We start from the raw sequence: 50,095 nt of genomic DNA on the forward strand, positions 1-50,095 counted from the left end.
ACCGCCGGACAACACCACCCGAGGGCCCCACGACGACGTGGGGCCCTCGAACACTTAACACGACAACTGGCCGAGCCCACAGGCCAGGCCCACCCGGGACAGCACAACCCGGCCCACACACGGCCCAGCCGACATGGTGAGTTCCCCATTAGACTGGATTGTCAGCTTTTGCCCGCAGCCGGGCAGGACACCAGAGGATTTGTTGATCGCGGCCAATCGCCGCGCTGTATGCAGCCGCCACCTTGCGCCTGCACGAGGAAAGGAACCACATGGCAGAGGACTTCGGACGCGGTCAGGGCGGACGGGGGTTCGGTGGCCCACGTCGCGGGACCGGTTCGGGACGTGGCTCTGACCGTTCGGGTGGCGCCTTCCGCAGGACGAACAACTCCGGTGGTGAGCCTCGCGGGTTCCGCGACCGCCGTCGCGAAGGTGACGAAGGCCGTTCCTCGGGTGGCGAGGGCCGTTCGTTCGGCGACCGCGACCAGCGGGGCGAGGGCCGTTCGTTCGGCGACCGTGAGCGCCGTCCGTATGGCGACCGCGACCAGCGGGGCGAAGGCCGTCCGTACGGTGACCGCGAGCAGCGACCGGCTGGCGACCGCGAACGTCGTCCATTCGGCGACCGCGATCAGCGCGGCGAGCGCCGCCCTTATGGGGACCGTGGGGATCGTCCGCGGTTCGACCGGGGCGAGCGCGGCGAGGGTCGTTCCTTTGGAGACCGTGAGCAGCGCGGCGAGCGTCGACCGTTTGGTGATCGGGAGCGTCGTCCGTTTGGAGACCGTGAGCAGCGCGGTGAGCGTCGACCGTTTGGTGATCGGGAGCGTCGTCCGTTTGGAGACCGTGAGCAGCGCGGCGGGGGCCGTTCCTTCGGCGACCGCGACCAGCGCGGCGAGCGTCGACCTTACGGCGACCGCGACCAGCGCGGCGGGGGCCGTCCGTTCGGGGACCGTGGCCAGGGTGGCGAGCGTCGTCCGTTCGGGGACCGCGAGCGTCGCGAGGGCCGTCCGTTTGGTGACCGCGAGCGTCGCCCTTACGGCGACCGCGACCAGCGCGGCGGGGGCCGTTCCTTCGGCGACCGCGAGCAGCATGGCGAGCGCCGGCCGTACGGGGACCGTGGGGATCGTCCGCGGTTCGACCGGGGCGAGCGCGGCGAGGGCCGCCCGTTCGGCGACCGCGAGCAGCGCGGGGAGCGCCGCCCGTACGGCGACCGTGACCGCGGTGACCGCGGCAATCGCCGCCCCTTCGGCGAACGGACCGAGCGCCCGGAGCGGCCGCAGGCGGACCGTGAGCGTCGCCCGTATGGGGACCATGGGGATCGTCCGCGGTTCGATCGGGATGACCGTGGCGGGCAAGGTGGCTACTCGGGCCCTCGATACGAGGCGCGGGAGGATCGGGATGCGCCGTTCAGCCGCGAGCACAATCCGGCCGACCTGAGGGCCTCGAACCGCGCGGACCGCGAACGTTCGCCCGAGATCGACTCGGACGTCACGGGCAAGGAACTCGACCGGGGCACGATGGCGCAGCTCCGCACCCTTGAGAGCCGCAGCGCCGAATGGGTTGCGAAGCACCTCGTCATGGCTGGTCGCCTCATCGACTTCGATCCCGAGACCGCGTTCCAGCATGCGCTCGCGGCGAGCCGCCGCGGTGGCCGGATCGGTGCCGTGCGGGAGGCCGTCGGCATGACGGCGTACGCGGCGGGCCGCTACGACGACGCACTCCGCGAGTTCCGCACGTTCCGACGGATCACGGGCTCAAGCATCCACCTTCCGCACATGGCCGACTGCGAGCGCGGCCTCGGACGCCCCGAGAAGGCGCTTGAGCTGGCCCGTTCGGAGGAGCGGAACATGCTCGACGCTGCCGGCAAGGTCGAGCTCGCGATCGTCGCGTCCGGTGCGCGTTCTGACCTCGGCGACCACGCAGGCGCGGTCGAGGAGCTCGAGATCCCCCAGCTCGACATCAACAGGGCCTTCTCCTTCAGCCCGCGCCTCTTCGAGGCCTACGCGGACGCCCTTTCGGCCGCGGGCCGTTCGTCCGAGGCCGCCAAGTGGTACCGCCAGATCGGCGTGGCCGAGAGCGCTCTCGGTGTCGACGAGGTCGAAGAGCCGGACATCCTCGACCTGGGCTGGGACGAGGAGGAAGAACGCCGCGCCGAGGAGGAGCGCCGGAGCCGTGTGGCAGGGGCCAGGGCCGAGCACGGTGCGGGCTACGCCGAAGAAGATGCTGAGGCGAAAGAAGACGCTGAGTCGAACGACGAAGAGGCCGAACACGTCGAGGGTCTTGCCGACGACGAGATCGGCGTGACCGAGCGGGACGCGTTCGAGGCCGACGACGAGGCAGCAGAAGAAGGCGAATCCGACGCAGGGGCCGACGACGACGCCCGGGACACCGGCTCTGAGCACGGCGCCTGACATGCGTCCGGCCTTCATCGACGCGTTCGACGCGGTCCTCTCCGACCTCGACGGCGTCGTCTACGCCGGTCCGCACGCGATCCCCGGTGCCCCTGAGGCGCTCCGAGGTCTCGCGTCGCGCGGGGTCCGCCTCGGCTACGTGACGAACAACGCCTCGCGTTCGCCCGCCGAGGTCGCCGCGCACCTGCGCGAGCTCGGCGCCCCAGCGGAGGAGAACGACGTCGTGAGCTCGGCCCAGGCGGGTGCCGAGCTGCTCGCGCGGAAGGTCCCCGCAGGCTCGAAGGTCCTCGTCACGGGCAGCTCGGCGCTCGCGCACGAGGTCGAGATCAGGGGGCTCATCCCTGTGCGCTCGGCGGAGGAGGCCCCCGTCGCGGTCATCCAGGGCTTCAGCCCCGATCTCGGCTGGCGGGATCTCGCGGAAGCCTCGTACGCGGTCGCGGCGGGAGCCCTGTGGATCGCGACCAACACGGACTGGTCGATCCCGCAGGCCCGCGGCATGGCGCCCGGAAACGGCACGCTCGTCAACGCGGTCCGCGCCGCGACGGGCCAAGAGCCCCTCGTCGCGGGCAAGCCGGAGGCACCCCTGTTCCTCGCCGCGGCCGAGCGCCTCGGCGCGAAGCGGCCCGTCGTCGTCGGCGATCGTCTCGATACGGACATCCTCGGCGGCAACCGGGCCGGCTTTGCCACCGCGGCGGTGCTCACGGGCGTCGACACGCCAGAGACGATCCTCGCGGCCCGCACAGCCGAGCGGCCCGGCTACATCCTCGCGACGCTCGCTGACCTCTACACGCCGTATCCCGAGCTCGAGGCCGTCGATGGCGGCTGGCGTTCCGGAGGCTCGACGGCCCGCGTGGACGGGAACCGGGTCCGCGTGACCGGGCTGAGCGGCGAGCTCGACGCGTGGCGCGCCGCGTGTGCCGCGTGGTGGGACGCGCGTCCTGAGGCGGACGAGCCCGCGGCCCCCGAAATCGTCTGGGAGGACTGAGCTTCGCGCTCTCGATAAGCTGGGGTGCATGAGCCACGAGCCCCTCGACGACCAGGCTGCGCCCTCGGGCCACCGTCCGCCCGGCGTGGTGGATCGCGCGCTGAGTGTGCTCGAGGAGGCCCGGTCGCTCCCGGGCGCTGAGCGGGCCGAGGCGTTTGAGCGGTTCCACGATGCCCTCGCGGCTGCCCTCGACGAAGAGTCGGGGGAGTAGCGCGTGCCCCGACTCGATCTCGAACTCGTTCGCCGCGGGCTTGCCCGGTCGCGGACCCACGCGGCGAAGCTCATCGCGGACGGCCACGTCGCTGTCGGTGGGAAGCCGGCGGCCAAGGCGTCGTTCGACGTCGGGGCCGACGACCCGATCGCCGTCGAATCCTCTGAGCACGACCGCTACGCGAGCCGCGCGGGGCACAAGCTGGCCGGTGCCCTCGCGCGCTTCCCCGAGGTCGATCCCCGCGGCCTCCGGTGCCTTGACGCGGGTGCGTCGACGGGAGGGTTCACGGATGTCCTGCTTGAGCACGGCGCGGCGCGGGTCGCCGCCGTCGACGTCGGCCACGGCCAGCTCGTCGACCGGCTCCGCGCCGACCCCCGGGTCGACGTCTTCGAAGGGCTCAACGTCCGAGAGCTTGTCCCGGAGACCATCGGCGGTCCCGTCCAGCTCACGGTTGCCGACCTCTCTTTCATCTCCCTGACCCTCGTCGTCGGCCCGCTCGCAGGCTGCACCGCGCCGGGCGGACATCTGCTCCTCATGGTGAAGCCGCAGTTCGAGGTGGGCCGTGAGCGGCTCGCCAAGAGCGGCGTCGTGAGCTCGCCTGGCGAACGACGGCGCGCGGTCGCCGGCGTAGCACGTGCCGCGGCCGACGTCGGCCTTCGCCTTCGCGGGCTCGCGGAGAGTCCTCTGCCAGGTCAGGACGGCAACGTGGAATACTTCCTGTGGCTGACACGGCCGCAGGCGGAGGCGGCAGCGCCCGACGCCGGGGCCGCGCTCGAGGAGCTCCTCGGCGCCGTGTGGCCCGAACTGCCCGAGTCAGCGGTCCCGACGGCACGAGGAGAGGCACCACGATGAGTCGACGCGTTCTCGTCCTCGCACACACCGGACGCGAGGATTCGATGATCGCCGCGCGCGAGGCCTGCGCGCAGCTCCACGGCTCGGGCCTCGTGCCCGTCATGTCCGACCAGCAGCAGCGCGACCTCGAAGTCCATTTCGGCAGCCTCGACCATCCGACCGAGATCCTCGGGGAGGACGTCGAGCTGGCCGACGTCGAACTTGTGATGGTCCTCGGCGGCGACGGCACGATCTTGCGGGCCGCCGAGCTCGTCCGCGGGGTAGACGTCCCGCTTCTCGGAGTCAACCTCGGCCACGTCGGCTTCCTTGCCGAAAGCGAGCGGGCTGACCTCGCGCAGACCGTCCAATGGGTCGCGAGCCGCAGCTATTCGGTCGAGGAGCGCATGACGATCGACGTCACGGTGTGGGTGCAGGGCCACAAGGTTGCGCACAGCTGGGCGCTCAACGAGGCCGCGATCGAGAAGGCGAGCCGCGAGCGCATGATCGAGGTCGTGACGGAGGTCGATGGCAAGCCGCTGACGTCGTTCGGCTGCGACGGGGTGGTGCTCGCGACCCCGACGGGCAGCACAGCGTATGCGTTCTCCGCGGGCGGTCCGGTCGTGTGGCCCGAGGTCGAGGCGCTCCTCATCGCGCCGATCAGCGCCCACGCGCTCTTCGCGCGGCCGCTCGTCGTCTCGCCTCACTCCCGCCTCGCCGTCGAGATTCTCAACCGCACGGACGCGCGGGGCGTCCTGTGGTGCGACGGGCGCCGCAGCGTCGACCTCCCGCCGGGCGCCCGGGTCGAAGTGACCCGCTCCGACAGGCCCGTCCGCCTCGCGCGGATCAGCGCGACGCCGTTCTCGGCGCGGCTCGTGCGCAAGTTCGAGCTGCCCATCCACGGGTGGCGCGGCCCGGCCCCGCTCGGCACGAACGGCGCCGCCGCCGTGCCGGAGCTTCCGCCGCAGCCCTGGACCGGCCGCAGCCTCGGGCCCCTCCAGCCCGCCGAAGCGAAGGCCGAGGCAGGAAAGGACGCCGACGAATGATCGAGGAACTCCGCATCCGCGACCTGGGCGTCATCGTCGACGCAACGCTTCCGCTGGGCCCGGGGCTCAGCGTCGTGACGGGTGAGACGGGCGCGGGCAAGACGATGGTGGTCACCGCCCTCGGCCTCCTCCTGGGCGGCCGTTCTGACGCCGGCGCCGTGCGGGTCGGGGCGAAGTCCGCCCTCGCCGAGGCGAGCGTCCGGCTCGCTCCCGGGCACGCCGCCGTCGAACGTGCGGTCGAAGCGGGTGCCGACGTCGAGGAGCACGACGGCGCTGTGGAGCTCCTCGTCGCGCGCGCCGTGGGGGCGGACGGCCGGAGCCGCGCGCACCTCGGCGGGCGCAGCGCGCCCGTCGGCGCCCTCGCGGAGGTCGGCCAGCACCTCGTCGTCATCCACGGCCAGTCCGAGCAGCTGCGCCTCAAGAGCGCGAGCGCCCAGCGCGAAGCGCTCGACCGCTTCGCCGGCGACGAGTTCGCGGGGCGGCTCGCCGAGTATGCCTCGGTCCACGGGCGGTGGATGGCGGCCCAGCGCGAACTCGCCGAGCTCACCTCGGCGTCGCGCGAGCGGATCCGCGAAGCGGAGTCGCTTGAGGCGGCCCTCGCGGAGATCGCGGACGTCGACCCTCAGCCGGGCGAGGACGATCAGCTCCGGGCCGAGTCGCTGCGCCTCTCGAATCTCGAGGGGCTCCGTGTCGCATCCCAGCAGGCGCACGAGGCGCTCGTCGCAGAGGAATTCGGCGAGGCGGGGGACGCGATGACGCTCGTGGACGCTGCGAAGCGTGCCCTCGAGCACGTTGCCGAGCACGATCAGGCGCTCGCGGCCTCTGCCGAGCGGCTCGCCGAGGTCGGCTACGTCCTCGCGGACATCGCGCGCGAGCTCGCGAGCTACGGCGCGTCGCTCGACGCCGAAGGCCCCCAGCGGCTCGCCGAGGTCGAGGACCGGCGAGCCGCGCTCGGGAACCTCGTGCGCAAGTACGCGCCAAGCGTCGACGAGGTCATCGCATGGGCGGAGGCGGGTCAGAAGCGCCTCTACGAGCTCCAGGACGACGGCGGCCGGATCGACGCGCTGACCGAGCAGGTCGCGCGCGACGAGGAGCGCCTGTGGGGCCTCGCCCGGGAGCTGACCGCCCGCCGCCGGGACGCGGCGGCGGACCTCGCGGCGCGCGTGAGCGTCGAGCTCACCGCACTCGCGATGCCGGACGCGACCCTTCACGTCGTCGTCGAGGAGACGGGCGCGCTCGGCCCCCTCGGCGCCGACGACGTCGCGATCCTCCTCCAGCCCCACGCGGGCGCGCCTCCACGCCCTCTCGGCAAGGGTGCCTCGGGCGGCGAGCTCTCGCGCGTCATGCTCGCGATCGAAGTCGTCCTCGCAGCCGTCGATCCCGTGCCGACCTTCGTGTTCGACGAGGTGGACGCGGGCGTCGGCGGGCGTGCCGCCGTCGAGATCGGGCGTCGGCTCTCGATGCTCGCCCGGCATGTCCAAGTCGTCGTCGTGACGCACCTCCCGCAGGTCGCGGCGTTCGCGGATCGGCACATTCGGGTCACGAAGACGTCGACTGCGTCAGCAGATTCAGCAGAGCGCAGCCGCGACGGCGTCGCGGGGTTCACGTCGAGCGACGTCGCGCTCCTCGGCGACGACGAACGCGTCGTCGAACTGGCCCGCATGCTCGCGGGGCAGGAGGACTCGGAGTCCGCGCGGGCCCACGCGCAGGAGCTCCTCGACGACGCGCGGAACAATGCGAAGCCGGCAAGCAGACAACGGACGGGAAAGAGATGATAAGCTCGAATTCCGTGGTGCATCGCTCTCATTCCCGTTTCTCAGACGCCGACAAGACGACGAAGCAGATCTTCGTGACCGGAGGCGTGGCCTCCTCGCTCGGGAAGGGTCTGACGGCGTCGAGCCTTGGGCACCTCCTCCGAGGCCGCGGGCTTTCCGTCACGATGCAGAAGCTCGATCCCTATCTCAATGTGGATCCAGGAACGATGAATCCGTTCCAGCACGGCGAGGTGTTCGTGACAGAGGACGGTGCCGAGACGGATCTCGACATCGGACACTACGAACGCTTCCTCGACGAATCCCTCGACGGTTCCGCGAACGTCACGACGGGCCAGATCTACTCGACCGTCATCGCCAAGGAGCGCCGCGGCGAATACCTCGGCGACACCGTACAGGTCATCCCGCACATCACCGACGAGATCAAGCGCCGCATGCGCCTGCCCGCCGAGGGCTCGGACGCTCCGGACGTCATCATCACGGAGATCGGCGGCACGGTCGGCGACATCGAGTCGCAGCCGTTCCTCGAGGCCGCACGCCAGGTCCGCCAGGACATCGGCCGCGGCAACGTCTTCTTCCTGCATGTTTCGCTCGTGCCGTACATCGGGCCGTCGCAGGAGCTCAAGACCAAGCCCACGCAGCACTCCGTTGCCGCGCTCCGCTCGATCGGCATCCAGCCCGAGGCGATCGTCGTGCGCTCGGACCGCCAGATCCCGGACGCGATGCGGGACAAGATCGGCCGCATGTGCGACGTCGACACCGACGCCGTCGTGAACTGCCCCGACGCGCCGAGCATCTACGACATCCCCAAGGTCATCCACGCCCAGGGTCTCGATTCCTACATCGTCCGGGCTCTCGACCTCCCGTTCAAGGACGTCGACTGGACGAAGTGGGACCGGCTCCTCAAGGCCGTCCACGAGCCCCTCCACGAGGTCGACGTCGCGCTTGTCGGCAAGTACATCGACCTGCCGGACGCGTACCTGTCCGTGACCGAGGCGCTCCGCGCGGGCGGCTTCGCGAACGACACGAAGGTCAACATCCGCTGGGTCGCCTCCGACGAGTGCCAGACGCCGGCCGGCGCCGAGCGCTCCCTCGCGGGCGTCGACGCGATCGTGGTGCCGGGCGGCTTCGGCATCCGCGGCCTCGAGGGCAAGCTCGGCGCCCTCACGTTCGCCCGCGAGCGGCAGCTGCCGACCCTGGGCCTATGCCTCGGCCTCCAGTGCATGGTCATCGAGTACGCGCGCAACGTCGTGGGCCTCGAGGGCGCCTCGTCGAGCGAGTTCGAGCCCGACTCGAAGTACCCGGTCATCGCGACGATGGCCGAGCAGCTCGAGATCGTCGAGGGCAAGGGTGATCTGGGCGGCACGATGCGGCTCGGGCTCTACGACGCTGTCCTCGACGAGGGCTCGGTCGTCGCGGAGACGTATGGCGCGACGAAGGTGGCCGAGCGCCACCGTCACCGCTACGAGGTCAACAACTCGTACCGGGGCCAGCTCTCCGACGCGGGCCTCGTGTTCTCGGGCACCTCGCCGGACGGCAAGCTCGTCGAGTTCGTCGAGCTCCCGCGCGACGTCCACCCGTACTACGTGGCCACCCAGGCACACCCCGAGCTCGGCTCCCGCCCGACGCGCCCGCACCCGCTCTTCGCGGGGCTCGTGCGCGCCGCGCTCGAGCGCAAGCAGGGCGCCGGCTCGGACGCGCCCAAGGCCGCCTCGAAGAAGCCCGTCAAGGCCACCGCGGCCCAGCAGGCCGAGTAGGCAGCCCCCGTGACGACGCATGCGCCGCGGCCGCACCTCGAGGATGCCCTCAGTCCGCGGCGCGTGCTCGCCTCGGAGCCTGTCTACCGCGGCAGGATCTGGGACGTGCGCTCGGACACGTTCGAGCTCGCGCCCGGGTCCGAGCCGCTCCGACGGGACTTCATCGACCACCCGGGTGCCGTCGCGATCCTGCCGATGGACCGCGATGGCAGGGTTCTCCTCCTGCGGCAGTACCGGCACCCCGTGGGCATGGACCTGTGGGAGATTCCCGCGGGCCTGCTCGACGTGGACGGCGAGTCGAATCTCGACGCCGCAGCGCGCGAGCTCGCGGAGGAGGCCGACCTCACCGCCTCCGAATGGCACGTCCTGGCCGATTTCTTCAATTCGCCGGGATCATCGAGCGAGGCCATCCGCATTTACCTGGCGCGCGGGCTGACTGTCATTCCACATCACGAACGCCACGAGCGCACGCACGAGGAGTCCGAGATCGTGTTCGCGTGGGTGGACCTCGATGAGGCCGTTGGGGCGGTCCTCCAAGGCCGCCTGCACAACCCGAGCGCCGTCGTCGGCCTTCTCGCCGCGCACGCCGCGAGCCGTTCCGGCTTCGCCGAGCTGCGCCCCGGGGACGCGCCCTGGCCAGCCCACCCGGCCCAGCGCTGATGGCGGGCGAGGCCCTGGGGGCATCGCCCGGGACAGTCCAGCCGCCTGCCCTTGAGGCAGCTGTCGGCGACTATCTGCGGCATCTGTCCGTCGAGCGGGGCCTCGCCGCCAACACCCTTGCCGCCTACCGCCGAGACCTGCGGCGGTACACCGACTATCTCGCGTCGGAGGGCGTCGGCGCGCCGGACGAGGTGACCCGTCGGCAGGTCGCGCGCTTCGCCGAGGCACTTCGGGACGGGGCCGACGGCGGCACTCCGCTCGGGGTGCGGTCGGCGGCTCGCGCCGTCGTCGCCGTCCGCGGACTGCATCGCTTCTGGGCGCTCGAAGGGACGACGGCTGGGGATCCCGCTGCCGATGTCCACCCGCCCCTTGCGGGGCAGCGGCTCCCCAAGGCGATCCCGGTCGACGACGTCGCGCGCATCCTCGAGGCGGCGTCCGCCGACACGCCGACCGGGCTCCGCGATCGCGCGCTCCTCGAATTCCTGTACTCGACGGGGGCCCGCATCAGCGAGGCGGTGGGGCTCGACGTCGACGACGTGCGGCTTGCGGGAGAGGACGACGGCGGGCCCTCCATCGTGCGGCTGTTCGGCAAGGGCTCGAAGGCGCGTCTCGTGCCCCTCGGCTCGTACGGCGCCCGCGCCGTCGACGACTACCTCGTGCGGGCACGCCCGCTGCTCGCGACGAAGGGCACCGGGATTCCGGCGCTCTTCCTCAACGCGCGCGGCGGGAGGCTCTCCCGGCAGAGCGCGTGGACGATTCTCAAGGACGCCGCGGAACGCGCCCAGATCGGCCGCGACGTCTCCCCGCACACGCTGCGCCACTCGTTCGCGACCCACCTCCTCGAGGGCGGCGCCGACGTGCGCGTCGTCCAGGAGCTGCTCGGGCACGCCTCAGTTACGACGACCCAGGTCTATACGCTTGTCACGGCCGACACGCTGCGCGAGGTGTACGCGGCCGCGCATCCGAGGGCGCGGGGCTGATGGGCGCCGCCGTGGCGATCTGTTTCCTGCTCCGCGACGGCGCCGCCGGGCGTGAGGTCCTGCTCGGACGCAAGAAGCGCGGCTTCGGCCATGGCAAGGTCGTGGGGCTCGGCGGCCACATCGAGCCGGGGGAGACGGCGGCTCAGGCCGCGATCCGCGAGCTGTTCGAGGAGGCGTGCGTCGTCCTCGACCCTGCCGCCGTCCAGCCCGGCGGGAGCGTTGACTTCCGTTTCCCGGCGAAGCCCGCGTGGGACATGGAGTGCAGCATGTTCACCTGCACAGCCTGGACCGGCGAGGTGTGCGAGACCGAGGAGATCGCGCCCGCGTGGTACCCCGTCGACGCGCTCCCGCTCGCGGACATGTGGCAGGACGCCGATCATTGGCTTCCGATGGTCCTCGCGGGAACGGTCGCGGACTTCCTCGTGGAAATGGCCGAGGACAACGAAACGGTGGCCCGCTTCGCCGTCCTCGGCCAGTAGCCTTCGGGGGCCTCAGTCCAGGTGCCGCTCGTCCGGACCGTTGTAAGCGCTGAGCGGGCGGATGAGGGAGTTGTTCTCGAGCTGCTCCATGACGTGCGCGGTCCAGCCGACGATGCGGCTCGCAACGAAGAGCGGCGTGAACGTGGGGATGTCGAAGCCGATGAGGTGGTACGCGGGCCCCGTGGGGTAGTCGAGGTTCGGCTTGATGCCCTTGGCCTCGTCCATGGACTGCTCGAGCCCGTCGTACAGGCCGAGGATCTCGGGGCGGCCGTAGTAGGCGATGAGGTCGTCGAGGGCGGCCTTCATGGTGGGCACGCGCGAATCGCCGTGCTTGTAGACCCGGTGGCCGAAGCCCATGATCTTCTTCTTCTGCGCGAGCGCGGCGTCCATCCAGTCCTTCGCGCGGCGCTTGGCATCCTCATGTGACTCGCTCGGGTCGATCCCGATCTCCTCGAAGGTCTCCATGACGGCCTCGTTCGCCCCTCCGTGGAGGGGGCCCTTGAGGGCTCCGATCGCGGCGGTGACGGCGGAGTGCAGGTCCGAGAGGGTCGAGGTCACGACGCGTGCGGTGAAGGTGGAGGCGTTGAAGGAGTGCTCGGCGTAGAGGATCATCGAGACCTCGAAGGCCCGGACCACCTCCGGTGCGGGCTCCTCGCCGAAGGCCATCCAGAGGAAGTTGGCGGCGTAGCCGAGGTCTGAGCGGGGTTCGATGGGGTCCTGCCCGCGACTGTCACTATGCCTACGGCGTTGGTCGTACGCGACGACGGCGGGCATGGCCGCGAAGAGATCGGCGGCCTTCGCGAGGTTCGTCGCGCGCGAGGAGTCCTCGGCGCGGGTATCGCGCGCCCCCAGCACGGACGCCGCGGTGCGGCAGACGTCCATGGGGTGCGCCGTCGTCGGCAGCTCGTCGATGACCCGCTTGACGACCGGATCGAGCGCCCTGCCCGCGCGCTCGAGCTCTTCGAAGGCGGCCAGCTCCTCCTGGGTGGGGAGTTCGCCGTGCCACAGCAGATACGCGACCTCCTCCATGCTGCAGCGCGCCGCGAGCTCCTGCACGGGGTAGCCGCGGTAGAGGAGTGAGTTGGTCTCGGGGTTGACCTTCGAGATGGCGGTGTAGTCCACCACCACCCCGGCGAGGCCCTTCTTGATCTCGTCTGTGTTCGATTGCTGCGTCATGGCAGGGCTCCTTCGCTGGTAGCTGCCTGAGGCCTCAGTATCGGCCGGGGACCTGGAAATTGAAGACGCTGGTGTCGAAGCGGTTGTACGCCTCGTAGTCAACCAGCTCGTAGAGGCGGGAGCGAGTCAGCATGTTCTCCACCTCCGACTCCTGAGTGCCGTGCGCAGCAATTGCTTCAAGCGTACGTTCTGCAGCGCCCATGGCAATCCTCAAGAGCGTGACGGGGTAGATCACGAGGTTGATCCCCACACCGGCGAGCTCGTCGACCGTGAAGAGGCGGCTCTTCCCGAACTCCGTCATGTTGGCGAGGATCGGCACGCTGACGGCCTCGCGGATGGCCCTGAACTCCTCTAGGGTGCCCATGGCCTCGGGGAAAATCGCGTCGGCGCCGGCGTCGACGAGGGCCTTCGCGCGTCCGACGGCGGCGTCGAGCCCGGCCGCGCCGGGCTCGCCCGCGCGAACATCGGTGCGGGCCATGATGAGGAAGTTCGGGTCGCGGCGTGCGTCGGAGGCGGCCCGGATGCGCTGGAGCGCGGTGTCGAGATCGACGACGGCCTTCCCGTCGAGGTGCCCGCAGCGCTTCGGATTGACCTGATCCTCGATGTGGCAGCCGGCCAGGCCGGCGTTCTCGAGCTCCTGGACGGTGCGCGCGACGTTCATGGGCTCGCCGAAGCCCGTGTCCGCGTCCACGATCGCGGGCAGCTCGGTCATGCGGGCGATCTGCCCCGCCCGCGTCGCGACTTCGGTCAGGGTGGTCAGCCCGATGTCCGGCAGGCCGAGGTCGTTCGCGAGCACCGCGCCGGAGATGTAGACGCCGGGGAAGCCCTTCTCCTCGATGAGCCTCGCGGAGAGGGGGTTGAACGCGCCGGGGAACTGCTGGATCTGCCCGGACGCGAGGGCTTCGCGCAGCCGGATCCGCTTCTGCTCCGGGGTCGTCTTCGAGTACAGCATCTAGAACAGTCCCTTCGGGCCCTTGGAGAGGTCGATCACGCCGTCCTTCGCCACGATGTTGAGCTGGTCGAGCTCGCCCGCGGCGAGTTCGGGGAGGCGCTGGACGGCGGCGAGGAACCGGTCGATTTCCTCGGGCGCGACCGACTCGGCGGCGAGCATGCGGAACTTCGCGATGTACTGGTCTCGTCCGAACGGGCGGGCCCCGAGCGGGTGGGCGTCGGCGACGGCGATCTGGTCCTCGATCACCGTCCCGTCGGCGAGCGTGATGACGACGGAGCCGCCGAAGGCCTTCTCCGCGATGTCGAGCGAGTGGTACCGGCGGGTCCACTCGGGGTCCTCCTCGGTGGTGATCTTGTGCCACAGCGCGACAGTGTCCGGGCGGGACGCGCGCTCGGACGTGTAGGAGCCGACGTGGTGCCACGCACCATCCTGGAGGGCGACGGCGAAGATGTACGGGATCGAGTGGTCGAGGGTCTCGCGCGAGGCTGTCGGATCGTACTTCTGCGGGTCGTTGGCGCCGGAGCCGATCACGTAGTGCGTGTGGTGGCTCGTCTTGATGAGGATGCTCTGGACGTTCGCCGGATCGGTGGCCTCCGGGTGCTCGCGGTGGAGCTTGCGGGCAAGGTCGATCCAGGCCTGGGCCTGGTACTCGGCCGAGTGCTCCTTCGTGTACGTGTCGAGGATCGCGCGCTTGGCCTCGCCGGGCGCGGGCAGGGGAACCTCGTAGGTGGCGTCGGGGCCGTCGAGCAGCCACGCGATGACGCCGTCCTCGCCCTCGTAGATGGGCACGGGCGAGGTCTGCCCGCGCATGGCCCGGTCGACCGCCTCGACGGCCATCTTCCCCGCGAACGCCGGCGCGTGCGCCTTCCACGTGGAGATCTCGCCCTTGCGGGACTGGCGCGTCGCCGTCGTCGTGTGCAGGGCCTGCCCGACGGCCTGGAAGATCGTCTCGACGTCGAGCCCGAGCAGCGTGCCGATCCCTGCGGCGGCGGAGGGGCCCAGATGCGCGACGTGGTCGATCTTGTGCTGGTGGAGCGAGATCGCCTTCACGAGGTCGACCTGGATCTCATACCCGGTGGCGATCCCGCGGAGCAGGTCCCGGCCCGTGGAGCCGACGTGCTGGGCGACGGCGAGGATCGGCGGGATGTTGTCCCCCGGATGCGAGTACTCGGCGGCGAGGAACGTGTCGTGGTAGTCCAGTTCGCGCACGGCGACCCCATTGGCCCACGCGGCCCACTCGGGCGAGACGCGGTCCTCGATCCCGAACACGAGCGCCCCGCGGCCGCCGGACGACGGCGCGTGGGCCAGCGCCTGCGCCCGCGCCGCGACGATCGGGCCCCGGTTGAGCGAGGCGATCGCGACCGACGCGTTGTCGATGATCCGGTTGATCACCATCTCCGTCACCTCGGGGGTGACCTCGACCGGGTCCGCGGCGACCTTCGCGATCCGGTACGCGAGCTGCTCCTCGCGGGGGAGCTTCTCCTCGCTCTTGTAGACGCGGACGTGGTGCAGCTCAACCATGGGTGGCCTCTCGGTGTGGTGTGGCTGGGTGGGATTGATGAGGAATGCTCTGGGTGGACTTGATGTGGTTCAGGCTGTTGCTCAGGTGCACCGCCGTCGCAGCGGCGGCAAGGGGAGCGTTGCCCCCCGCGATCGCTCCGGCGATGGCAGCGTGCTCGACGGCGGCCTGGCGGAGGCGCGCGGCGTCGTCCTTCGCGAGCCGCCGCACCCGCGCGAGGTGCACCCGCAGGCCTTCGAGCGCCTGGGACAGATACGAGTTCGCGGCGGCCTCGTCGATGGCCGCGTCGAGCTCTGCGGCGAGGGCGTAGTACTCGTTCCGCTGCGGGTCGTCGTCGGTCAGCAGCGCCGGAGCAGCCGCAAAGCGGTTCCGCAGCGTCTCGAAGCGCGCCCGCCCGCTGTGCTGGGCCGCGAGCGCAGCGGCCTTGCATTCGAGGGCCTCGCGGAGCTCGAACAGCTCGTCGAGGTGCGCGAGCGAGAGTTCGCTCACGACGACGCCGCGTCCCCTTTGGGCGGTCGCGAGGCCTTCCGCGGTGAGGCGCGCAAGGGCCTCGCGCAGCGGAGTGCGGGAGACGCCCAGCCGCTCCGCCTGCTCGACTTCGCCGAGAACGGTCCCTGGAGCGAGCCGCCATTCCACGATGTCCTCGCGCAGGGAAGCGTACGCGCGGTCGCTGGCTTTCACGATGTATACATTGGCAGCATCAATGCCTTCCACGCAAGGCAATCCAGGGAAGTTGTCGATACTATGTATACATTGACGAGCCCAGGGTGCCCGAATGCCCCACCGGGAACTCGCGTGTGTTTTACCGGAAGCCGCACGACAACAGTTGAGCGACCGTCGAGGATGAGAGCGTCATCGAATGGCTCGTCCTGGTGCTGCGGCCGGAGGGCGACACCTAGGTTACCCGCGAGTAACATTAGCGCATGCATCTGCTTCTGCGCACGCTTCTGCAGCTCGTCACGTCGCGGCGCCGACCGCCGCTGAGCCTGTGGGACGTCTCGTCCCTCCCGCTCCGCGTCCTCCCGACGGACATCGACATCGCGAGGCATGTCAACAACGGCATGTACTTCTCGCTCATGGACCTGGGGCGCTTCGACCTCATGGTCCGCGCCGGCGCCTGGGACCGCATGCGGGCGAGGGGCTGGAGTCCCGTGGTCAGCCTCGAGACCATCTCGTTCCGGAAGTCGCTCACGCTCTGGCAGAGGTACACGGTCGAATCCCGCATCATGGGAGTCGATGAGCGGGCGATCTACTTCGAGCAGCGCATGGTCGCGCGCGGCGAGGTCTACGCGCGCGCCTACATTGCGACGCGGCTCGTGTCCGCGGCCGGCCCCGTGGGCAACGAAGAGATCTTCGCCGAGGTCGGATGGCCGCCCGCCGAGCTCGAGCTCCCCGAGTTCCTCCACAGGTGGCGCGAGGAGAACGCCCTTCCGAGCACCCGACGTCCAGCGCCCCACGCGTGGTAGCCCGGACGTCTCCCTGGCCGCCGCGCTAGCGTGGAGCCATGGCCTTCACGACGCGTCCTGAACTGGCCGGAACGTTCGGCATGGTCTCCACGACCCACTGGATCGGTGCGCAGGCCGGGATGGCCATGCTCGAGCGGGGCGGCAACGCGATCGACGCAGCGGCTGCCGCCGGCTTTGCGCTCCAGGCGGCCGAGCCCCAGCAGAACGGTCCCGGCGGGGAGATGACGCTCCTCGTCGCGCTCCCGGGCGCGGAGCCCCGCGTCCTGTGCGGCCAGGGTCCCGCACCCGCGGCGGCGAGCGTTGCGGGCTTCCGCGCCCTGGGCCTCGACCAGGTGCCCGGAACGGGGCTTCTGGCCGCGGCGATCCCCGGCTCGACCCTCGCCTGGCTGACCCTCCTCGCGGACCACGGAACGCTCGCGTTCGCCGACGTGATCGGCCCCGCGCTTCGCGTCGTCGAGGACGGCCTCCCCATCGGTGCCGGACTCGCTCTCGTCCTCGAGCGCATGGCCCCTCATTTCCTCGCCCACTGGCCGAGCTCGGCCGAGCTCTACGCTCCCGGCGGCGCCCCGCTGCCCGAGGGGAGCCTCCTCCGGAACCCGGCGCTCGCGAGGACGTGGCGGCGGCTCGTCGTCGCGGAGGCGCGCGCCGCCGCTGCCGGCGCAGGCCGCGCTGAGGCGATCGGCGCCGTCGTCCGCGAATGGGCCGAGGGATTCGTCGCGGAGTCGATCGACGCGTTCTGCCGCATCCCCCAGCGCGACTCGAGCGGCCGTGCCCACGCCGGCCTCCTCACGGCCGATGACCTCACGGCCTGGCGGCCGCATTACGAGCCCACCGTGTCAGCCGAGTTCCGCGGCTGGACCGTGCACAAGGCGGCCTTCTGGAGCCAAGGCCCCGCGTTCCTGCAGCAGCTGCGCATCCTCGACGCTGTGCCGGGCTTCGGCGAGGGGGCGCTCGCGCCGGGGACCGAGGGCTACGTGCACACGATCCTCGAGGCCACGAAGCTCGCGCTCGCGGACCGCGACGCGTGGTACGGGGACGCCCCTGGAGTCCCGGCGGACGAGCTGCTCTCGCCCGACTACGCGCGCACGAGGGCTCGGCTCATCGGCGATCGCGCGTCGCTCGAGATGCGGCCGGGTGCCCCCGGCGGCCGGGAGCCGCGCCTCCCGGACCTCTCCGTGCGCGGTGCGTTCGATCGCGCTGGCCTCAGCGGCCTCGGGGAACCCCATGCCGTGAGGGCCCTGCTCGAAGCCGATGCCCTGCCCGGCCCCGACGGGACGGCGAGGACGGACACGGTGCATATAGACGTCGTCGACCGCTGGGGCACGATGGTCTCGGCCATGCCGAGCGGCGGGTGGCTCTCGAGCTCGCCCGTCATCCCCGAACTCGGCTTCCCGCTCGGAACGCGACTCCAGATGGCGTGGCTCGAGGAGGGCCTCCCGAACACGCTGGCCCCGGGCCGCCGGCCGCGGACCACCCTCTCGCCGTCGCTCGCGACGCGCGGCGGCGAGGCCGTCCTCGCGTTCGGCTCGCCCGGCGGAGACCAGCAGGACCAGTGGCAGCCGCACTTCTTCCTCGACGTCGCCCTGCGCGGCGCGGGCCTCCAGGAGGCCATCGACGCGCCCGGCTTCCACTCGGCGCACCAGCCGTCGAGCTTCTACCCCCACGAGGCCCTGCCGGGCGTCGCACTCCTCGAGGGGCGGTTCGCTCCCGACGTCGTCGCTGCTCTCCGGCGTCGCGGCCACCGTGTCGCAATCGCGGGGGACTGGGAGATCGGCAGGCTCTGCGCGGTGTCCCGCGACCCCGGGACGGGCATCATGCGCGCGGGTGCGAATCCGCGCGGAATGTCCGGCTACGCCGTGGGCCGCTGAGCCCGCAGAGTTGGACCTTCCGGAGCGCGATTCCCGGTGGGACGCTGAGGGCATGGAGAAGGACTCTGGCCGTCTCATCGTCGATCTGGACGACGTCTCATCGGGCGACGTGGCGCTTGCGGGTGGAAAGGCAGCCAATCTTGGTGAGCTCAAGAGGGCCGGATTTCCCGTGCCTGGCGGCTTTGTGCTGACGACCGAGGCCTACAGGATTGCGGCAGTCGAAGCCGATGCGAGTGCCGATAGCCCCGGAAGCGCTGCCGCGAAGCTGCGCACCGCAGCCGTGCCCCGGGTCATTGCCGACGCCGTGCTCGACGCGTATCACGCGCTCGGTTCGGGTCCCGTCGCGATTCGATCGTCGGCGACGGCCGAAGACTTGCCGGGCGCGAGCTTCGCCGGGCAGCACGACACGTATCTCGGGGTCATCGGCGACGAGGCGGTTCTCGATGCCGTGCGCCGATGCTGGGCATCTCTCTGGAACGACCGCGCAGTGGCGTACCGGCGGGCGAACGCGATCGACGAGCGAGCTGTCGCCCTCGCGGTTGCCGTCCAGCAGATGGTGGACGCGGCCGCGGCGGGGGTGTTGTTCACCGCGGATCCCGTGACCGGAACCAGACGGCGCGCCGCCGTCGATGCGGCCGCCGGGCTCGGGGAAGCCCTCGTGTCGGGGGACATCGTCCCCGACCACTACCTCGTCGACACGGCCGCACACGCCGTCCTCCGCCGCGAACCTGCCGGGGGATCCTCTGCCGTCCTCTCCGACACGGAGCTTGTGGAGCTTGCCCTCCTTGGCGACCGCGTCGAGCGGCATTTCGGGTCCCCGCAGGACATCGAGTTCGCGCTCGACGCCGAGCGCAGGCTGTGGCTCGTGCAATCGCGGAATATCACGACGCTGTATCCGCTACCGGACGGGGCTCCAGATCCGGCCCGCGACCTCCGCGTGTATCTCTCCGCGAACGTGGTCCAGGGGTATTTCGATCCGATCACGCCCATGGGCATGCAGTTCTTTCGGCTGCTGGGGTCGGGGATGACGAAGGCGTTCGGCGGTGATGCCAAGGACCCGGCCGCAGGGCCGAGGATGATCGTCGACGCGGCGATGCGCTTCCACATCGACGTCACGACCGCGCTGCGCGATCCGGTGGGACATCGATTGCTCAACCTTGTGGCACGCGTCGCCGAATCGCGCAGCTCGGTCGTCCTCTCCCAGCTGTCGAGGGATCCGCGCTTCAGGGTCCGCGAGGGCTCGAGACTCGCCTCGATCCGGCGGGTCGCCGAGCCCCTCGTGCGCCTTGGTGTCCCGCCCGCGGTCCTGCACACCCTCGTCTCGCCCGATTCGGCGCGGCTCCGGCTCGCGCGCGATCTCGAAGCGATGGTGCATCCGCTCGCTCCCGCGGACGGTGATGCGAGCAGCTTCCTCGATGCCGTCGAGAGGCTCCTGATGGAAGCCCCGCCGCGGATCTTCCCACGCTTCGTGGGGACCGTCGCGCCAGCCATGCTTTCGCTCGGGCTCGCGGGCCGGGTTCTCCGCGGTCGGGCGAGCGTCGACGAGATCCGAACCGTGACGAGGGGCGCCCCGGAGAACCCAACGACAGAGATGGACCTCGCCCTCTGGTCGGTCGGGGCGGCGGCCCGCGAGGACGCCCCATCGAGGCAGGCTCTGCTCGAACGCGCGCCCGGCGAGCTCGCAGAGGCCTACCGCGCCGGCGCGCTTCCGCCCACGCTCCAGGCGCAGCTTGCCGACTTCCTTGCGCGCTACGGCTTCCGCTGCATCAGTGAAATAGACATTGGCACTCCGCGGTGGTCGGAGGATCCGACGCATCTCCTGGGCGCCGTCGCCAATTACGTGCGCCTCGGCGACGACCTGCCTGACCCTGAGGCTCAGTTCGCCAAGAGCGCGCGGGAGGCCGATGCGATGGTCGAGGACCTGCTCCACCGCGTCCGAGGACCGCGGCGAGCGGTCCTCCGCTTCGCGCTGCGTCGGGTGCGGGTCCTCATCGGCACCCGGGAGGCGCCGAAATTCCACCTCATCCGGCTCTTGGCGACTCCCGCCCGAGAGCTCCTGAAGCCCGTGGGGGAGCAGCTCGCAGCAAGCGGCCGCATCGCCGATCCCTCGGACGTCTTCTTCCTGAGCTTCCCCGAGGCCAGGCGTGCCATTGCAGGTGATGACCTCACAGGGATCGTCGCAGAGCGGCGGGCGACCTACGAGCGCGAACGCAAGCGCAGGCACATCCCGCGAGTGCTGCTCTCCGACGGAAGCGACGCGGAAGCCATGTTCGGCGTTCGCGCCGGCAAGGAATTGACGGGCACACCCGCGTCGCCTGGGGTGGTGACAGGGCTGGCCCGCGTGATCCTTTCGCCCGAGGGGGCTCGGCTCGAACCGGGGGAGATCCTTGTGGCACCCTCCACCAACCCGGGCTGGACGCCGCTCTTCCTCACCGCAGGAGGCCTGGTGATGGAGATGGGCGGCGCCATGTCCCACGGGGCCGTCGTCGCCCGCGAATACGGCATCCCGGCGACGGTTGGCGTCGCGGGCGCCACCGAACGGATCAGGACCGGCGCCGTGGTCACGGTCGACGGCTCGCAAGGCACCGTGTCCCTTGACGAAGGGACACCTCAGGCCGAGTAGGCCTCTGCAGATCAGCCGCGTCGGCTACGCCGCGATCTCGCGGAACGCGCCCGAGAGCTGGGGGTAGCGGAAGTCGAATCGCGCGGCCCTAAGCACGCCTGGCACGGCGCGCACGCTGTCGAGGGCGAGACGGGGATTGGTGCGCAGGACTCCGGCCGCGACGCGCAGGAGCGGTGCGGGCGCCGGGATCCCGAGCGGGACGCCGACGAACTCGCGGAGATGGGCCATGAGCTCGCGGTTCTGCACGGGATACGGCGAGGTCGCGTTGACGACGCCGTCCGGCAGGTCCAGCGTCCCCTCGCCCGGCGCCGTGGGCAAGCCGAGCGCCGCTCGCGCCGCGCGGTTCCAGTCGGCCTCGTGGATCCAGCTGAACCATTGCATGCCCGTGCCGAGCGGGCCACCGCCGCCCAGGCGCGCAACGGTCGCGAGCCGCTCAAGGATCGCCGCCTCGCGTGCGAGCACGACGCTCGTCCGCAGGACGACGCTCCGCTCGGCCGAGGCGCCGTCGAACGCCGCCTCCCACGCCCGCACGACGGCGGCGAGCCCGGGAACCGGAGGGACCGGCGTGGACTCGTCCGCCTCGGAATAAGAATCGCCGTAGATGCCCACGGCGCTCTGCTGGAGCCAACGCTCGACGGGCCGTTCCCACGTGCGGCTCGCCTCGACGAGGGTGCGGGTCGGCTCGACGCGGCTCGCCTCGAGTTTGGCGAGGTTCTCGGGGGTGCCCGGCATGTCGAGGCTCACCCCCGCGAGGTTCACGATGCGGAGCCGCGGCTCGGCGCCGAGCCGCTCGCTCCACGCGCCCGGCGTCCGGCCGTCCCACGCGAGCTGCTCGAACGGCGAGGGGCGCCTCGCACGGGTCAGGAGGACAACCCGCTGCCCGTCGCACACGAGTTCGGACCCGAGCGACGTGCCCAAGAACCCCGTGCCCCCGGCGATGGCCGTGAGCGGGGCGTGCTCGCCGCCGTCGTCCGATGCCGCGCCCGGTGCGCCTGCCGCGGGGGCCGCGAGCCGATACAGGCGCGCGCACTGGGCGGCGAATCCGCGCACGAGCGGTTCGCCGGCGGTGAGCCCGAACTGCTGGGCGAGCGGGCCGTCGAGCGTGACTTTCTGGGTGAAGTCGGTGCCCCCGGCCCGCTCCTCGAGCGTCCATTCGACGTCCTGCCCGCCGCCGGGCTGCGGCTGGCGGAAGGCGAGGCGGCGCCCCGGATCGACGGCCGTGACGCGGAAGGCCGGCGCCGTGCGCCGGTGCAGCGGGCCCATGAGGGGGTGGGCTGGGGAGTAGTGCCCCGTGGCGCCTTCCCGGAGGCTGCCGACGACGGCGGCCGAGCCGACGGCGGTGTTCCACTCGGGCCAGCGGTCAAGCCGCTCGAGGACCGTCCAGAGCCGCTCGGCGGGGAGCCGGAACCATTGCGTCGACGTGCGCTGCCAAGTCACCTGAGCCAGTCTAGGTGCGTCGGGAGCGCGCGAGGGATGCTACTCGCCGTCGCACGGCTCGCCGTCGGCGTCGAACGCGGCCGCGCAGCCGTCCTCGGCCTCGATCGCGGCGGTGATGCGCTCGCACGCCTCTCGCAGCGCCTCCTGCTGCTCCTCCGTGAGGGGATCGAACACGATGCTGCGGACGAAGCCGACGTGCCCCGGCGCCGCCTCGACGATCGCGGCCTTGCCCGCCGGGGTGAGGGTGATGTCCTGGCCGCGGCCGTCGTCGGCCGAGCACGCGCGGGAGATGAGCCCCTTGGCCTCCATGCGGCGGAGAAGGTGCGAGAGGCGGCTGCGGCCCCATCCGAGCAGGCGCGCGGCGGTGCCGGAGCGCATAACGCCCTCGGGGTCCTCGGAGAGGGTCGCGAGCACCGAATACTCGGGGCCCGAGAGGCTCGAGTCGCGAAGGAGCTGGCGGTCGACGGCGGGCGTGAGGCCCCACAGGAGGTGCCGGAGGGCCAGCCACACCTCGCGCTCGCGGGGGTCGAGCCAGCGTGGTTCCGCCGCAGAGGACGCGTCGGTGTGTGCGCCGACGCTGCGCTCGTATGTATGTGCCTCCATGGCCCCCGACTCTCACCGCAATGAAACTTGACGCATCAATCATATGGGTGTATCCCTGAATCACCCAAGTTTAGTTGATGTGTCAATCAGGAGGATCGCATGACCAAGATCGCCATTGTCACGGGCAGCACCCGGGACGGCCGCAAGAACCGCGAGGTCGCCGAATGGGTCCTCGGCCAGGCCCAGCGCCGAACGGACGCCGACTTCGAACTCATCGACATCGCAGACTACCGCCTCCCGCTCCTCGGCCAGCACGGCCCCGAGCAGTCCACGGCAGGGATCGCCAAGTTCTCGGCGCACATCGCCCAGTTCGACGGCTACGTCTTCGTCACCCCCGAGTACAACCACTCGGTCTCGCCCGCACTCGCCAACGCGCTGAGCTACCTCAAGCCCGAGCTCGCCAACAAGGCCGCAGGCATCGTCTCCTACGGCTCGGCGTTCGGCGTCCGCGCCGTCGAGCACCTCCGCGGCATCCTCTCCGAGCTGCAGATCGCGCACGTGCAGAAGACCGGCATGTTCTCCCTCTTCACCGACTTCCGCGACGGCCATTTCGCGCCGAGCGAGCTCCAGGCCGCGTCGATTCTGCCCGTCCTCGACCAGACCGTCGCATGGACGCGCGCGCTCGAGACCGTGCGCGCCGAGGCCGCCGTCGCCTGAGTAGGATTCGCAGGACCCCCAAAGCACGGTGCCCGGACTTTCCGGCCGTGTCGCAACTCTGCTAATCAGGAGAGAGTCCGACGTCTGACAGGCCGCCCGGGCGCGGCCGGAGGGGTATGCCATGAAGATCGCACTGACCGGCGGAAGCGGGAAGCTCGGCAGGGTCGCCGTCGACAGCCTGCGGGCGTCCGGCCACGAGGTATGGAACCTGGACCGCGCCGGCGAGCGCGACCCAGGCTTCATTCAGACCGACTTGACCGACTACGGGCAGGTGATCGACGCCCTCGGCGGCGTTGACGACCGCTACGACGGGATCGACGCCGTCGTGCACCTCGGGGCGATCCCGGCGCCGGGGCTCGCACCGGACTCCGCGACGTTCCGCAACAACATGCTCTCGACCTACAGCGTTTTCGAGGCGTCGCGGAAGCTCGGGATCAATCGGATCGTGTACGCGTCGAGCGAGACGGTGCTCGGCCTCCCCTTCGACAACGACCCGCCGTACATCCCGGTCGACGAGGTGTACGAGGCACGTCCCGAGAGCACCTACTCGCTCGTCAAACACCTCGAGGAGCAGATGGCGCGCCAGCTGTGCCGCTGGAATCCCGAGCTGAGCATCTCGGCGCTCCGGTTCTCGAACGTCATGGTTCCCGCGGACTACGCGCAGTTCCCCTCGTTCGACGCCGACGCCCGCGCCCGCAAGTGGAACCTGTGGGGCTACATCGATGCACGGGACGGCGCCCAGGCCATCGAGAAGGCGCTGCTCACGGCGAGGCCCGGGTTCGAGGCGTACATCATCGCGGCCGCGGACACGGTCATGAGCCGCTCGTCGGTCTCGCTCGCCGAGGAGGTGTTCCCCGACGTGCGCGTGATCAAGGAGCTCGGCGAGCACGAGACGATGCTCAGCATCGGCAAGGCCCGCCGGCTCCTCGGGTACGAGCCGCAATACAGCTGGCGCCACGAAGCCTAGGCGCTCAGCCGGGTTCGCGGGTCAGCAGCCCTCGTAGTCGCTCAGCACTTTGACCTTCGCGGCCGAGGAGGAGGCGGGATCGAAGGTGTAGCCAATCCACTCCTTCGCGAGCCGCCGCGCAAGTTCGAGCCCCACGACCCGTTGGCCCATCGTGAGCACCTGGCAGTTGTTGGAGAGCACCGAGCGCTCCACAGAGAACGAGTCGTGGGCCGTCGCCGCGCGGATGCCCTCGACCTTGTTCGCGGCGATCGCGACGCCGAGGCCCGTTCCGCAGAACAGGATGGCCCGGTCCGCCTGCCCGTCCCGGATGAGCTGCCCCGCGGCCAGGCCCACGTAGGGGTACGGCTTCGCGAAGTCGTCGTCGCCCCGGTGCACGCCGATGTCGATGACCTCGGCGACGCGCGGATCGGCCTCGAGATCCCTGACGACCGCGTCCTTGTAGTCCACGCCGGCCTCGTCCGAGCCGAGCACAATCCTCAATCCGCTCATGGTTGGTTCGCCTTTCAGTTCAGGAGGCGGCCGTCGCGGCCGTGAGGGGATCGAGTTCCGGCCCGAACGCTGCGAACACCGCGGCGAGCGAGATGGCACCGGGGTCCGGCGTGCCGACGCTCTTCTCCGCGAGCGGGCGCGCGCGCCCCTTGCGGGGGCGGAGCCCGGCCGTGGCCCGCGCTGCGTCGTCCGCGGCTGCTGCGGCGCGCTCCCACGCCTCGCGCACGGGCAGGCCGCGTTCGACGGCGGAGCTCAGCTCTGCGGCGAACGGCGCGAGGGCGTCGACGAGGGTCTTGTCGCCGGGCTGCGCCCCTCCGAGCTCGACGATGCGCTGCGCAAACGCCGCGACGCCGGCCGCGAGTGCGCCGTCGTCGGGCCGTGCCTCGTCGCCGAGCTTCTCGCCCCACGCGCGAAGACCCGCGCCCCACAGGACGCCGGACGTGCCGCCGGCTCTGTCTGCCCACGCGTCGCCCGCCGCGGCGAGGACAGACCCCGCGCCGCGCCCGGCCGATGCCGCACTGGTGGCCGCGGCGACCGCGGCGTCGACGCCGCGCACCATACCGCGGCCGTGATCGCCGTCGCCCGCTATCGCGTCGAGCACGCCGAGCTCGGGCTCGAGCTCGTGCAGCGTGTGCTGCGCCGCGGCCAGCGCCGCGAGGCACTGTGCCGCGTACTCCTGGGACGCGGCGCTCGCGGCACTCGCCGCAGCCGTCGCCCGCGAGCTCGCCGCGCGCGGTGCTGGCGCCGTGCTTGGCGCCGAACGCTCACTCAGTACGATCGCCCCGCGCCGGTACGCCGGGGTCTCCGCGGGCGCGAGCCACAGCTCTTCGAGCTCGCCGTCGAGCCACATGAGCGTGAGCGAGACCCCGGCCATGTCGAGGCTCGTCACGAGCTCGCCGACTTCGGGGGCGACGATCTCGAGGCCCGGCTCGCGCAGAAGGGGCGCGACCGTGCGCCACAGGACGAACAGCTCCTCGGCCTTCGTGCTGCCGAGGCCGTTGAGGATCACCGCGACCCGGTTCCCCGCGCCGTGGGGACGCTCGTTGAGCAGCCTCGCGACAAGGTCCCGGCCCAGATCCTCGGCGCGGGGGAGCGGGAGGTCGTCGAGGCCGGGTTCGCCGTGGATGCCGAGCCCGAGCCCCATGGTCCCCTCGGGGAGGGAGAAGAGCGGGCCCTCGGCCCCGGGGAAGGTGCAGCCGGCGAAGGCCGTGCCCATCGTCCGGGTGGCGTCGTTCGCCTTGCGGCCCACGCGGACCACCTCGTCGAGGTCGGCACCCGCCTCGGCGGCGGCGCCCATGACCTTGAACACCGCGAAATCGCCCGCGATGCCGCGGCGGCGCCCGCTCTCCTCGGCCGGTGCGCTCGCGACGTCGTCCGTCACGATGACGTTCTCGGCGCGGATCCCTTCGGCGCGCAGGCGCTCCGTGGCGACGCCGAAGTTCATGACGTCGCCCGCGTAGTTGCCGTAGGCGAAGACGACGCCGGCACCGGACTCCGCGGCGCGCGCCACGGAGACGGCCTGCTGCGCGGACGGCGACGTGAAGATGTTGCCCACGACGGCGCCGTCGGCGAAGCCCGCGCCGATGAGCCCGGCAAAGGCGGGGTAGTGGCCCGAACCGCCGCCCAGCAGGACGGCGACCTTGGGCCGCGACGGGCTGGTCCGGCGGATGGCCCCGCCCTCGACGCGCCCGACGAGGTCGGAGTACGCGTCGCAGAAGCCCTCGAGGGCCTCGTCGGCGAAATCGGCGGGATCGTTGGCGATGTGCGTCATGGGGTCTCCTTCGACTGTGTCTGCGTGCACTCGCGCCTCGCGGCGTCAGTGCATGTGGCTGCCGCCGTTGATGTCCACGGTCGTGCCGGTGAGGTAGGAGGCGTCCTCGGAGGAGAGCCATGTGATGACCGCGGCGATCTCCTCGGTCGTCGCGGTGCGGCCCACGGGGATGTCACGCGCGATCGCGGCCTCCTGCTCGTCGGTGCTGCCCACGCGGATGTTCGTGTCCACGGCGCCCGGGGTGATCGCGTTGACCGTCACGCCGGTGGGAGCGATCTCGCGGGCGAGCGCCTTCGTGAAGCCGAGGATGGCCGCCTTCGCAGAGGAATACGGGACGCGCCCGAAGACGCCGCCGCCGCGCTGCGCGGAGACCGAGGACATGTTGACGATCCGGCCCCACCCGGCGTCGATCATGGCGGGGAGGAATGCCTTCGTCACGAGGTACGTGCCCGTCGCGTTGACGGCCATGACCTTGTTCCACAGGGCGAGGTCGGTCTCGAGGAACGGGACGGGCGAGGTGATGCCAGCGATGTTCGCGAGCGCGCCGACCCGGGGCAGGCGTCCGGCCGCGACCTCGGCCGCGACGGCAGCCTGGGCGGCGGCGACCGAAGCCTCGTCTGCGACGTCGATCTCGTGGCCGAAGGCCGCGACGTTGAACTCGTTCGCGATCTCCTGGGCTACCTTGGCGGACTTCTCGCCGTCGAGGTCGAGGATGACGACGCCCCAGCCCTCGCGGGCGAAGCGGCGGGCGGTCGCGACACCGATGCCGCGGTCGGAGGTGGCGCCGGTGAGGATGGCGGTGCGCTGTGTGGTCATGGTGATGCTTCCTTGCTTCTGGTGGTGGGGGTCAGATGAGGGCGGTGATGAAGTCTGCTGCCTTCGCGGCCGCCGCGGGGCGTTCGCTGTGCTCGAGGTCCCGCGTTTCGAGCTCAAGGGTGAAGTGACCCTCGTAGCCCATGTCCCGGAGGGCCGTCATCGCACCCGCGAAGTCCACGTCGCCTGCGCCGATGCTCCGATGGATGTCGCCGTGCACGGCGTCGCGCAGGTGCACGTGGGCGATGCGGGGACCGAGGGCCCGGGCTGCCGCCTCGAAATTGCCGCCCGAGGCCACGGCGTGGCTCGCGTCAAGGACATGCCGTACGGCCGTTCCGTCGAGCCGGTCGGAGAGCGCGAGCGCCCGCTCGAGGTTCCAGCTCAGGCGCAGGACGTGAAGCGATTCGGTCCACAGCCCGAGTCCCCGTTCGGCGGCCACCTCGGCGGCGCGGGCAAGTTCCTCGGCAACGAGGTCGAGGTCGGCGTCGAGGCTAGCGGCTGGCTCGTGGCTGAGGGCGCCGCACGGGAGGACGAGCGCCTCGGCCTGGACGGCCTCCGCGAGGTCGAGGAGCCGGGCCAGGTGCTCGCGGCGTTCGCGGCGGGCCTTTGAGCCGAGGGGCTCGTTGAGGTCGCCGATATCGCCATTGACGGAGCGAACGCGGAGCCCGCTACGGGTCACGTGGCTGGCCACTGTGGCGACGGCATCGCCGTCGAGCGTGTACGGAACGTGGTCGCACACGCCGGGGAGCGCGCCGAGGTCGATCTCTTCGAACCCGATGTCTGCCATGGTGGCGAGCGCCGAGGGCAGGTCGAGGTGGCGGAAACTGATTGAGGAGCATCCGAGCCGGGAGTGGTACATCGTCGTGGCCTTCCGGGTACCTGGGGGAGGTGATCTGCCTTACACGATATGGCTGTTGAATGTTAACAGTCAACCTGAAAGGTCGACGGTTGACATTGAATGTGGCGCGGCGCACACTGGCATATCATGTTGACTGTCGACATCGGCTGTCCGAGGAATTCTCCGGAAGCCGGTCGATCTTGGAAGGAACAGGAATGAGCAACGAGGCTCTGGTCCTACGCGGCCCGGTCCACGGAACCCCGGACGCCCGCCGCGTGGCCATCGGCTCCAGCGTGGGTGCCGTCATTGAAACCTACGACTTCATCGGCTTCGGCACAGCCGCGGCCCTCTACTTCGGCAAAGCCTTCTTCCCGGGGGCGGATCCCGTGACCGCAACGCTTGCGTCCTTCGCGACGCTTGGCGTCGGCTTTGCGGCCCGCCCGCTCGGCGGCTTCATCGGCGGGCACCTCGGCGATCGCCTCGGCCGCAAGCCCGTGCTCGTCGCGTCGCTCGTCGTCATGGGCCTCGCGACATTCGCGATCGGCATCCTCCCAACCTATGCGATGGTCGGCCTGCTCGCGCCAGCTCTGCTCGTGACGGTCCGCATCATCCAGGGGATCGCCTTCGGAGCGGAATGGGGCGGCGCGATCCTCATGGCCTATGAGCACGCGCCGTGGAAGAACAAGGGCAGGTTCACGGGAATGGTCCAGTCGGGCTTCCCCGTGGGGCTGCTGCTCGCCAATCTCGTCTTCCTCGTGAGCGTCCATCTGGGCGACATGTGGGCTTGGCGCGTCCCGTTCCTCGCAAGCATCCTGCTTGTCGGCGTCGGCCTCGTCATCCGGTCCAAGGTGCCTGAGTCTCCCGTGTTTGAGGGCGTCAAGGAAGCCGGGCAGCTGACCAAGGCGCCCATCGTCGAGGTAGTCAAGCATGACTGGCGCAACATCCTCCGCGGCATCGGCCTGCGCATCGCGGAGACCGCGGGCTACGCCGTCTCGGTGACCTACATGATCTCCTACCTCAACAGCAAGCACCTTGCGAACACCACCGAGACGCTCACGGCCCTCTGCATCGCGTCGGCCATCGGCATCTTTGCCACTACGGCGTGGGGGCAGCTCACGGACAAGATCGGCCGGCGTCCCGTCTACCTCTGGTCCTGCGCCTTCGCCGTCCTGTTCGGCGTTCCGATGTTCCTCCTCGTGAACACGGGGCTGTTCTTCTTCGTCATCGCCACGATCGTCATCGCGTACGCCGTGTGCCAGAACTCTCTCGCCGGCGTCCAAGGTGCCTGGTTCCCCGAGCTGTTCCGCGCGAATACCCGCTCGTCCGGGGCATCCCTTGCCTACCAGATCTCGGCCATGGTCTCCGGCTTCACGCCGTTCATCACGACGATCCTGTACGTCGCCCTCGGATGGGTCGGTTCGGCACTCCTCTTCAGCGTGTACGGTGCGATCGGGCTGTGGGCCGCGATCGTGACCCGCGAGACGTGGGGACCGCGCGAGCGCGAAGCCGCCGAGGAGGCCTCCGCGGCCACGCCGCACGAGGTGCGCGCATGACGCCGCAACAGCAGACCCGACAAGCAGCGGTCGAGGCCGCCGCCTACCGCATCCGCCAGCACGCACTCGCTATGGGGGAGGTCCAGGGCCAGGGCTACGTGGGCCAGGCCCTTGGCGCCGCGGACATTCTCGCCGCCGTCTACGCGGACCAGCTCGCCTTCCGCGCCGAGGATCCTGCGTGGGACGGCCGCGACCGCTTCCTCCTCTCGACGGGCCACTACGCGATCGGGCTCTACGCCGCGCTTGCGGAGGCCGGCATCGTCCCGGTCGAGGAGCTCGAGACGTACGGATCCGACGATTCGCGCCTCCCCATGTCCGGCATGTCGACCTACACGCCGGGCATGGAGATCTCGGGCGGTTCCCTCGGGCACGGGCTGACGATCGCCGTCGGCCTCGCCCTAGGGCTCCGCGCGCGCGGCAATCCCGCCCGCATCGTGAACTTCCTCTCCGACGGCGAGCTCGACGAGGGCTCGACGTGGGAGGCCGCGATGGGCGCGGCCCACCATCGCCTCGGGCGGATCATCGCCGTCGTCGACATCAACGCGCTCCAGGCGGACGGCCCGACGGCGGGCGTGCTCCGCACGGAGCCGGTCGCCGAGAAGTGGGCCGCGTGCGGCTGGCACGTCCAGCGGGTCGACGGGAACGACGTCGGAGCGCTCTTGGGCGCGTTCGACGCGATTGCCGCGCGGATCGAAGGCCCCGAAGCGGTCGACGACGGCGGCCACGGCGCCCCGTCCGTGATCCTGTGCGACACGAAGGTCGGACGCGGAGTCCCGCTGCTCGAGGAGCGCGAGAAGGCCCACTTCATGCGGATCGAAGAGCACGAGTGGGCCGTGTGCCAAGAGCAGCTCACGGCAGGATATGCCGAACAGACTCGAGAGAAGGTGGCACTGTGACGACGGCGGCTCAGACGCCCAAGCTCAAGACCTCCGCGATGATCGCCTCGTTCGCCGACCCAGGACAACGGACCACTCCGGCCCCGTTCGGGCGCGCGCTCGCGGACCTTGCCGAACAGGACGAGCGGATCGTCGGGCTCACGGCAGACCTCGGCAAGTACACCGATCTGCACCTCTTCGCGGAGCGCCACCCCGAGCGGTACTTCCAGATGGGCATGGCCGAGCAGCTCCTGTTCGGCGCCGCCGCGGGAATGGCGCAGGCGGGGCTCGTCCCGTTCGCGACGACCTACTCCGTGTTCGCGGCCCGCCGTGCGTATGACTTCATCTGCCTCGACATCGCCGAGCCGGAGCTCAACGTCAACATCGTCGGCGGACTTCCCGGACTCACCACCGGGTATGGCCCGAGCCACCAGGCGACGGAGGACGTCGCGATCTTCCGAGGGATGCCGAACCTCACGATCGTCGACCCGTGCGACGCCGTCGACATCGCCCAGGCAGTGCCGCAGCTCGCCGCCTCGCCGGGCCCGACCTACCTGCGCCTCCTGCGCGGCAAGGTGCCCTCGGTCCTCGACGAATACGACTACTCGTTCGAACTCGGCAAGGCGAAGGTCCTCCGGGGCGGGCGCGACGTCGTCCTCGTCTCCTCGGGCCTCATGACGATGCGGGCGCTCCAGGCCGCGGAGGCCCTCGCGGCCCACCACGTGGACGCGGCCGTCGTCCACACGCCCACGCTCAAGCCGTTCGACGAGGAGACGGTGCTGCGCGAGCTCGCGGGCGACCGGCTCGCTGTCACGCTCGAGAACCACACGGTGGTCGGGGGGCTCTTCGAGACCGTCGCGTCGGCGCTCATCCGCAGGGGAGAGGCCCGCCGCGTCGTGCCGATCGGGCTTCCCGACCGGTTCCTCGACGCCGGCGCGCTGCCGACGCTCCACGACCGCTACGGGCTTTCGCGAGACCGCATCGTCGAGCGGGTCCTCGCCGAGCTGGGCTGATGCACCCGCGCGACGCCGCGCCGGTCGTCGTCGGCTGAGTCCGGCGGCGACCGGCGCGCCTATGATGACAGTTGACATCACCGCCGCAGCCGCAGCGCGCGGCGGCCGAGACATGGGAGGGCGCATGACCGCGACCGCTGCCCTGCTGGGGCTTGAGAAGACGAGCCTGCGGGAGCAGGCACTCGTTGCGCTCCGCCGCGCCATCACGTCCGGCGACCTCGAGCCGGGCCGTCACCTCGTGGAGACCGAGCTCTCCGAGATGCTCCAGATCAGCCGCGGTACCCTCCGCGAAGCGCTCCGACAGCTCCAGCAGGAGGGGCTCGTCTCGGCGGGGCCGCGCGGGCGCCTGAGCGTCCGGCACCTCGACGCGAAGGAAATCCGGGACATCTTCGCTGTCCGCGGCGCCCTCGAATCGCTTGCGGCCCGCACGCTCATCGAGCAGCCGCGGCGCGCGCGCTCGGTCGGGGAGCTCCGCGCGGCGATCGAGGTCATGGAGGACTCGGCTGGGGCGAGCTTTGCCGACCGGATCGAGGCCGACCTCGAGTTCCACCGCCTCCTGTGCCGTCTCGGCGGAAACGAGACGCTCCTGCATTCGTGGGAGTCGCTCGAGGGGTCGATCCGCATGTCCATCATGTTCTCCGGCGCCGAGAGGGCCACGCGGAACATGGGCATCGGCCGCCACCGCGAGATCGTCGACGCGATCGAATCGGGGGACGCCGCCGTCGCCCGCCAGACGATCCTCGGCCACATGGACGAGGCGGCGGAGACCCTCGTCGGCTGACCCGGCGGTCAGCGGTCCAGCACGTCCTCCATGAGTGCGGCCAGCCGGAGGTGGCCCGCAGCGTTCGGATGCTCGCCGTCAGGGCCGATGAGCTCGTCGGCGCGCTCGGCGATCCAGCCCTCCGCAATCGGGTCGATGAACGTCGCCTTGGTGCGGAACGCCGCGGAGCGCAGGGCGTCTCGGATATCGAGCAGCTCGGCGTCGGGATTCGCCGAGTAGGACGGCGGGCCGACGACGATGATCCGGGCTTCCGGCGCGCGCTCGCGGGCCGCCTCGACGGCGCTCTCGGCAGCCTCCCGGATCTGGTCCGCGGTGCTCCCGATGTCGTTGTCCGACCCGAAGAACAGGACGACCCGCGCCTCGGGCGTCACGTACTGCGTGACTTCCGTCATGAAGGTCCCCGCCTCGTCGCCCGGGGTGACGTAGCCGCTCCCGTTCTGGGCGGCGTTCACGACGTCGAATTGGTCGAGGCGCGTCTCTTCGTCGCGCTCGACAAGGACGGGCCATGAGTCCGCGGCCGAGCTTCCCAGCCCCGTGCTGAGGGAGTCGCCGATCACGACGAGCCGTTCGCGCGCCGGGATGAGGCCCGAGCCTGCAACCGAGAGCCCGACGACGAGCGCGGCAGCGCCTCCCGCGAGCAGGACTGCCCTCAGCGGACGGCGCCGGAAGGGCGGCGTGCGTTCGCTATTCTCCACGGAGCCCCCGGGATATCAATTCGGGCCGGCCTCGGTGCAGCCGGACTTGCTTGCTGCGTTCCAGTATCCCGCAGCGGCGGAACCCCCGAGCGGTTTCCTGCCCCGGCGCCGCCGCCGGGCGGCTGCGCGCCTCGCGGCAGGGTGGGACAACGAAAGGGCCGGCCACAACGTGGCCGGCCCTTTCGGAATGATGCTAAAGCTCGTCAGAGGGGACGAACCTTCGCGGCCTGGAGGCCCTTCGGACCCTGCTGGGTCTCGAACTCGACCTTCTGGCCCTCCTGGAGCTCGCGGAAGCCCTTCGCCTCGATCGCCGTGAAGTGAACGAAGACGTCATCGGTGTTGTCGTCGGGAGCGATGAAGCCGAAGCCCTTTTCGCCGTTGAACCACTTGACGGTTCCTGTTGCCATGCTGTGTGTCCTCCTGGACGTTGCCGACCCCGACCTTCGGGGTGCGTGCGCAGTCGTGTCCGTACCCGCCCATCAGAGTCAACACACAGCCTCCGGCGGAGGCCAGCATCGCCAAGATACTGCGAAACACTTCAACTACGTCTCCAGCTTACCGGTTAGAGCCGCTTTGGCGGTCAACGTCTTCGTTTCCTCCGAGTCCGGTGCAGTCAATCGGCTCCGCGCCGTGGGCCCGCAGATAGGGGCCAGCGCCGACGTCGCCCGCGAGGACGGAGCGCAGCGGCGCCCAATGTGCCCTGCCGATGAGCACGGGATGGCCCGGGGCGCCGTCGTACACGGCCCGGCGCAGCGACTCGGGTCCGACGGCGCCGAGTGCGACCCGGGCGAGCGCCTCGCCGTTGAGCTTGGGGAGGTCCACGAGCGTGACGAGCGCGGCGAGCGGCGCGCCCTGCCCGCCGAGGACGTCGAGGGCCGCCCGGAGCGAGGCCCCGATGCCTTCGGCCCAATCCGCGGCGATCACGGGCATGACGCGCGGATCATCAGGGAGAAGCGCGCGGGCCTCCGTGGCCGAGGCGCCGAGGACGACGACGACCGGTTCGCAGCCGGCCGCGAGAAGGAGGTCGACGCCGCGCCGCAGCCAACTGCCGGTCTCGGGACTCGCAGCGAGGGCTTTCGGGCCCCCGAAGCGCACGCCTGCGCCGGCGGCCAGCAGTATTCCCGCGACGGGCGCACTCAGGTCGGCACGCACGAGTTTCAGCCTACGCCACGCGCTGCGCCCCGGGCTGCGAGTGAAGAGGAGTCACGGAGCCATACCTTGCCGACCGTCGGGCTCCTAGAATCGCGGGGGGCCCCGATGAGCTCCGACACTCCAACGAGAGGGTGGTAGTCGTGGCCAACGAAAGCACTCCCCGCGTCACAGTCCCCGGGAGCGAGCGTGAGCCGCTCAGCGGGGCCGAACTCCGCGGCCCGGTCGCGCCCGAAGACGTCCTGACAGTCACGGTCATGCTCCGCCGGCCGCCGGGCGCGCGGATCAAAGGCACTCAAGGCGAAGGCGAGGCTCTGAGCCGCGAGGAGGCAGCGGCATCGTTCGCTGCGGCCCCGGGCGACGTCGATGCCGTCGCCGCGTTCGCCGCGGACCATGGGCTTGACGTCGCCGAGCGGATCGACGCGGCACGGCTCGTCAAGCTGCGCGGCCCGGCGTCGGCGATGTCCGCCGCATTCGGTGTGAGCCTTGCATACTACGAGCGCGACGGCGTCCGGTACCGCGGGCGGGAAGGCGCACTCACCGTACCCGCCCACCTCGAGGGGATCGTGGAGGCCGTCGTGGGCCTCGATTCGCGGCCGCAGGTTCGGCCCCATATCGTCGCCGTCGACGAGGCCGCCCCCGCGGCGCCCGCGGCCCTGAGGTCCTTCACGCCGATCGAGGTCGCCGATCTGTATGGATTCCCGCCGGGCACGGACGGAACGGGACAGTCCGTCGGCATCCTCGAGTTCGGCGGCGGATTCCAGCAGTCCGACCTCGACCACTATTTCTCATCCCTCGGGCTCCAGACGCCCCGCGTCGTGGCGGTGGGGGTCGACGGCGCGGCCAACAGTCCCGGCGATCCGGCCGACGTCGAAGTCGTGCTCGACGTCGACGTCGTCGGCGCGATCGCGCCCCAGGCCGCCACCGCGGTGTACTTCGCGCCGAACACGGACCAGGGCTTCATCGACGCCGTCGCTGCGGCGATCCACGACACGGCCAACAAGCCGGACGTCATCTCGATCAGCTGGGGAGCCCCCGAGCGATTCTGGACCGCGCAGACGATGTCCGCCTTGGACGGGCTGTTCGCCGATGCGCGCGCGATGGGGATCTCAGTCATGGTCGCGGCAGGGGACCATGGTTCGGCCGACGAGCCGCAGACGATCCAGCAGAACGGGGTTCCCGTCAAGAATCCCGCCTACGACGGCCGGGCGCATGTCGACTTCCCCGCGTCGAGCCCGAACGCGACGGGCTGCGGCGGGACACGGCTTGAGGCCGCAGGAGGCATGATCTCCGCCGAGACGGTGTGGAACGACAACAACGGCTGGGCGACGGGCGGCGGCGTAAGCGACGTCTTCGCCCTCCCGGCGTGGCAGCAGGGGCGCCACGTGCCGCCCTCGGTCAATCCAGGGCATCACTCGGGCCGCGGCGTGCCGGACGTCGCGGGCGACGCGGACAACGTGACGGGCTATCAGATCTACGTCAACGGGCGCTCCGCCGTGGTCGGCGGGACGAGCGCCGTCGCGCCCCTGTGGAGCGGCCTCGCCGCGAGGCTCCGGGAGCTCTCGGGTGGCACCCTCCGGCTCGACAACGCGTGGCTCTACGCACGGCCTTCCTCGGCGTTCCGGGACATCGCGTCCGGCACGAACGCGATCGCGGCGGCAGACTCGCAGCCGGGCACGAAGGGATACACGGCCGGGCAGGGCTGGGACGCGTGCACGGGCCTGGGCGCCCCGAACGGCGCGGGGCTCGCGGCGGCCGTCCAAGGATCCCCGGCCGGGTGACGTGGAGCCGGGGCCTGGCCGCACGCGACCGGGCCTCGGCGCCGTCAGTCGTACCCGAGGTCGATGTCCGGGTTCGGCTCCTCCTCGACATCGAGTTCGATGAGCCGCCGCGGATCGTGGAGCGGATCGACCTCGTCGAGGAGCTCGGGATTGTCCGACGAGCCTTCGGGCGCCTGGCTGTCGCGGCCGTCGAGCGGCTCGGTGAGGTCGTCGTCCTCGGTATTGCCATAGTCGACGCTGTGGGTCATGGCGTAGTCCTCTTTCCTGGACGACGGATTTCCTGGGCGAGAACGGGCGACGGCGCGCTATCCGGCGTCGAATCGCTCGTCGTCGGTTTCGTCCCCATCGCGATCGTTGCCGGATCCGTCGGGGATCGCGGACACGTCCACGGTCCCTGCTGCGACGCCGAAGACCTCGGCCTCGGACCCATTCGGTTCGGTTCTCATGGCTCCTCCTGTCCGCTCGGCTGAGGGGCGTTCCCTTCTCTTCCCCTCGGGTAAATCCCCTCGGTTAAAAGGTATTCCTGCGCCGTCGCGGAGGGCAGGGCACACGCGCAAGAGCTTCGAGCCGATCAGCCGGCCCAGCGGTACTCCTTCTCGGGGCGGCCCGGCGTTCCGTAGCGGGCCGAGCGAGTGAGGACGCCGGCCTCGGCAAGATGCTCGAGATAGCGGCGGGCGGTGACGCGGGAAACGCCCACGGCCTCCATGACTTCGGCGGCCGAGACCGGGGCGCGGCGCTCGCGGACGAAGGCCCGGATCGATTCGAGTGTCTCGGGGGAGAGGCCCTTCGGGAGCGGGATGCCGACGGGGGCGCGGAGGGCCGCGAGCGCCTCGTCGACCGAGTTCTGCGACGCCGTGCCGTCGGGGCCGGCAAGGGAGGCGCGGAACTGGCGGTAGTGCTCGAGCCGCTCGGCGAAGGCCGCGAACGTGAAGGGCTTGATGAGGTACTGCACGACTCCCGCGGAGATGGCCCTGCGGACGACCGGCAGCTCCCTCACGGCCGTGATCGCGAGGATGTCGGGATGGTGGCCGGCCGCCCGGAGCCGCCGGGCGACGTCGAGCCCGTGCAGGTCCGGGAGGTTCATGTCGAGCAGCACGAGGTCCGCGGGGGTTCCCGCCGCCGCGAGCTCACCCGCGAGGCGGAGGGCGGTCCCGCCATCGTGGGCCGTCCCGACGTGCGCGAAGCCCTCGAGCCGGCCGATGTACGCGGCGTGGGCCGCGGCGGCAATGGGCTCGTCCTCGACGACGAGGACGCGGAGCTCGGTCACAGTTCTCCCTCCCGTGGAAGTGTGGGTGCCTGGGCGCTGACTGCTTGTTCGCTGATGGGCCGTGCGGGGATCGTCACGGTGAAGACCGCCCCGCGCTCGCCAGCGACGACGAGCGTTCCGCCGAGCGCTTCGACGGAGCGTCGCACGAGGGCGAGCCCTAGCCCGCGGCCCGCCGAACCGTGGGGCTTGGTCGAGTAGCCGAATTGGAGGATGCGCGCCCGTTCCTCGGCCGGCACCCCGGGCCCGGAGTCCGAGACCTCGATGACGACGCCGGCGCCGTCCTCGTGGATCTCGAGCGCCGCCCATCGGGGCGCGTCGCCGCCCGCCGCGGCGTCGATGGCGTTGTCGAGGAGGTTGCCGACGATCGTCACGAGATGCTTCGGCTCGAGCCCCGCTGCTGCCAGGTTCCCGCTGGCCTCGGCGTCGAGCTGCACGCCGCGCTCGTGCGCCTGGGCCGCCTTGCCCATGACGAGCGCCGCGAGCACCGGCTCCTGCACCGAGACGACGAGCTCGTTCGCGAGTGCCTGGCTCAGGGCGAGATCGTCGGTCGCGAATGCGAGCGCCTCGCCGGTTCGGCCGAGCTCGAGCAGGGAGACGATCGTGTGGAGCCGGTTGGCGTGTTCGTGGGTCTGGCTGCGGAGCGCGTCGGAGAGCGTGCGCATCGTCGCGAGCTCGGAGCCGAGGGTCTCGATCTCGGTCTGGTCGCGCAGGGTCGCGACCGAGCCGAGCGCGCGCGTGCCGCGCCCGGACGGCGCCCAGGCCGGCTCCTGATTGACGATGAGCATACGGTCCTTCGTGAGATGGATCTCGTCGTGGGCCGTGCGGCCGCTCGCGAGCAGGTCACGGAGGCTCTCGGGGAGGTCGAGGTCGTCGAGCAGGGGAGGGGTGGCTTCCGCCTCGGCGGCCGGGAGCCCCAGGAGCTCCGAGGCCTGGTCGTTCCGGATCACGAGCCGGCGCTGCGGGCTCACCAGGACGACGCCTTCGCGGACCGAGTGGAGCACCGATTCGTAGTACGCGAAGAGCTGGCTCAGCTGCTCGAGCCCGTAGCCGTGCGTCGCCGCCGCGAGGTGCCGCTCGAGGAGCCTCGCGCCGAGGGAGCCGAGGAGCAGGATGACGACGCCGATCCCGACCACAGCGGGGATGCGCGAGGAGAGCGCGACGTCGAGGTTGGTCACGGTCACGCCCGTCGCGACCATTCCGACGACTCGCCCCGAGGCCGGGTCCTTGATCGGGACGATCGTTCGCACCGAGGGGCCGAGGGTCCCCGTCGTCGTCTCGGTGTACGCCTGCCCTGCGAGGGCCTGGGCCGTCGACCCAATGTACTTCCCACCGATCTCGGCCGGGTTCGGGTGCGTCCAGCGGGTTCCGTCAGGGGCCATGATCGTGATGAAGTCGAGCCCCGCATCCGAGCCGGCCCTGGCCGCATAGGGCTGGAGGACCGCGGAAGGGTCGGACGTCGCGCCGCCGAGCGCGGCGTTCACGACGAACGGGCTGTCTGCGATGGACTCCGACACGGAGAGCGTGCGTGTGCCGGCGGCCTGGTGGAGCTGGTCCCGCGCGTCGAGGAAGAACGCCGTCGCGATGAACGCCGTGAAGATGATGACGGCCACCACGAGCAGGAGGAACAGCCGCCGCGCGAGGCTCACGTGCCGCAAGCGCCTCAGTCCTCCTTCGCCCGGTGCAATCGCAGTGCGTGACCAATATGACCGCAACCGTGGCCTTTCTCACACTGTACGGGAAGGTTGTATGACCGCGGTCACTCCGACGCGGAAAGACTCGAGGAAGAGGATCCATGGCAACCGTGCCCGTGGCGCCGGCAGAGACGCCGGCGAAGAAGAAGGCCGATCGCACGCACTGGCTCTACATCGCCGTCATCGTCGCGGTGGTGCTGGGCGTCGTCGTCGGCCTGGTGTTCCCCGGCAAGGACGGCCTCGCGGCCAACCTCAAGCCGCTTGGCGACGTATTCGTCAACCTTATCAAGATGATGATCGCGCCCGTCATCTTCTGCACGATCGTGCTCGGCATCGGCTCGATCGCCAAGGCCAGGACCGTCGGCAAGGTCGGTGGCCTGGCGCTCGCCTACTTCATGGTCATGAGCACGTTCGCGCTCGGCATCGGGCTCGTGGTCGGCAACATCATCCACCCCGGGGCTGGCCTCAACCTCAAGGACGCCACGTACAAGGCGCCCGAGTCCACCGACACCACGAACTTCCTGCTCGGGATCGTCCCGAATACGCTCGTCTCCGCGCTCACGTCGGGCCAGGTCCTGCAGACGCTCTTCGTCGCGCTCCTCGTGGGCTTCGCCCTCCAGCGCATGGGGAAGACGGGCGCGCTGCTCCTCGACCTCATCCGCCAGGCGCAGGCCCTCGTGTTCCGGATCCTCGTCATGATCATGTGGATTGCCCCCATCGGCGCGTTCGGCGCGATCGCCGCCGTCGTCGGCTCGACCGGCTGGAAGGCCGTGCTGAGCCTGCTCACGCTCATGGTCGCGTTCTACATCACGTGCATCCTGTTCATCGTCGTCGTCCTGGGCACCCTGCTGCGCGCGGTCGCCGGCGTGAACATCTTCAAGCTCATGAAGTACCTCGGCCGCGAGTACCTCATCATCGTTTCGACGTCCTCGTCCGAGGCGGCGCTTCCGCGCCTCATTGCGAAGATGGAGCACCTCGGCGTGTCGAAGCCGGTGGTCGGCGTGACCGTCCCGACGGGCTATTCGTTCAACCTCGACGGCACGGCGATCTACCTCACGATGGCGTCCCTCTTCATCGCGACGGCCATGGGCCAGCCCATGAATCTCGGCGAGCAGATCGCGCTCCTCGTGTTCATGGTCATCGCGTCGAAGGGTGCGGCGGGCGTGAGCGGCGCGGGCCTCGCGACTCTCGCCGGCGGACTGCAGTCGCACGCTCCGCAGCTCGTGGGCGGCGTGTCCTTCATCGTGGGCATCGACCGCTTCATGTCCGAGGCGCGCGCTCTCACCAACTTCACGGGCAACGCCGTCGCGACGGTGCTCATGGGCGTGTGGACGCGCGAGATCGACCGCTACCGGGTCGGCGAGGTCCTCTCGGGCCAGCGGCCCTTCGACGAGGCCACGATGCTCGCCGGGCACGGCCACGGTGCGCAGGCCGCGGACGACGGCGACACGGCCCCCCGCGCGAGCCAGCCGGCCGAGCCCGTGAGCGTCTGAGCCACCCGACGTCCCGACGTCCGTTCAGGGGTCACCTCCCGAGGGTGACCCCTGAACGTCCCGAGGGCGGGGCTTCCGCTGTAACCTTGAGCCTCTACTTGAAGGTAAAGGCTCGCCCGGGCCGATTTGTCAAGGTCCACAGGATGCGTGTCTCCGCTGTGTAGGCTGGGTTCTCAAGAAGCCGCAAACAAGCGATTCGAAAGCGGGATGGATACGTGAGCACAGAGCAGAGCGCAGCGACTCTGGACGGCGTCTCCCAAGACCTTTCCGACGCCGTGCTGGGCCCTACCGGGCGCCCCCAACGGGAATTCCCGGTTCCGGCGCCGCTCGCATCGCACGGGCCTGCACGCATCATCGCGATGGTCAACCAGAAGGGCGGCGTCGGCAAGACGACGTCTGCGATCAACCTTGCCGCCGCGCTCGCCGAGTACGGCCGCCGCGTGCTCCTCGTCGACTTCGACCCGCAGGGTGCCGCATCCGCGGGCCTCGGGACCAACCCGCACGAGCTTGACCTCACGGTCTACAACGTCATGATGGACCGCCACGTGGACATCCACGAGGCCATCCGCCATACCGAGATTGAGAACCTCGACCTGCTCCCGGCCAACATCGACCTCTCCGCAGCCGAGGTGCAGCTCGTGACCGAGGTCGCTCGCGAGCAGGTGCTCGCGAGCGCGCTGCGCAAGGTCGAAGACGAGTACGACGTCGTGCTCGTCGACTGCCAGCCCTCTCTCGGCCTCCTGACGGTCAACGCGCTCTCGGCGGCGCACGGCGTGATCATCCCGCTCATCTGCGAGTTCTTCGCACTCCGCGCTGTCGCGCTGCTCGTCGAGACGATCGACAAGGTCCAGGATCGCCTCAACCCGCGCCTCACCGTGGACGGAGTGCTCGCCACCATGTTCGACGCGCGGACCCTCCACAGCCGCGAGGTCATCGCCCGCCTTGTCGAGGCGTTCGGGGACAAGGTCTTCGATTCCGTGATCAAGCGCACGATCAAGTTCGCGGACGCGACGGTCGCGGCGGAGCCGATCACCCGCTACGCGGCCACGCACCCCGGCGCCGAGGCCTACCGGCGGCTCGCGCGCGAGCTCGTGGCCCGCGGTGGCGCCCCCTAACGCCGAGCCGGCGCGGCACCATCCAGAGGTGCTTGAAGCGAACGGGGCGGATGCGGGAAATGCTGCCTCGGCGTCGGGCTTCGAGGTCCGCCTCGACAACTTCACGGGCCCTTTCGACGCGCTGCTCGGCCTCATCGCCAAGCGTCGGCTCGATATCACCGAGGTGTCGCTTGCCACGGTGACGGACGATTTCATCGCCTACATCCGCGCGATGCAGGAGCGCGGCGAGGAATGGGCGCTCGACGAGGCGAGCGAGTTCCTCGTGATCGCGGCCACGCTCCTCGACCTCAAGGCTGCGCGCCTCCTGCCGCAGGGCGAGGTTGAGGACGAGGAGGACGTGGCGCGGCTCGAGGCCAGGGACCTCCTGTTCGCGCGGCTCCTCCAGTACAAGGCATTCAAGGAGATCGCGGCGATCTTCGACGCGACGTTCGAGGCGGAGGGCCGCCGCTTCCCGCGTGCCGTGAGCCTCGAACCTGTGTTTGCGGCCCTCCTCCCCGAACTCGTGTGGCAGCACACCCCCGAGCAGTTCGCCGCCCTCGCGGCGAAGGCGTTCGCACCCAAGGAGGCGCCGCCGTCGGAAGTCGGCCTCGCGCATCTCCACGCGCCGCCCGTGAGCGTGCGTGAGCAGGCGGCGATCCTCGGCGAGCGACTCCGGGCCGGGGGAGTGCAGAGCTTCCGCGTACTTACGGCCGACGCCGATTCGCGCCTCGTGGTCGTGGCCCGGTTCCTCGCGCTGCTCGAGCTGTTCCGCGACCGCGCGGTCGCGTTCGAACAGGCCGCCCCGCTCGGCGAGCTGAGCGTCCGCTGGACGGCGGGGGAGGGCTGGTCCGCTGAGCGGCTGAGCGAGGAATACGGGGAATACGGGGAATACGAGGAATACAGGGAACGCGACGACGGCGGCGCGCCCGAAGCGGCCGACGGCGACAGCGAGAATTCGACCCGGGAGGATCAGCATGCAGGGTGACCGGAGGGCTGCGGCCCTCGAAGCGGTGCTCATGGTTGTCGATGAGCCGGTGAGCGCCGCCGAGCTCGCGGCCACGCTCGAGCTCCCGCAGCCCGACGTCGAGGAGCTCCTCGCCGCGCTCGCGGCCGACTACGACGCCGAGGGTCGGGGCTTCGAGCTGCGCGCGGTCGCGGGCGGCTGGCGCTTCTACTCGCGGCCCGAGTTCGCGGACGTCGTCTCGCGCTACGTCCTCGAGGGCCAGACGGCGCGGCTCACCCAGGCCGCGCTCGAGACGCTCGCCGTCATCGCCTATCGCCAGCCCGTCGCGCGCTCGCGCGTCGCAGCAATCCGCGGCGTCAACGTCGACTCGGTCGTGCGCACCCTCGTCTCCCGGGGCCTCGTCGAGGAGGCCGGCACCGACCCGGAGTCGGGCGCCATCCTGTACCAGACGACGTCGTACTTCCTCGAACGGCTCGGCGTCGGCTCCGTCGCGGACCTTCCCCAGCTCTCGCCGCACCTGCCGGGGCTCGACGAGCTCGCCTCGATCGAGCTCGAGCGGTAGCTGCCCGGGGATCCGGGGGAGACGCAGGTCACGCCCGAAGCCGGCCGCTATGGCCTATCCGGTATCGTAGATCGGGGCCGAATGCCCATCCCCGCGTCGTCGCGGGCACTGATTCTCCATTTTCACAACACATCGAGGCCGGGTCATGACACAGGCGGGACGCCAGGGTTCACCACGCAACAGAGGGCAGCGGGCTGCCCAGAACGGCGCCTCCGGGGCGCCGGGAAACGCAGGGCGCGGCAACGCCGCACGCGGGGGCGCGAAAGGCGCGCCGAAGGCGGGGCAGCGCAAGCGCGGCGAGCGGCCGCAGCCGAAGGGCTCGGACGCGGCGCCGTTCGCGAATGAGCGTTTTGGGCGCAACCTCGGCCCCGTCCGGCCCCAGAACCGCAAGTCGCCGACACCGCTTCCGCAGCACAAGCCCCGCACGCGCGCCCAGATGAACGAAGAGGGCGTGCGCCTCCAGAAGGTCATGGCCAACGCGGGCGTCGCCTCGCGGCGCGTGTGCGAAGAGCTCATCGAGCAGGGCCGCGTCGAGGTCAACGGCCAGATCGTCACCGAGCTCGGCACGCGCGTCAATCCCGAGGCCGATGTCATCCACGTCGACGGCGTGCGTGTCCAGACGAACGAGCACCTCGTCTACATGGCGTTCAACAAGCCCCGCGGCGTCGTCTCCACGATGGACGATCCGGAGGGGCGGCCGTGCATCTCGGACTACCTCCGCCCGGGCTCGCCCGAGCGGCTCTTCCACGTGGGGCGCCTCGACACCAACACCGAGGGCCTGCTGCTCCTGACGAACGACGGCGAGCTCGCCAACCGGCTCACCCACCCCTCCTACGAGGTGCCCAAGACCTACGTCGTGCAGGTGCGCGGCCCCATGCCGCAGGGCGTCGGCGCCCAGCTGCGCCGCGGCATCGAGCTCGAAGACGGCATCGCGAAGGTCGACTCGTTCCGGCTCGTGGATTCGACGCCGGGCTTCGTGCTCGTCGAGGTCGTGCTCCACTCGGGCAAGAACCGCATCGTGCGGCGGATGTTCGACGCGGTCGGGTTCCCGGTGCAGCGCCTCGTCCGCGCGAAGATCGGGCCGATCGGTCTCGGCGACCAGAAGCAGGGCACTATCCGCAAGCTCGGCAAGCAGGAAATCGGCCACCTCATGGCCGCGGTAGGACTCTAGGCCGGGGCAGCACAGGATGGCTTCCACGCATCTCGCCGGGCCGGTCGTCGTGATCGGCACCGGCCTCCTCGGCGCGAGCATCGGCCTCGGGCTCGAGCACCGCGGCGTGCCGGTGTTCCTCGAGGACACGTCGCCGACCAATCAGGCGGTCGCCGTCGACATCGGCGCGGGCCGGCCGGTCTCAGAGCTCGAAGCGGACTCGGGCGCCCAGCCGCAGCTCGTCGTCGTCGCCGCGCCGCCCGACGTGACGGCCCACGTCGTCGAGCGCTCGCTCGCGCGGTGGCCGCGCGCCGTCGTCGTCGATATCGCGAGCGTCAAGGCGAGCATCCTCGCGGAGCTGCGCGAGCGCGGCGTCGAGCTCTCGCGCTATGTCGGGACTCACCCCATGGCGGGGCGCGAGAAGTCGGGGCCCGTCGCGGCGCGCGGCGAGCTGTTCACGTCGATGCCGTGGGTCGTGTGCGCGCACGCCGATGCGTCCGACGACGCCGTGCGCCTCGCCAAGGCGCTCGGAACGGACCTCGGCGCGATCGTCACGGAGTTCGACGCCGACGAGCACGACGAGGCCGTCGCGCTCGTGAGCCACCTCCCACAGGTCATGTCCTCGCTCCTCGCGAGCCGTCTCCAGGGCACGGACCTAAGGCTCCTCTCGCTCGCGGGCAACGGGCTGCGGGACACGACGCGCATCGCGGCGAGCGATCCGGGCCTCTGGGTGCAGATTCTCGGGGCCAACGCGGACAAGCTCGTGCAGCACCTGTACGGTGTCCGGGAGGACGTCGAACGGCTCATCGGCACGCTCGAGGCTCCCACCGCACCCGGCGCGCGGCTCGACCTCGCGCAGCTCATGAGCGAGGGCAACGCAGGCCAGGCCCGCATCCCGGGCAAGCACGGGGGGCCGCCGCAGGCGTACGCGTGGCTCACGGTCCTCGTCGACGACCGCCCGGGGCAGATCGCGAAGCTGCTCACGGAGATCGGCGAGATCGGCGTGAACCTCGAAGACCTGCGGCTGGACCACTCGTCCGGGCGCAACGTGGGCATGGTGGAGATCTCCGTGCTCCCGAGCAAGCACGATGAACTGGTAGCGGAACTGGAGGAGCGGGGATGGCGGGTGCTGCAGTGACTGAATCCGGGCACAGCTCGGAAGCCGGGGCGGAAGCCGGGTCCGGAATCGGCGCGCAGATCAGCTCGGAGAGCACCGCGCGCGGCACGAGCGTGCGCTACACGCCCGGCGGGGAGCCGGTGCGCGTCGGGCGCCCGCTCGTCGTCGCGATCGACGGCCCCTCGGGCTCGGGGAAGTCGAGCGTCTCGAAGGAGGTCGCGCGCCGCCTGCGCCTCGCCTATCTCGATACGGGGGCGATGTACCGGGCTGTGACGTGGGACTGCCTCGACCGCGAGCTCGGCCTCGGGGACAGCGCGCTCGTCGAGGCTTCGGCGCGGGCGCTCGACCTCGAGCTCAGCACGAGCGCGGACTTCGAGTACGTCGCCGTCCGCGGCCAGGACGTGACGGCCGCCATCCGCGAGCCGCGCATCTCCGCCTCCGTGAGCGCCGTCGCGACCAACCTCGGCGTCCGCGACGAGCTCATCCGGCGTCAGCGGGCGCTCATCGCGGCGCACGGGCGGCGCATGGTCGTCGAGGGCCGCGACATCACGACGGTCGTCGCGCGCGACGCCGAGGTGCGGCTCCTGCTCACCGCCTCCGAGGAGGCGCGCATGCGCCGCCGCGGGCTTCAGCTCGGCGGGACGCAGACCGCAGAGCAGCTCGTCCAGCAGGTCGTCGAGCGGGACGCCCGCGATTCGACGGTTGCGAGCTTCACCCAGGCCGCCGACGGCGTGTACACCGTCGATTCCTCTGACCTCGACTTCGAGGAGACCGTGAGCGCGGTCCTCGACGTCGTCCAGGCGGCCGTGGGCCGCCCGGCCGGTGCCTGATCCGGCCGCCCCAGACAACCACTGCTCCACAACTGTCGTTTTGAGCCGTCAAAACGACAGTTGCGGAGCAATCGATGAAGGAGAACGTCCGTGAGCGAGATCGACGAGATCGGCCCTGACGAGTACGAGCCCGAGGGCACCGATGAGATCGCCGAGCACCTCGCGGCGATGGACGACGACGAGGCGGAGCAGCGCGCGGCCACCCTGCGCGCGGGCCTCGACGACTACGAGCTCGACGACGAGGATGCGGCTCTTCTCGCGGGCATGGACGAGGAATGGGACCCGGACGCGCCGACCCGGATCGATCCGATCCTCGCGATCATCGGCCGCCCGAACGTCGGCAAGTCTACGCTCGTGAACCGCATCCTCGGCCGCCGCGAGGCGGTTGTCGAGGATGTCCCCGGCGTGACGCGTGACCGCGTCTCGTATCCAGCGGAGTGGAACAACCGCCGCTTCACGCTCGTCGACACGGGCGGGTGGGAGCACGACGCGAAGGGCATCCACGCGTCCGTCGCCGAGCAGGCCGAGATCGCCGTGAGCATGGCGGACGCGGTCCTGTTCGTCGTCGACTCGACAGTCGGGGCGACCGCGACGGACGAGGCCGTCATGCGCATGCTGCGCAAGTCGAAGAAGCCCGTCCTGCTCGTGGCCAACAAGGTGGACGACTTTGCGCAGGAATCCGACGCGGCCGTTCTGTGGGGGCTTGGCTTCGGCCAGCCGCACGCGGTCTCCGCGATGCACGGGCGCGGCGTGGCCGACCTGCTCGACGCCGCAATGGACGTGCTGCCGGAGTTCTCGGCGATCGCCGGCCTCGAGCGCTCCGGCGGCCCGCGCCGCGTCGCGCTCATCGGCCGCCCGAACGTGGGCAAGTCCTCGCTCCTTAACAAGCTCGCCGGGTCTGAGCGCGTCGTCGTCAACGAGCTCGCGGGCACGACGCGCGACCCCGTGGACGAATACCTCGAGCTCGGCGGGCGAGTGTGGCGCTTCGTCGACACCGCGGGGATCCGCCGTCGCCAGCACATGGCCAAGGGTGCCGAGTACTACGCCTCGCTGCGCACGCAGGCCGCGCTCGAGAAGGCGGAGGTCGCCGTCGTCCTTCTCGGAGCGGACGAGGTGCTCGCGGAGCAGGACGTGCGCATCATCAACCTCGCGATCGAATCGGGCCGCGCGCTCGTCATCGCCTTCAACAAATGGGACCTCATGGATGAGGAGCGCCGCCGCTGGCTTGAGCGGGAGATCGAGAAGGACCTCGCGCATGTTGAGTGGGCGCCGCGCGTCAACCTCTCGGCGAAGACGGGCTGGCACCGCGACCGCCTCGTCCCCGCGCTCGACAAGGCGCTCGCCGGCTGGGACACCCGCATCCCCACGGGGAAGCTCAACGCGTTCCTCGGCGAGCTCGTCGCCGCGCATCCGCACCCCGTGCGCGGCGGCAAGCAGCCGCGAATCCTCTTCGGCACGCAGGCGCAGAGCCGGCCGCCGAAGTTCGTCCTCTTCACGAGCGGCTTCCTCGACCCGGGCTACCGCCGCTTCATCTCGCGGCGCCTGCGGGAGACGTTCGGCTTCGAGGGCACGCCGATCGAGATCAGCATGCGCGTGCGCGAGAAGCGTTCGCGCAAGAAGTAGCACACGCGTACGACGGCTGCCCGGTCGCCTTCTGCTGGAAGGTGACCGGGCCGCCGTCGTACGCCTTTCGGGGCTCTCAGACCTCGACGGCCGCGGGCTGATTGCGGAAATGCCCGACGGCGATGAGCACCGTTCCCACGACCGCCCACCCTGCGAGCACGAGCCAGGGGAACGCGGCGTCCGCGGACGGGAAGTACGAGAGTTCGCGGAGGAGCGTCCCCGACGCGCCGGGGACGAACCACTGGCCCACCTCGCCCCACGGCGCCGGGAGGAACTCCTTCGGCTGGGTGAGCGAGGAGAGCGGGTTCCCGACGAACATCGTGGTGACCGCTCCGACGGCGATCCCCGCGCGGCCCATGAGCGCGTTGAGGCCCGTGATGACGGCCGCCGTCGCGGCGATGCCGAGGCCGATCGCCGCCGCGTTGACCCAATAGTCCGCCTGCAGGATGTGGAACCAGTCCTGCAGGATGGCCGCGAGCCCGAGCCCGCCCGCCGCGCCGTAGACGATGACGGCGGCGAGACGCCGCCACGTTCCCGAGACAAACAGGGAGATGAGGGCGCCCCCGATGATCCCGCCGATCACGAGCGGAAGCCCTGCGACCGCGAGGCCCGTGCCTCGCGGATCGTCTGAGGAGAGGGGGACGACGTCAGTCACGGTGACCGTCGGGACGGCTTGCGGGGCGCCTGGCTGAGCGCCGGCCTGCGGGGAGGAGGCGCGCTGCTGCGCCTGCTGGAGGGCCTGCTTGAGCTGCGCGATCGCCTGTTGGCTGATTCCCTGCTGCATCTGCGCGCCCAGCTGGGTGAGTGCTTGCGACGCCACCGGGCTCGCGGCGCTCGCGACGAGGATCTCGGGTGACTGGCCGAGCACGATCGCGCCGTAGACCTCGCGTCGCTGGATCTGGGCGATCGCGTCGTCCCGGCTTGAGGCCGTGTGGAGGTCGAGTGCGCCTTGCGGGGCCTTGGAAGTGACCTGTGCGATTTGGCCGGCGCTTCCGACGGCGGCGATCGGCAGATTCTGGATCTTCGCCGTGACGCTCGGCCAGGCGAAGGCGAGGAGGACGACGCACACGATGGCCGCCGCGAGCAGAGCCGCTCGGAGGGCGTGGGTCCACGGTGTGTGCGCTCCTCTTACGGTGTCGGCGCGATGGGCGTGCTGCGGGGCTTGGGCTATGGTCTGGGCGGACATGGCCGATCCTCTCGTCGCGGGGTGAAGTGTAAAAAAACGAATGCTCATTCACTATTCTGCTCGGTCGGGCTATCCTGTCAAGAACGGGCATTCGTTTTTCTTATAAGGTGAGGCCATGCCGAAGGTCAGCGAAGAGCATCGGGAGGCGATGCGGCGCCGCATCCAGGACGCCGCGCTCGCGTGCGTGGGCCGCAAAGGGTTCGCCGCGGCCTCGATGGCGGACATCGTCGCGGAGGCGGGACTCTCCGCGGGCGCCGTGTACGTGTACTACAGGGGCAAGGACCAGCTCACGGTCGACGTCGGCCGGCGGGTTCTCGAGGAGCGGCTCGCGATGCTCGAGGTGCTGGGGGAGACGCGTCCGGTTCCCCCGCCGCATGAGGTCATCCCGGAGATCATGGCCGGGCTGCCGAAGACCGAGTTCTTCCCGGGGATCGCGCTCCAGGTGTGGGGCGAGGCCGTGCACAGCGGCGAACTCGCCGACGTAGCGCGGGGCATTATCGCGGACGTGACTGGGCGCATCGCCGCCTATCTGGAGGCGTGGTTCGAATCGTCTCGGGGGCTTGCGGGCGGCGCCGCTCAGGCGGAGGCTGAACGGCTCGCGCCGGCCGTCGTCGGCCTCGTCCAGGGGTATATTGTGCAGTTCGCGTTCGCCGGCGGGGACGTCGAGAAGCGGTACCTCGACTCGGCGCGCGCCCTCCTCGAAGGGCTCTGACGGCGGCGTGCCGAGGGCTCTTCGATTCGCGCTCGGGCGGCCCGTCGTATATGCTGAAGCGGTTGCTTGAACGGGCGCGAACAGCGAGAACGGGCAGGCACTTTCGGGCTGTAGCGCAGCTTGGTAGCGCACTTGACTGGGGGTCAAGGGGTCGCAGGTTCAAATCCTGTCAGCCCGACCATGTGATGTCTCAGGACATTGGAATAGCCCGAACCCACGGAGTGTGGGTTCGGGCTATTGCTTTTGTCCGCGGGGTT

The 50,095-nt window shown here is 70.6% G+C and carries 48 protein-coding genes and 1 tRNA gene; 30 read left to right on the forward strand and 19 right to left on the reverse strand.

Annotated features, from left to right (window positions below):
- Positions 1-161: 161 nt before the first annotated feature.
- Positions 162-1,349 (reverse strand): hypothetical protein, encoded by a 1,188-nt coding sequence (locus tag SPF06_RS20760; protein ID WP_323281068.1) that lies wholly within the window; start codon positions 1,347-1,349, stop codon positions 162-164.
- A 162-nt stretch (positions 1,350-1,511) separates the two neighbouring features.
- On the opposite strand from SPF06_RS20760, the gene SPF06_RS20765 reads away from it, so the two are divergent.
- The 10 genes from SPF06_RS20765 to SPF06_RS20810 are packed head-to-tail and all read left to right on the forward strand — an operon-like array spanning position 1,512 to position 11,123.
- Complete coding sequence (locus SPF06_RS20765; protein ID WP_323281069.1) at positions 1,512-2,405, forward strand: tetratricopeptide repeat protein; 894 nt, start codon at positions 1,512-1,514, stop codon at positions 2,403-2,405.
- A gap of 1 nt (position 2,406) precedes the next feature.
- Entirely contained in the window at positions 2,407-3,390 is a 984-nt protein-coding gene (locus tag SPF06_RS20770; protein ID WP_323281070.1) for an HAD-IIA family hydrolase, read from the forward strand.
- Positions 3,391-3,418: 28 nt separating this feature from the next.
- Complete coding sequence (locus tag SPF06_RS20775) at positions 3,419-3,601, forward strand: hypothetical protein (protein WP_323281071.1); 183 nt, start codon at positions 3,419-3,421, stop codon at positions 3,599-3,601.
- 3 nt (positions 3,602-3,604) lie between these two features.
- Positions 3,605-4,453, forward strand: a complete 849-nt coding sequence (locus SPF06_RS20780; protein ID WP_323281072.1) for a TlyA family RNA methyltransferase — start codon at positions 3,605-3,607, stop codon at positions 4,451-4,453.
- On the forward strand, positions 4,450-5,475 hold the full coding sequence (locus tag SPF06_RS20785; protein ID WP_323281073.1) for an NAD kinase: 1,026 nt from the start codon (positions 4,450-4,452) through the stop codon (positions 5,473-5,475). The genes SPF06_RS20780 and SPF06_RS20785 overlap by 4 nt, the downstream gene beginning before the upstream one ends.
- Entirely contained in the window at positions 5,472-7,250 is a 1,779-nt protein-coding gene (gene recN / locus SPF06_RS20790) for a DNA repair protein RecN (RefSeq protein ID WP_323281074.1), read from the forward strand. Before SPF06_RS20785 ends, recN begins: the two co-directional genes overlap by 4 nt.
- Entirely contained in the window at positions 7,247-9,004 is a 1,758-nt protein-coding gene (pyrG, locus tag SPF06_RS20795) for a CTP synthase (protein ID WP_323281075.1), read from the forward strand. Before recN ends, pyrG begins: the two co-directional genes overlap by 4 nt.
- Positions 9,005-9,013: 9 nt before the next feature.
- A complete protein-coding gene (locus SPF06_RS20800; RefSeq protein WP_323281076.1) occupies positions 9,014-9,664 on the forward strand; it encodes an NUDIX hydrolase in 651 nt (216 codons plus the stop codon).
- Positions 9,664-10,644 carry a site-specific tyrosine recombinase XerD gene (gene xerD, locus SPF06_RS20805; protein ID WP_323281077.1) on the forward strand — a complete coding sequence of 327 codons (981 nt, stop codon included), beginning with the start codon at positions 9,664-9,666 and terminating at the stop codon, positions 10,642-10,644. The genes SPF06_RS20800 and xerD overlap by 1 nt, the downstream gene beginning before the upstream one ends.
- Positions 10,644-11,123 carry an 8-oxo-dGTP diphosphatase gene (locus SPF06_RS20810; RefSeq protein WP_323281078.1) on the forward strand — a complete coding sequence of 160 codons (480 nt, stop codon included), beginning with the start codon at positions 10,644-10,646 and terminating at the stop codon, positions 11,121-11,123. The genes xerD and SPF06_RS20810 overlap by 1 nt, the downstream gene beginning before the upstream one ends.
- 12 nt (positions 11,124-11,135) lie before the next feature.
- Here SPF06_RS20810 and SPF06_RS20815 read toward each other — a convergent pair whose 3' ends face one another.
- The 4 genes from SPF06_RS20815 to SPF06_RS20830 are packed head-to-tail and all read right to left on the reverse strand — an operon-like array spanning position 11,136 to position 15,451.
- Entirely contained in the window at positions 11,136-12,299 is a 1,164-nt protein-coding gene (locus SPF06_RS20815; RefSeq protein ID WP_323281079.1) for a bifunctional 2-methylcitrate synthase/citrate synthase, read from the reverse strand.
- Between the two features lie 34 nt (positions 12,300-12,333).
- Positions 12,334-13,251, reverse strand: coding sequence for a methylisocitrate lyase (gene prpB / locus SPF06_RS20820; RefSeq protein WP_323281080.1), 918 nt, complete (start codon positions 13,249-13,251; stop codon positions 12,334-12,336).
- Positions 13,252-14,772, reverse strand: a complete 1,521-nt coding sequence (locus SPF06_RS20825; RefSeq protein WP_323281081.1) for an MmgE/PrpD family protein — start codon at positions 14,770-14,772, stop codon at positions 13,252-13,254.
- A complete protein-coding gene (locus SPF06_RS20830; protein WP_323281082.1) occupies positions 14,765-15,451 on the reverse strand; it encodes a GntR family transcriptional regulator in 687 nt (228 codons plus the stop codon). The genes SPF06_RS20825 and SPF06_RS20830 overlap by 8 nt, the downstream gene beginning before the upstream one ends.
- Positions 15,452-15,693: 242 nt before the next feature.
- Between SPF06_RS20830 and SPF06_RS20835 the strand changes: the two genes are divergently transcribed.
- From SPF06_RS20835 to SPF06_RS20845, 3 genes are read left to right on the forward strand one after another with little or no spacing between them, the layout of a single operon-like run.
- A complete protein-coding gene (locus tag SPF06_RS20835; RefSeq protein ID WP_323281083.1) occupies positions 15,694-16,236 on the forward strand; it encodes an acyl-CoA thioesterase in 543 nt (180 codons plus the stop codon).
- Positions 16,237-16,274: 38 nt separating this feature from the next.
- On the forward strand, positions 16,275-18,104 hold the full coding sequence (locus SPF06_RS20840) for a gamma-glutamyltransferase family protein (RefSeq protein WP_323281084.1): 1,830 nt from the start codon (positions 16,275-16,277) through the stop codon (positions 18,102-18,104).
- A gap of 52 nt (positions 18,105-18,156) precedes the next feature.
- The gene (locus SPF06_RS20845) at positions 18,157-20,727 is read left to right on the forward strand and encodes a PEP/pyruvate-binding domain-containing protein (protein ID WP_323281085.1); all 2,571 of its coding nucleotides are present in this window, start codon (positions 18,157-18,159) and stop codon (positions 20,725-20,727) included.
- A 24-nt stretch (positions 20,728-20,751) separates the two neighbouring features.
- Here the strand turns inward: SPF06_RS20845 and SPF06_RS20850 are convergent, their stop codons facing one another.
- The gene (locus tag SPF06_RS20850; protein ID WP_323281086.1) at positions 20,752-22,164 is read right to left on the reverse strand and encodes a DUF1731 domain-containing protein; all 1,413 of its coding nucleotides are present in this window, start codon (positions 22,162-22,164) and stop codon (positions 20,752-20,754) included.
- 39 nt (positions 22,165-22,203) lie between these two features.
- Positions 22,204-22,767, reverse strand: a complete 564-nt coding sequence (locus SPF06_RS20855) for a MarR family winged helix-turn-helix transcriptional regulator (RefSeq protein WP_323281087.1) — start codon at positions 22,765-22,767, stop codon at positions 22,204-22,206.
- A gap of 99 nt (positions 22,768-22,866) precedes the next feature.
- On the opposite strand from SPF06_RS20855, the gene SPF06_RS20860 reads away from it, so the two are divergent.
- Together SPF06_RS20860 and SPF06_RS20865 are read left to right on the forward strand one after the other, a co-directional pair.
- Positions 22,867-23,424, forward strand: a complete 558-nt coding sequence (locus SPF06_RS20860; RefSeq protein WP_323281088.1) for an NADPH-dependent FMN reductase — start codon at positions 22,867-22,869, stop codon at positions 23,422-23,424.
- Between the two features lie 121 nt (positions 23,425-23,545).
- Positions 23,546-24,391, forward strand: coding sequence for an NAD-dependent epimerase/dehydratase family protein (locus tag SPF06_RS20865; RefSeq protein ID WP_323281089.1), 846 nt, complete (start codon positions 23,546-23,548; stop codon positions 24,389-24,391).
- 21 nt (positions 24,392-24,412) lie between these two features.
- On the opposite strand, the gene SPF06_RS20870 is transcribed toward SPF06_RS20865, so the two are convergent.
- Genes SPF06_RS20870 through SPF06_RS20885 form a run of 4 tightly spaced genes read right to left on the reverse strand, consistent with a single transcriptional unit; the run spans position 24,413 to position 28,323 of the window.
- Complete coding sequence (locus SPF06_RS20870) at positions 24,413-24,880, reverse strand: ribose-5-phosphate isomerase (RefSeq protein WP_323281090.1); 468 nt, start codon at positions 24,878-24,880, stop codon at positions 24,413-24,415.
- 19 nt (positions 24,881-24,899) lie between these two features.
- Entirely contained in the window at positions 24,900-26,651 is a 1,752-nt protein-coding gene (locus SPF06_RS20875) for a dihydroxyacetone kinase family protein (RefSeq protein ID WP_323281091.1), read from the reverse strand.
- A gap of 45 nt (positions 26,652-26,696) precedes the next feature.
- Positions 26,697-27,467 carry an SDR family NAD(P)-dependent oxidoreductase gene (locus SPF06_RS20880; RefSeq protein ID WP_323281092.1) on the reverse strand — a complete coding sequence of 257 codons (771 nt, stop codon included), beginning with the start codon at positions 27,465-27,467 and terminating at the stop codon, positions 26,697-26,699.
- 31 nt (positions 27,468-27,498) lie between these two features.
- On the reverse strand, positions 27,499-28,323 hold the full coding sequence (locus SPF06_RS20885) for a sugar phosphate isomerase/epimerase family protein (protein ID WP_323281093.1): 825 nt from the start codon (positions 28,321-28,323) through the stop codon (positions 27,499-27,501).
- Between the two features lie 194 nt (positions 28,324-28,517).
- Between SPF06_RS20885 and SPF06_RS20890 the strand changes: the two genes are divergently transcribed.
- The 4 genes from SPF06_RS20890 (at position 28,518) to SPF06_RS20905 (ending at position 32,524) form a co-directional block, all read left to right on the forward strand.
- The gene (locus SPF06_RS20890) at positions 28,518-29,855 is read left to right on the forward strand and encodes an MFS transporter (protein ID WP_323281094.1); all 1,338 of its coding nucleotides are present in this window, start codon (positions 28,518-28,520) and stop codon (positions 29,853-29,855) included.
- Positions 29,852-30,751, forward strand: a complete 900-nt coding sequence (locus tag SPF06_RS20895; protein WP_323281095.1) for a transketolase — start codon at positions 29,852-29,854, stop codon at positions 30,749-30,751. Before SPF06_RS20890 ends, SPF06_RS20895 begins: the two co-directional genes overlap by 4 nt.
- A gap of 38 nt (positions 30,752-30,789) precedes the next feature.
- Positions 30,790-31,743, forward strand: coding sequence for a transketolase family protein (locus SPF06_RS20900; RefSeq protein ID WP_323281112.1), 954 nt, complete (start codon positions 30,790-30,792; stop codon positions 31,741-31,743).
- Positions 31,744-31,867: 124 nt separating this feature from the next.
- On the forward strand, positions 31,868-32,524 hold the full coding sequence (locus SPF06_RS20905) for a GntR family transcriptional regulator (protein ID WP_323281096.1): 657 nt from the start codon (positions 31,868-31,870) through the stop codon (positions 32,522-32,524).
- Positions 32,525-32,532: 8 nt separating this feature from the next.
- On the opposite strand, the gene SPF06_RS20910 is transcribed toward SPF06_RS20905, so the two are convergent.
- The 3 genes from SPF06_RS20910 to SPF06_RS20920 all read right to left on the reverse strand — a co-directional run bounded on the left by SPF06_RS20910 (position 32,533) and on the right by SPF06_RS20920 (position 34,371).
- Complete coding sequence (locus SPF06_RS20910; RefSeq protein ID WP_323281097.1) at positions 32,533-33,219, reverse strand: SGNH/GDSL hydrolase family protein; 687 nt, start codon at positions 33,217-33,219, stop codon at positions 32,533-32,535.
- Between the two features lie 203 nt (positions 33,220-33,422).
- Entirely contained in the window at positions 33,423-33,626 is a 204-nt protein-coding gene (locus SPF06_RS20915; RefSeq protein WP_136612394.1) for a cold-shock protein, read from the reverse strand.
- Between the two features lie 148 nt (positions 33,627-33,774).
- Positions 33,775-34,371, reverse strand: coding sequence for a nucleotidyltransferase family protein (locus SPF06_RS20920; RefSeq protein WP_323281098.1), 597 nt, complete (start codon positions 34,369-34,371; stop codon positions 33,775-33,777).
- Between the two features lie 140 nt (positions 34,372-34,511).
- Here SPF06_RS20920 and SPF06_RS20925 point away from each other — a divergent pair, with 140 nt between their 5' ends.
- Complete coding sequence (locus SPF06_RS20925) at positions 34,512-36,149, forward strand: S53 family peptidase (protein ID WP_323281099.1); 1,638 nt, start codon at positions 34,512-34,514, stop codon at positions 36,147-36,149.
- Between the two features lie 44 nt (positions 36,150-36,193).
- Here SPF06_RS20925 and SPF06_RS20930 read toward each other — a convergent pair whose 3' ends face one another.
- The 4 genes from SPF06_RS20930 to SPF06_RS20945 all read right to left on the reverse strand — a co-directional run bounded on the left by SPF06_RS20930 (position 36,194) and on the right by SPF06_RS20945 (position 39,071).
- Positions 36,194-36,397, reverse strand: coding sequence for a hypothetical protein (locus SPF06_RS20930; RefSeq protein WP_323281100.1), 204 nt, complete (start codon positions 36,395-36,397; stop codon positions 36,194-36,196).
- 57 nt (positions 36,398-36,454) lie between these two features.
- Positions 36,455-36,595 carry a hypothetical protein gene (locus tag SPF06_RS20935; RefSeq protein WP_323281101.1) on the reverse strand — a complete coding sequence of 47 codons (141 nt, stop codon included), beginning with the start codon at positions 36,593-36,595 and terminating at the stop codon, positions 36,455-36,457.
- 125 nt (positions 36,596-36,720) lie between these two features.
- On the reverse strand, positions 36,721-37,416 hold the full coding sequence (locus SPF06_RS20940) for a response regulator (protein ID WP_323281102.1): 696 nt from the start codon (positions 37,414-37,416) through the stop codon (positions 36,721-36,723).
- Positions 37,413-39,071 carry a sensor histidine kinase gene (locus SPF06_RS20945; protein ID WP_428985812.1) on the reverse strand — a complete coding sequence of 553 codons (1,659 nt, stop codon included), beginning with the start codon at positions 39,069-39,071 and terminating at the stop codon, positions 37,413-37,415. The genes SPF06_RS20940 and SPF06_RS20945 overlap by 4 nt, the downstream gene beginning before the upstream one ends.
- 137 nt (positions 39,072-39,208) lie before the next feature.
- On the opposite strand from SPF06_RS20945, the gene SPF06_RS20950 reads away from it, so the two are divergent.
- The 8 genes from SPF06_RS20950 to der all read left to right on the forward strand — a co-directional run bounded on the left by SPF06_RS20950 (position 39,209) and on the right by der (position 47,940).
- Positions 39,209-40,600, forward strand: coding sequence for a cation:dicarboxylate symporter family transporter (locus SPF06_RS20950; protein WP_323281103.1), 1,392 nt, complete (start codon positions 39,209-39,211; stop codon positions 40,598-40,600).
- A 215-nt stretch (positions 40,601-40,815) separates the two neighbouring features.
- Complete coding sequence (locus SPF06_RS20955) at positions 40,816-41,715, forward strand: ParA family protein (RefSeq protein WP_323281104.1); 900 nt, start codon at positions 40,816-40,818, stop codon at positions 41,713-41,715.
- A 28-nt stretch (positions 41,716-41,743) separates the two neighbouring features.
- Positions 41,744-42,679 (forward strand): segregation and condensation protein A, encoded by a 936-nt coding sequence (locus tag SPF06_RS20960; protein ID WP_323281105.1) that lies wholly within the window; start codon positions 41,744-41,746, stop codon positions 42,677-42,679.
- Positions 42,669-43,220: an SMC-Scp complex subunit ScpB gene (gene scpB, locus SPF06_RS20965; protein ID WP_323281106.1), complete on the forward strand. Its 552-nt coding sequence runs from the start codon at positions 42,669-42,671 to the stop codon at positions 43,218-43,220. The genes SPF06_RS20960 and scpB overlap by 11 nt, the downstream gene beginning before the upstream one ends.
- Positions 43,221-43,365: 145 nt before the next feature.
- Positions 43,366-44,391, forward strand: a complete 1,026-nt coding sequence (locus tag SPF06_RS20970) for a pseudouridine synthase (RefSeq protein WP_323281107.1) — start codon at positions 43,366-43,368, stop codon at positions 44,389-44,391.
- Positions 44,392-44,407: 16 nt separating this feature from the next.
- A complete protein-coding gene (locus SPF06_RS20975; protein WP_323281108.1) occupies positions 44,408-45,508 on the forward strand; it encodes a prephenate dehydrogenase in 1,101 nt (366 codons plus the stop codon).
- Positions 45,490-46,317, forward strand: a complete 828-nt coding sequence (cmk, locus tag SPF06_RS20980; RefSeq protein WP_323281109.1) for a (d)CMP kinase — start codon at positions 45,490-45,492, stop codon at positions 46,315-46,317. The genes SPF06_RS20975 and cmk overlap by 19 nt, the downstream gene beginning before the upstream one ends.
- 168 nt (positions 46,318-46,485) lie before the next feature.
- Positions 46,486-47,940 (forward strand): ribosome biogenesis GTPase Der, encoded by a 1,455-nt coding sequence (der, locus tag SPF06_RS20985; RefSeq protein ID WP_323281114.1) that lies wholly within the window; start codon positions 46,486-46,488, stop codon positions 47,938-47,940.
- A gap of 76 nt (positions 47,941-48,016) precedes the next feature.
- Here the strand turns inward: der and SPF06_RS20990 are convergent, their stop codons facing one another.
- Positions 48,017-49,126, reverse strand: coding sequence for an ABC transporter permease (locus SPF06_RS20990; protein WP_323281110.1), 1,110 nt, complete (start codon positions 49,124-49,126; stop codon positions 48,017-48,019).
- A gap of 115 nt (positions 49,127-49,241) precedes the next feature.
- Here SPF06_RS20990 and SPF06_RS20995 point away from each other — a divergent pair, with 115 nt between their 5' ends.
- Positions 49,242-49,838: a TetR/AcrR family transcriptional regulator gene (locus SPF06_RS20995; RefSeq protein ID WP_323281111.1), complete on the forward strand. Its 597-nt coding sequence runs from the start codon at positions 49,242-49,244 to the stop codon at positions 49,836-49,838.
- A 104-nt stretch (positions 49,839-49,942) separates the two neighbouring features.
- A tRNA-Pro gene (locus SPF06_RS21000) sits at positions 49,943-50,019 on the forward strand.
- Positions 50,020-50,095 lie beyond the last annotated feature (76 nt).

It is taken from the genome of Sinomonas terricola (genome assembly GCF_034931225.1).
Lineage (GTDB): Bacteria > Actinomycetota > Actinomycetes > Actinomycetales > Micrococcaceae > Sinomonas > Sinomonas terricola.

Bases quoted from the DNA above. Each gene is read 5' to 3' on its own strand.
- SPF06_RS20935 (WP_323281101.1), bottom strand. From the start codon at position 36,595: ATGAGAACCGAACCGAATGGGTCCGAGGCCGAGGTCTTCGGCGTCGCA.
- SPF06_RS20840 (WP_323281084.1), top strand. From the start codon at position 16,275: ATGGCCTTCACGACGCGTCCTGAACTGGCCGGAACGTTCGGCATGGTC.
- SPF06_RS20865 (WP_323281089.1), top strand. From the start codon at position 23,546: ATGAAGATCGCACTGACCGGCGGAAGCGGGAAGCTCGGCAGGGTCGCC.
- SPF06_RS20915 (WP_136612394.1), bottom strand. From the start codon at position 33,626: ATGGCAACAGGAACCGTCAAGTGGTTCAACGGCGAAAAGGGCTTCGGC.
- SPF06_RS20870 (WP_323281090.1), bottom strand. From the start codon at position 24,880: ATGAGCGGATTGAGGATTGTGCTCGGCTCGGACGAGGCCGGCGTGGAC.
- SPF06_RS20890 (WP_323281094.1), top strand. From the start codon at position 28,518: ATGAGCAACGAGGCTCTGGTCCTACGCGGCCCGGTCCACGGAACCCCG.
- SPF06_RS20855 (WP_323281087.1), bottom strand. From the start codon at position 22,767: ATGGAGGCACATACATACGAGCGCAGCGTCGGCGCACACACCGACGCG.
- recN (WP_323281074.1), top strand. From the start codon at position 5,472: ATGATCGAGGAACTCCGCATCCGCGACCTGGGCGTCATCGTCGACGCA.
- SPF06_RS20930 (WP_323281100.1), bottom strand. From the start codon at position 36,397: ATGACCCACAGCGTCGACTATGGCAATACCGAGGACGACGACCTCACC.
- scpB (WP_323281106.1), top strand. From the start codon at position 42,669: ATGCAGGGTGACCGGAGGGCTGCGGCCCTCGAAGCGGTGCTCATGGTT.
- cmk (WP_323281109.1), top strand. From the start codon at position 45,490: ATGGCGGGTGCTGCAGTGACTGAATCCGGGCACAGCTCGGAAGCCGGG.
- xerD (WP_323281077.1), top strand. From the start codon at position 9,664: ATGGCGGGCGAGGCCCTGGGGGCATCGCCCGGGACAGTCCAGCCGCCT.
- SPF06_RS20900 (WP_323281112.1), top strand. From the start codon at position 30,790: ATGATCGCCTCGTTCGCCGACCCAGGACAACGGACCACTCCGGCCCCG.
- SPF06_RS20875 (WP_323281091.1), bottom strand. From the start codon at position 26,651: ATGACGCACATCGCCAACGATCCCGCCGATTTCGCCGACGAGGCCCTC.
- SPF06_RS20990 (WP_323281110.1), bottom strand. From the start codon at position 49,126: ATGTCCGCCCAGACCATAGCCCAAGCCCCGCAGCACGCCCATCGCGCC.
- SPF06_RS20905 (WP_323281096.1), top strand. From the start codon at position 31,868: ATGACCGCGACCGCTGCCCTGCTGGGGCTTGAGAAGACGAGCCTGCGG.
- SPF06_RS20880 (WP_323281092.1), bottom strand. From the start codon at position 27,467: ATGACCACACAGCGCACCGCCATCCTCACCGGCGCCACCTCCGACCGC.
- der (WP_323281114.1), top strand. From the start codon at position 46,486: ATGGACGACGACGAGGCGGAGCAGCGCGCGGCCACCCTGCGCGCGGGC.
- SPF06_RS20845 (WP_323281085.1), top strand. From the start codon at position 18,157: ATGGAGAAGGACTCTGGCCGTCTCATCGTCGATCTGGACGACGTCTCA.
- SPF06_RS20860 (WP_323281088.1), top strand. From the start codon at position 22,867: ATGACCAAGATCGCCATTGTCACGGGCAGCACCCGGGACGGCCGCAAG.
- SPF06_RS20995 (WP_323281111.1), top strand. From the start codon at position 49,242: ATGCCGAAGGTCAGCGAAGAGCATCGGGAGGCGATGCGGCGCCGCATC.
- SPF06_RS20775 (WP_323281071.1), top strand. From the start codon at position 3,419: ATGAGCCACGAGCCCCTCGACGACCAGGCTGCGCCCTCGGGCCACCGT.
- SPF06_RS20895 (WP_323281095.1), top strand. From the start codon at position 29,852: ATGACGCCGCAACAGCAGACCCGACAAGCAGCGGTCGAGGCCGCCGCC.
- prpB (WP_323281080.1), bottom strand. From the start codon at position 13,251: ATGCTGTACTCGAAGACGACCCCGGAGCAGAAGCGGATCCGGCTGCGC.
- SPF06_RS20970 (WP_323281107.1), top strand. From the start codon at position 43,366: ATGACACAGGCGGGACGCCAGGGTTCACCACGCAACAGAGGGCAGCGG.
- SPF06_RS20885 (WP_323281093.1), bottom strand. From the start codon at position 28,323: ATGTACCACTCCCGGCTCGGATGCTCCTCAATCAGTTTCCGCCACCTC.
- SPF06_RS20815 (WP_323281079.1), bottom strand. From the start codon at position 12,299: ATGACGCAGCAATCGAACACAGACGAGATCAAGAAGGGCCTCGCCGGG.
- SPF06_RS20770 (WP_323281070.1), top strand. From the start codon at position 2,407: ATGCGTCCGGCCTTCATCGACGCGTTCGACGCGGTCCTCTCCGACCTC.
- SPF06_RS20825 (WP_323281081.1), bottom strand. From the start codon at position 14,772: ATGGTTGAGCTGCACCACGTCCGCGTCTACAAGAGCGAGGAGAAGCTC.
- SPF06_RS20785 (WP_323281073.1), top strand. From the start codon at position 4,450: ATGAGTCGACGCGTTCTCGTCCTCGCACACACCGGACGCGAGGATTCG.
- SPF06_RS20835 (WP_323281083.1), top strand. From the start codon at position 15,694: ATGCATCTGCTTCTGCGCACGCTTCTGCAGCTCGTCACGTCGCGGCGC.
- SPF06_RS20765 (WP_323281069.1), top strand. From the start codon at position 1,512: ATGGCGCAGCTCCGCACCCTTGAGAGCCGCAGCGCCGAATGGGTTGCG.
- SPF06_RS20950 (WP_323281103.1), top strand. From the start codon at position 39,209: ATGGCAACCGTGCCCGTGGCGCCGGCAGAGACGCCGGCGAAGAAGAAG.
- SPF06_RS20810 (WP_323281078.1), top strand. From the start codon at position 10,644: ATGGGCGCCGCCGTGGCGATCTGTTTCCTGCTCCGCGACGGCGCCGCC.
- SPF06_RS20975 (WP_323281108.1), top strand. From the start codon at position 44,408: ATGGCTTCCACGCATCTCGCCGGGCCGGTCGTCGTGATCGGCACCGGC.
- pyrG (WP_323281075.1), top strand. From the start codon at position 7,247: ATGATAAGCTCGAATTCCGTGGTGCATCGCTCTCATTCCCGTTTCTCA.